Source organism: Deltaproteobacteria bacterium (assembly GCA_016177765.1).
Classification (GTDB): domain Bacteria; phylum UBA10199; class UBA10199; order JACPAL01; family JACOUP01; genus JACOUP01.
Genome location: JACOUP010000008.1, coordinates 1,145,123 through 1,202,793, shown reverse-complemented (window position 1 = coordinate 1,202,793; position 57,671 = coordinate 1,145,123). Strand labels below are relative to the sequence as shown.

The 57,671-nt window shown below is 53.9% G+C and carries 54 protein-coding genes and 2 tRNA genes (2 of these 56 running past the window's edge); 25 read left to right on the top strand and 31 right to left on the bottom strand.

Annotated elements, in window-relative coordinates; all coding sequences use genetic code 11:
• The 10 genes from HYS22_08315 to HYS22_08270 form a co-directional block, all read right to left on the bottom strand.
• A protein-coding gene (locus tag HYS22_08315) for a 3-keto-5-aminohexanoate cleavage protein (GenBank protein MBI1910155.1) crosses the window boundary here: on the bottom strand, window positions 1-228 show its 5' portion. It extends 621 nt beyond the left edge of the window; the window shows 228 of its 849 coding nt (coding positions 1-228); the start codon lies at window positions 226-228; its stop codon lies beyond the left edge, outside the window.
• The gene (locus HYS22_08310) at window positions 225-1,802 is read right to left on the bottom strand and encodes an acyl-CoA carboxylase subunit beta (GenBank protein MBI1910154.1); all 1,578 of its coding nucleotides are present in this window, start codon (window positions 1,800-1,802) and stop codon (window positions 225-227) included. Before HYS22_08310 ends, HYS22_08315 begins: the two co-directional genes overlap by 4 nt.
• A 7-nt stretch (window positions 1,803-1,809) precedes the next feature.
• Window positions 1,810-2,946, bottom strand: a complete 1,137-nt coding sequence (locus HYS22_08305; protein ID MBI1910153.1) for an acyl-CoA dehydrogenase family protein — start codon at window positions 2,944-2,946, stop codon at window positions 1,810-1,812.
• A gap of 50 nt (window positions 2,947-2,996) precedes the next feature.
• Window positions 2,997-5,120, bottom strand: coding sequence for a type III secretion system export apparatus subunit SctV (gene sctV / locus HYS22_08300; protein ID MBI1910152.1), 2,124 nt, complete (start codon window positions 5,118-5,120; stop codon window positions 2,997-2,999).
• On the bottom strand, window positions 5,117-6,304 hold the full coding sequence (gene argJ, locus HYS22_08295) for a bifunctional glutamate N-acetyltransferase/amino-acid acetyltransferase ArgJ (GenBank protein ID MBI1910151.1): 1,188 nt from the start codon (window positions 6,302-6,304) through the stop codon (window positions 5,117-5,119). The genes sctV and argJ overlap by 4 nt, the downstream gene beginning before the upstream one ends.
• A 93-nt stretch (window positions 6,305-6,397) precedes the next feature.
• A complete protein-coding gene (locus HYS22_08290) occupies window positions 6,398-7,564 on the bottom strand; it encodes a hypothetical protein (protein MBI1910150.1) in 1,167 nt (388 codons plus the stop codon).
• A gap of 146 nt (window positions 7,565-7,710) precedes the next feature.
• Entirely contained in the window at window positions 7,711-9,042 is a 1,332-nt protein-coding gene (locus HYS22_08285; protein ID MBI1910149.1) for a radical SAM protein, read from the bottom strand.
• 98 nt (window positions 9,043-9,140) lie between these two features.
• Window positions 9,141-9,215 (bottom strand) — tRNA-His (locus tag HYS22_08280).
• A 31-nt stretch (window positions 9,216-9,246) separates the two neighbouring features.
• Window positions 9,247-9,642 (bottom strand): Rieske (2Fe-2S) protein, encoded by a 396-nt coding sequence (locus tag HYS22_08275; GenBank protein ID MBI1910148.1) that lies wholly within the window; start codon window positions 9,640-9,642, stop codon window positions 9,247-9,249.
• 41 nt (window positions 9,643-9,683) lie between these two features.
• A tRNA-Arg gene (locus HYS22_08270) sits at window positions 9,684-9,756 on the bottom strand.
• A gap of 137 nt (window positions 9,757-9,893) precedes the next feature.
• Here HYS22_08270 and rplM point away from each other — a divergent pair.
• The 4 genes from rplM to HYS22_08250 all read left to right on the top strand — a co-directional run bounded on the left by rplM (window position 9,894) and on the right by HYS22_08250 (window position 12,255).
• Window positions 9,894-10,325 (top strand): 50S ribosomal protein L13, encoded by a 432-nt coding sequence (rplM, locus tag HYS22_08265; protein ID MBI1910147.1) that lies wholly within the window; start codon window positions 9,894-9,896, stop codon window positions 10,323-10,325.
• Window position 10,326: 1 nt separating this feature from the next.
• On the top strand, window positions 10,327-10,725 hold the full coding sequence (gene rpsI / locus HYS22_08260; protein MBI1910146.1) for a 30S ribosomal protein S9: 399 nt from the start codon (window positions 10,327-10,329) through the stop codon (window positions 10,723-10,725).
• A gap of 4 nt (window positions 10,726-10,729) precedes the next feature.
• The gene (locus tag HYS22_08255) at window positions 10,730-11,767 is read left to right on the top strand and encodes an N-acetyl-gamma-glutamyl-phosphate reductase (GenBank protein ID MBI1910145.1); all 1,038 of its coding nucleotides are present in this window, start codon (window positions 10,730-10,732) and stop codon (window positions 11,765-11,767) included.
• 131 nt (window positions 11,768-11,898) lie between these two features.
• Window positions 11,899-12,255 carry a hypothetical protein gene (locus HYS22_08250; GenBank protein ID MBI1910144.1) on the top strand — a complete coding sequence of 119 codons (357 nt, stop codon included), beginning with the start codon at window positions 11,899-11,901 and terminating at the stop codon, window positions 12,253-12,255.
• Between the two features lie 26 nt (window positions 12,256-12,281).
• Here the strand turns inward: HYS22_08250 and HYS22_08245 are convergent, their stop codons facing one another.
• The 10 genes from HYS22_08245 to recN all read right to left on the bottom strand — a co-directional run bounded on the left by HYS22_08245 (window position 12,282) and on the right by recN (window position 27,669).
• Window positions 12,282-14,042 carry a hypothetical protein gene (locus tag HYS22_08245; protein MBI1910143.1) on the bottom strand — a complete coding sequence of 587 codons (1,761 nt, stop codon included), beginning with the start codon at window positions 14,040-14,042 and terminating at the stop codon, window positions 12,282-12,284.
• An 18-nt stretch (window positions 14,043-14,060) separates the two neighbouring features.
• Window positions 14,061-14,879 carry a hypothetical protein gene (locus tag HYS22_08240; protein ID MBI1910142.1) on the bottom strand — a complete coding sequence of 273 codons (819 nt, stop codon included), beginning with the start codon at window positions 14,877-14,879 and terminating at the stop codon, window positions 14,061-14,063.
• Between the two features lie 84 nt (window positions 14,880-14,963).
• On the bottom strand, window positions 14,964-16,472 hold the full coding sequence (locus HYS22_08235) for a hypothetical protein (GenBank protein ID MBI1910141.1): 1,509 nt from the start codon (window positions 16,470-16,472) through the stop codon (window positions 14,964-14,966).
• Window positions 16,472-17,764: a hypothetical protein gene (locus tag HYS22_08230; GenBank protein MBI1910140.1), complete on the bottom strand. Its 1,293-nt coding sequence runs from the start codon at window positions 17,762-17,764 to the stop codon at window positions 16,472-16,474. Before HYS22_08230 ends, HYS22_08235 begins: the two co-directional genes overlap by 1 nt.
• 87 nt (window positions 17,765-17,851) lie before the next feature.
• Entirely contained in the window at window positions 17,852-19,975 is a 2,124-nt protein-coding gene (locus HYS22_08225; GenBank protein ID MBI1910139.1) for a hypothetical protein, read from the bottom strand.
• 73 nt (window positions 19,976-20,048) lie between these two features.
• Window positions 20,049-22,811 (bottom strand): preprotein translocase subunit SecA, encoded by a 2,763-nt coding sequence (gene secA / locus HYS22_08220; GenBank protein ID MBI1910138.1) that lies wholly within the window; start codon window positions 22,809-22,811, stop codon window positions 20,049-20,051.
• A 41-nt stretch (window positions 22,812-22,852) separates the two neighbouring features.
• Entirely contained in the window at window positions 22,853-23,737 is an 885-nt protein-coding gene (locus tag HYS22_08215) for a M23 family metallopeptidase (protein ID MBI1910137.1), read from the bottom strand.
• 117 nt (window positions 23,738-23,854) lie between these two features.
• Window positions 23,855-24,661: a Stp1/IreP family PP2C-type Ser/Thr phosphatase gene (locus HYS22_08210; protein ID MBI1910136.1), complete on the bottom strand. Its 807-nt coding sequence runs from the start codon at window positions 24,659-24,661 to the stop codon at window positions 23,855-23,857.
• Window positions 24,662-24,676: 15 nt separating this feature from the next.
• The gene (locus HYS22_08205; protein ID MBI1910135.1) at window positions 24,677-26,029 is read right to left on the bottom strand and encodes a TldD/PmbA family protein; all 1,353 of its coding nucleotides are present in this window, start codon (window positions 26,027-26,029) and stop codon (window positions 24,677-24,679) included.
• Window positions 26,026-27,669, bottom strand: coding sequence for a DNA repair protein RecN (gene recN / locus HYS22_08200; GenBank protein ID MBI1910134.1), 1,644 nt, complete (start codon window positions 27,667-27,669; stop codon window positions 26,026-26,028). Before recN ends, HYS22_08205 begins: the two co-directional genes overlap by 4 nt.
• A 51-nt stretch (window positions 27,670-27,720) precedes the next feature.
• Here recN and HYS22_08195 point away from each other — a divergent pair, with 51 nt between their 5' ends.
• The 3 genes from HYS22_08195 (at window position 27,721) to HYS22_08185 (ending at window position 31,405) form a co-directional block, all read left to right on the top strand.
• Window positions 27,721-28,980 (top strand): replication-associated recombination protein A, encoded by a 1,260-nt coding sequence (locus HYS22_08195; protein MBI1910133.1) that lies wholly within the window; start codon window positions 27,721-27,723, stop codon window positions 28,978-28,980.
• A 37-nt stretch (window positions 28,981-29,017) separates the two neighbouring features.
• Window positions 29,018-29,299: a DUF2442 domain-containing protein gene (locus HYS22_08190; protein MBI1910132.1), complete on the top strand. Its 282-nt coding sequence runs from the start codon at window positions 29,018-29,020 to the stop codon at window positions 29,297-29,299.
• A gap of 525 nt (window positions 29,300-29,824) precedes the next feature.
• The gene (locus HYS22_08185) at window positions 29,825-31,405 is read left to right on the top strand and encodes a hypothetical protein (protein ID MBI1910131.1); all 1,581 of its coding nucleotides are present in this window, start codon (window positions 29,825-29,827) and stop codon (window positions 31,403-31,405) included.
• A 91-nt stretch (window positions 31,406-31,496) separates the two neighbouring features.
• Here HYS22_08185 and HYS22_08180 read toward each other — a convergent pair whose 3' ends face one another.
• From HYS22_08180 to HYS22_08165, 4 genes are read right to left on the bottom strand one after another with little or no spacing between them, the layout of a single operon-like run.
• A complete protein-coding gene (locus HYS22_08180) occupies window positions 31,497-32,798 on the bottom strand; it encodes a hypothetical protein (GenBank protein ID MBI1910130.1) in 1,302 nt (433 codons plus the stop codon).
• Between the two features lie 9 nt (window positions 32,799-32,807).
• Window positions 32,808-33,944 carry a hypothetical protein gene (locus HYS22_08175; protein MBI1910129.1) on the bottom strand — a complete coding sequence of 379 codons (1,137 nt, stop codon included), beginning with the start codon at window positions 33,942-33,944 and terminating at the stop codon, window positions 32,808-32,810.
• Window positions 33,945-33,955: 11 nt separating this feature from the next.
• On the bottom strand, window positions 33,956-35,917 hold the full coding sequence (locus HYS22_08170) for an Ig-like domain-containing protein (protein ID MBI1910128.1): 1,962 nt from the start codon (window positions 35,915-35,917) through the stop codon (window positions 33,956-33,958).
• A gap of 21 nt (window positions 35,918-35,938) precedes the next feature.
• Window positions 35,939-36,580: a hypothetical protein gene (locus HYS22_08165; protein ID MBI1910127.1), complete on the bottom strand. Its 642-nt coding sequence runs from the start codon at window positions 36,578-36,580 to the stop codon at window positions 35,939-35,941.
• Window positions 36,581-36,751: 171 nt separating this feature from the next.
• On the opposite strand from HYS22_08165, the gene HYS22_08160 reads away from it, so the two are divergent.
• Complete coding sequence (locus HYS22_08160; GenBank protein MBI1910126.1) at window positions 36,752-38,239, top strand: acyl-CoA dehydrogenase family protein; 1,488 nt, start codon at window positions 36,752-36,754, stop codon at window positions 38,237-38,239.
• On the opposite strand, the gene HYS22_08155 is transcribed toward HYS22_08160, so the two are convergent.
• From HYS22_08155 to rpmF, 3 genes are read right to left on the bottom strand one after another with little or no spacing between them, the layout of a single operon-like run.
• Window positions 38,236-39,033: an undecaprenyl-diphosphate phosphatase gene (locus HYS22_08155; protein MBI1910125.1), complete on the bottom strand. Its 798-nt coding sequence runs from the start codon at window positions 39,031-39,033 to the stop codon at window positions 38,236-38,238. The two genes, HYS22_08160 and HYS22_08155, sit on opposite strands and share 4 nt — an antisense overlap.
• Before the next feature lie 12 nt (window positions 39,034-39,045).
• Complete coding sequence (rpiB, locus tag HYS22_08150) at window positions 39,046-39,495, bottom strand: ribose 5-phosphate isomerase B (GenBank protein MBI1910124.1); 450 nt, start codon at window positions 39,493-39,495, stop codon at window positions 39,046-39,048.
• A gap of 1 nt (window position 39,496) precedes the next feature.
• Window positions 39,497-39,679 (bottom strand): 50S ribosomal protein L32, encoded by a 183-nt coding sequence (gene rpmF, locus HYS22_08145; protein ID MBI1910123.1) that lies wholly within the window; start codon window positions 39,677-39,679, stop codon window positions 39,497-39,499.
• Between the two features lie 96 nt (window positions 39,680-39,775).
• Between rpmF and HYS22_08140 the strand changes: the two genes are divergently transcribed.
• Both HYS22_08140 and HYS22_08135 read left to right on the top strand, forming a co-directional pair.
• Window positions 39,776-41,050 (top strand): TolC family protein, encoded by a 1,275-nt coding sequence (locus tag HYS22_08140; protein MBI1910122.1) that lies wholly within the window; start codon window positions 39,776-39,778, stop codon window positions 41,048-41,050.
• Window positions 41,047-44,148 (top strand): efflux RND transporter permease subunit, encoded by a 3,102-nt coding sequence (locus tag HYS22_08135; protein ID MBI1910121.1) that lies wholly within the window; start codon window positions 41,047-41,049, stop codon window positions 44,146-44,148. The genes HYS22_08140 and HYS22_08135 overlap by 4 nt, the downstream gene beginning before the upstream one ends.
• Here the strand turns inward: HYS22_08135 and HYS22_08130 are convergent.
• A complete protein-coding gene (locus HYS22_08130) occupies window positions 44,138-44,704 on the bottom strand; it encodes a DUF177 domain-containing protein (protein MBI1910120.1) in 567 nt (188 codons plus the stop codon). The two genes, HYS22_08135 and HYS22_08130, sit on opposite strands and share 11 nt — an antisense overlap.
• Window positions 44,705-44,782: 78 nt before the next feature.
• Between HYS22_08130 and HYS22_08125 the strand changes: the two genes are divergently transcribed.
• A complete protein-coding gene (locus HYS22_08125) occupies window positions 44,783-45,157 on the top strand; it encodes an aspartate 1-decarboxylase (GenBank protein ID MBI1910119.1) in 375 nt (124 codons plus the stop codon).
• Here the strand turns inward: HYS22_08125 and HYS22_08120 are convergent.
• Window positions 45,154-45,771 carry a hypothetical protein gene (locus HYS22_08120; protein MBI1910118.1) on the bottom strand — a complete coding sequence of 206 codons (618 nt, stop codon included), beginning with the start codon at window positions 45,769-45,771 and terminating at the stop codon, window positions 45,154-45,156. The genes HYS22_08125 and HYS22_08120 overlap by 4 nt on opposite strands.
• A 63-nt stretch (window positions 45,772-45,834) precedes the next feature.
• Between HYS22_08120 and HYS22_08115 the strand changes: the two genes are divergently transcribed.
• The 10 genes from HYS22_08115 (at window position 45,835) to HYS22_08070 (ending at window position 52,556) form a co-directional block, all read left to right on the top strand.
• On the top strand, window positions 45,835-46,491 hold the full coding sequence (locus tag HYS22_08115) for a MarC family protein (protein ID MBI1910117.1): 657 nt from the start codon (window positions 45,835-45,837) through the stop codon (window positions 46,489-46,491).
• A gap of 106 nt (window positions 46,492-46,597) precedes the next feature.
• Window positions 46,598-46,888 (top strand): BrnT family toxin, encoded by a 291-nt coding sequence (locus HYS22_08110; GenBank protein MBI1910116.1) that lies wholly within the window; start codon window positions 46,598-46,600, stop codon window positions 46,886-46,888.
• On the top strand, window positions 46,869-47,126 hold the full coding sequence (locus HYS22_08105; GenBank protein ID MBI1910115.1) for a hypothetical protein: 258 nt from the start codon (window positions 46,869-46,871) through the stop codon (window positions 47,124-47,126). Before HYS22_08110 ends, HYS22_08105 begins: the two co-directional genes overlap by 20 nt.
• Window positions 47,127-47,192: 66 nt before the next feature.
• Window positions 47,193-48,212, top strand: a complete 1,020-nt coding sequence (gene ilvC / locus HYS22_08100; GenBank protein MBI1910114.1) for a ketol-acid reductoisomerase — start codon at window positions 47,193-47,195, stop codon at window positions 48,210-48,212.
• Between the two features lie 6 nt (window positions 48,213-48,218).
• A complete protein-coding gene (gene amrB / locus HYS22_08095) occupies window positions 48,219-49,022 on the top strand; it encodes an AmmeMemoRadiSam system protein B (GenBank protein MBI1910113.1) in 804 nt (267 codons plus the stop codon).
• A gap of 32 nt (window positions 49,023-49,054) precedes the next feature.
• Window positions 49,055-50,446: a glutamate--tRNA ligase gene (gene gltX / locus HYS22_08090; GenBank protein ID MBI1910112.1), complete on the top strand. Its 1,392-nt coding sequence runs from the start codon at window positions 49,055-49,057 to the stop codon at window positions 50,444-50,446.
• Entirely contained in the window at window positions 50,433-51,230 is a 798-nt protein-coding gene (locus tag HYS22_08085; GenBank protein ID MBI1910111.1) for a phosphatase PAP2 family protein, read from the top strand. The genes gltX and HYS22_08085 overlap by 14 nt, the downstream gene beginning before the upstream one ends.
• Window positions 51,230-51,808 (top strand): hypothetical protein, encoded by a 579-nt coding sequence (locus tag HYS22_08080; GenBank protein MBI1910110.1) that lies wholly within the window; start codon window positions 51,230-51,232, stop codon window positions 51,806-51,808. Before HYS22_08085 ends, HYS22_08080 begins: the two co-directional genes overlap by 1 nt.
• Before the next feature lie 65 nt (window positions 51,809-51,873).
• Window positions 51,874-52,119 (top strand): ribbon-helix-helix protein, CopG family, encoded by a 246-nt coding sequence (locus HYS22_08075; protein ID MBI1910109.1) that lies wholly within the window; start codon window positions 51,874-51,876, stop codon window positions 52,117-52,119.
• Window positions 52,119-52,556 (top strand): type II toxin-antitoxin system VapC family toxin, encoded by a 438-nt coding sequence (locus tag HYS22_08070; protein ID MBI1910108.1) that lies wholly within the window; start codon window positions 52,119-52,121, stop codon window positions 52,554-52,556. Before HYS22_08075 ends, HYS22_08070 begins: the two co-directional genes overlap by 1 nt.
• On the opposite strand, the gene HYS22_08065 is transcribed toward HYS22_08070, so the two are convergent.
• Together HYS22_08065 and HYS22_08060 are read right to left on the bottom strand one after the other, a co-directional pair.
• Window positions 52,553-53,593, bottom strand: coding sequence for an isocitrate/isopropylmalate dehydrogenase family protein (locus HYS22_08065; GenBank protein ID MBI1910107.1), 1,041 nt, complete (start codon window positions 53,591-53,593; stop codon window positions 52,553-52,555). The two genes, HYS22_08070 and HYS22_08065, sit on opposite strands and share 4 nt — an antisense overlap.
• Window positions 53,590-54,093: an NADH-quinone oxidoreductase subunit I gene (locus HYS22_08060; GenBank protein ID MBI1910106.1), complete on the bottom strand. Its 504-nt coding sequence runs from the start codon at window positions 54,091-54,093 to the stop codon at window positions 53,590-53,592. The genes HYS22_08065 and HYS22_08060 overlap by 4 nt, the downstream gene beginning before the upstream one ends.
• A gap of 133 nt (window positions 54,094-54,226) precedes the next feature.
• On the opposite strand from HYS22_08060, the gene HYS22_08055 reads away from it, so the two are divergent.
• The 4 genes in view from HYS22_08055 to HYS22_08040 are tightly spaced (at most 22 nt apart) and all read left to right on the top strand, a layout consistent with a single transcriptional unit that may run on beyond the window.
• Window positions 54,227-54,697 (top strand): CBS domain-containing protein, encoded by a 471-nt coding sequence (locus HYS22_08055; GenBank protein ID MBI1910105.1) that lies wholly within the window; start codon window positions 54,227-54,229, stop codon window positions 54,695-54,697.
• Between the two features lie 22 nt (window positions 54,698-54,719).
• The gene (locus HYS22_08050; protein MBI1910104.1) at window positions 54,720-56,618 is read left to right on the top strand and encodes a 2-oxoacid:acceptor oxidoreductase subunit alpha; all 1,899 of its coding nucleotides are present in this window, start codon (window positions 54,720-54,722) and stop codon (window positions 56,616-56,618) included.
• Window positions 56,585-57,643 carry a 2-oxoacid:ferredoxin oxidoreductase subunit beta gene (locus tag HYS22_08045; protein MBI1910103.1) on the top strand — a complete coding sequence of 353 codons (1,059 nt, stop codon included), beginning with the start codon at window positions 56,585-56,587 and terminating at the stop codon, window positions 57,641-57,643. Before HYS22_08050 ends, HYS22_08045 begins: the two co-directional genes overlap by 34 nt.
• Window positions 57,640-57,671 carry the 5' portion of a CBS domain-containing protein gene (locus HYS22_08040; protein MBI1910102.1) on the top strand. 478 nt of this gene lie beyond the right edge of the window, so only the first 32 of its 510 coding nucleotides appear in the window; it begins with the start codon at window positions 57,640-57,642; the stop codon falls past the right edge of the window. The genes HYS22_08045 and HYS22_08040 overlap by 4 nt, the downstream gene beginning before the upstream one ends.

Genomic DNA, 57,671 nt, shown 5'->3' with positions numbered 1-57,671 from the left:
TGGGCAACGGGCACGAATCTCGCGCTTAATTTCGCCAAAAACATCGGGGTCCCAACAGGCGGCGCCTTCAGGGGTCCGGGCATGAATATGCACCACCGTCGCCCCCGCCTCATAAGCCCGCTTTGCCTCCTCGGCAATCTCAACAGGGGAGTAGGGAATTGCGGGGCATTGTTCTTTTTTGGCCAGGACACCGGTCAACGCACAGGTGATGATCACCTTGTCGTTCATACGGGGGCGACGCCATGCTTTCTATCCGGCCAGTAAACCTTTTTATGCTCCGCCAGCTCCAGGGTTTTGACGATCCATTTTTTAGTGTCGCGAGGGTCAATAATGTCATCAATATAGGCCCCAGCGGCCGCCTTTTCCAGGCTGATCTCGTTTTGGTACCGCTCGACCAGTTCACGACGGGCCTTTTCGGGATCTTTTGACTCTTCAATCTGTTTCCTGAAAATAATGTTCACAGCCCCTTCCGCCCCCATCAGAGAAATTTCCGCCGTCGGCCAGGCGACAATCCCGTCCGGTTCATACCCCTTCCCGCACATCACATAATAGCCGGCCCCGTACCCCTTGCGAATCACCACGGTCAGTTTGGGAACCGAGGCCCGGGAGACGGCGTAGAGCATCTTCGCCCCGTGACGGATGATCCCCTGCCTCTCTACCTTTGAGCCGACCATAAAACCGGGGACATCCTGCAAAAAGAGGAGTGGGATGTTGAAGGCATCGCAGAGATTGATGAAGCGGGCCGCCTTGTCTGCCGCATCGACATCCAGGGCACCCCCTAAAACAGCCGGCTGATTCGCCACAATCCCCATCCCATGACCACAGAAACGACCGAACCCCACAATGATATTCCTGGCAAAGGAAGGCTTGATCTCCAAAAACCGGCCGTGATCGACAATCCTTTTGACGATCTCGTGCATGTCGTACGGTTTTTTGGAACTGTCGGGGAGGACTGAAAGGATCGACTCACTGACATGCTCATCCGGCGTCTCTTCAAATTCTGATCCCGGGCCGCCGCCAAGAGGTCTTGCCGGTTTTTCACCGCAATTTTGTGGGAAATAGCCCAAATACTCCTTGATCACCTGAATACATTCTTGATCATTGGCGACTTCAAGATCACCGACACCGCTGAGCTCACAATGGATCTTGGAGCCCCCCAGATCCTCCATTGAAATTTCTTCCCCGATCACCGCCTTGACCAGCGGCGGCCCGGCCAGCGCCATTGAACTGGTCCCCTTGACCATCGGGACAAAGTCGGCCAGAGCTGGAATGTAGGCTGTCCCGGCGGCGCAGGGACCCATCATCGCCGCGATTTGTGGAACAACGCCACTCATCTTGACCTGATCATAGAAAAGTTTGCCGCTCTCCGCAAACTGCGAACCGGCCAGTTCCTGGATTCTGGCTCCCGCTGAATCGAGGAGCCAGATCATCGGGATCCTCTGGCGCAGGGCGATTTCCCTTAAACGGTCCACCTTTCGTTCCTGAACGTAACCGATGGAACCGGCCATCACCGTAAAATCATAGGCGGCACAGGCGGACAGGCGGTCCTGAATCTTGCCGTAACCGGTAATACAACCATCCGCCGGCGTGTAACGTCCCTGCATATCGGGATGGGTTGATTGATGATGGGCCAGGATCCCCGTTTCAACAAACGTCCCTTTGTCAAAAAGGAGTTCAACCCTTTCGCGCGCCGTCAGTTTACCAGCCTTGTGCTGACGAGCCACCTCCTCGGCCCCACCCATCTTGAGGATTTTCTCTTTTTTCTCTCTCTGTCCTTCTGATAATTCTTTGAGTGTAGACATTTAAGGATCACCCCATCCGCTTCGCGATAATCTCCTTCATAATCTCCGAGGTCCCGCCACCGATGGTAATCAACCGGATATCCCGCGCAAAACGGGCCAGGGCATACTCCTCCATATACCCGTACCCCCCATGGGCCTGGAGGCAGTCATAGGCAACCTTCTGGGCCAGATCCCCGGCAAAGAGCTTGGCCATCGAGATCTCCTTGGAACATTCAGCCCCCTCGTTGAAAAGAGAAACGGCATGATAGGTGAGCCGCCGGGCTGCCTCAATTTCTGTCGCCAGTTCGGCAAATTTGTGCTGCCAAACCTGAAAATCAACTATTTTTTTACCAAACGCCTCTCGTCCCGAAGTATAGCGAATCGTCTCCTCTAAAATTCTCTCAGAGGCGGCATACGCCATCAGGGCGGCAACCAGCCTTTCCCCCTGAAAATTCTTCATGATGTAGGTAAATCCCTTGTTCTCTTCGCCAATCAGATACCGCCTCGGGATCCGGCAATTGTCAAAATGGAGGAGGGCCGTATCGGAGGTGTGATTCCCCATCTTTTCCAACTTTTTCCCGACAGAAAATCCCTTCAGATCGGTCGGAAAGGTGACCAGACTGATCCCTTGATGCCCCGGACCGCCAGTCCTCACCGAAAGGGTGATAAAGTCGGCCCTCCCCCCGTTGGTGCAAAACATCTTGGCACCGCTGATGAGGTAATCCTCCCCCTTCCGTTCCGCCTTCGTCCGGATATTCGCCACATCGGAACCACACCCCGGCTCCGTAATCCCCAGCGCCGCAATCTTTTCCCCCTTGAGGGCGGGGATCAAAAATTCCTTTTTCTGTTCTTCAGTCCCCAGGGTATTAAGGATGGGCGTGGCGATATCGGCCTGCACCAGGAGATCCATCACCAACCCCAGCATCTGGCAACGAACGATCTCCTCGCAAAAAACCACCTTGAACCAGGCGTCGCCGCCGCTCCCCCCGACCGACTCCGGGTAGCAAACCCCCAGCAGGCCGAGCGCCGCCGCTTTGCTGAAAACCTCGCGCGGGAATCCGCGCCCTTTTTCCCACTCTTCCCGATGGGGGAAGAGTTCCTTTTCGGCAAAATCACGGACGGTCTTGCGGAAAATCCGGTGTTCCTCGGTGAAGGGAGAGACCAAGGGCATGTTTGGCCTATAATCTCTGAACGACGATTTGACAATCACGAAATCTAAGCCGCGGACTGTTGTGGCAGAGAGACACGGGCGATCGGCTGGATTCGGACGTTCTCCGAAAGTTCCTGATAAGAAAGGACGGAGAGCTGAGGAAATTCCAGTTCAATAATTTTTCTAAAATACCGCCGCACCTCTGCAATCGTCAGAATAACCGGTGGCTTGGCACCGGGCGGCAACGGGTGGCTCGCAATCTCACGCCCCACCGCCTCAACGATATCCTGCGTCACCTCCGGCTCAAGGGCGAGGTAATTCCCTTTGTCGGTCTTGCGGATCGCCCCCTTGATCATCTCCTCAATCTCCGGGTCCAAGAGATAAACAGCGAGGGTCCCTGCCTGTCCCGCAAACTTGTGGGTGATATACCGTTTGAGTCCGGCCCGAACATGTTCCGTCAGGGCGACGGTATCCCTCTCTACCTCCCCCCATTGGGCGAGCGTCGCAAAGACGTTCTTGATGTCGCGGATCGAGACATCCTCCTGCACCAGTCTCTGAAAAATCTCCGAGAGCTGCATGACGGTAATAATCTTCGGCACCAGTTCCTTTACCAAAGCGGGATGACTCTTTTCCAGTTCGTTCAGGAGCGTCTGCACCTCCTGCAATCCCAAAAATTCATTCGCATGTTTACGGAGGACATAAGAAAGGTGGAGGATCAGGTATTCCGCAATATCCCACATCCGGAAACCGGCCTGCGTCGCGATATCTTTGTAATCCTGTGAGATCCAAGTCACGATGGAACCATCGATCGGATGGATCGTTTCCTTGCCGGTAATATTAAAGAGGGTCAATTGCTCGAGCGGTTCCCCCACAAGGATAGAGCCCTTTTCGATCTTCCCCCTCGCCACCGGGACCTCATTGATATTGATGACATACGCCTCCGCCTCCATATCGATCGTCTGGCCGCGAACCTGGATACCGGGAAAGTTGACCCCCAGTTCATAGTAGAGGCCATGCCGCAGGAGCGGGATCAGTTCATTGATAAAACGACCCCCGTCCTGACTATCATCCACAAAAGGAATGAGGGACGAACCAACCTCCAGTGAAATCGGCGACGGCATGACAAACGGCAGGTTGTCCCCATGCTTGGCCACCGCCTTTTTGATCACCTCTTCCTTGGGGGTCTCCATGATCTGCTGGAGCGCCCTGGTCTTGCCGCGTGTCAGGATCAGTCCGGACCCCCCCAGCACCACTCCCAAGACAATAAAGGGGATCTTGGGAAAGTTGGGAACTGCCGCCAGGATGAACATCAGCACCGCCCCGATGATGAGCGCCTTCGGGTAGGCGGTGATCTGCGTCAGGATATCCCGTCCCAGATTGGCCTCTTTCTGTTCCGAGGCGACCCGTGTCACCACGACACCGGCAGCGACAGAAATGATCAGCGCCGGAATTTGAGCGGTCAGCCCGTCACCGATGGTCAAAAGGGTATAAGTCTTGGCCGCATCCCCCACTGTCATCCCCCGTTGCATGACACCAATAATGAGGCCGCCGATAATGTTGATCACCGTAATGATAATCCCGGCGATCGCATCCCCTTTGACAAACTTCATCGCGCCGTCCATCGCCCCGTAGAGTTGCGATTCCCGCTGGAGGGTGGAACGTCGTTCCATCGCCTGTTCCATGGTGACGATCCCGGCCCGCAGGTCGGCATCAATCGACATCTGTTTGCCGGGCATCGCGTCCAGGGTGAAACGGGCCCCGACCTCCGAAACACGCTCGGCCCCTTTGGCGATAACAATAAAATTAATGAGGGTGATGATCAAAAAGAGGATACCGCCCACCACATAGTTTCCCCCGACCACGATTGTCCCGAAGGCCTGGACCACCTGTCCGGCGTGACCATCCGAAAGGATCAGACGGGTGACGGCGATGTTCAACGCCAACCGGTACAGTGTCGTCATAAGGAGGATCGTCGGGAATGAGGCGATCTTCAAGGCCTCGGAAATGTACAGGGCCACCAGAAGGATGATCACACCGATCGCCAGGTCGATAATCAGGAGGACATCCAGGACCGCCGGCGGCAGGGGGATAATGATCATCCCCAAAACAGAAATCACCAGCGCCGCCAGAATCAGATCACTATACTTGGCGATCAGGTTGTTGAGACTGAAAAAGGTGTCTTGTTTCACGTGCGGTAGTGTGCGTTCAGCTTAACATAATCGACGGTTAAGTCGCTACTGTAAACGTGAAAGGAAGCAGAACCGGCATGGAGGTCCAAGGTGACCAAAAACTGGTTCTGACGCATCACCTGCCTGGCCCTCTTTTCAAAGGCGGGACCGGTGGTCGATCCCTTTCTGGCCACAAGGAGATCATCATAATAGATATCGGCGCGCGAGGGGTCGAAAGTTGCCCCGGAGCGCCCGGCCGCCGCCAGCAGACGGCCCCAGTTCGGGTCCTGCCCATAAAATGAGGTCTTCACGAGTTCCGACTCGGCCACCGCGTAGGCGGCCTTTCTTGCCTCCTCGCGGTTGCGGGCGCCACAAATGGTCACCTTGACCACCTTTGTTCCCCCTTCCCCATCCCTCACCATGGCGATCGCCAGCTTCTGCATCACCTCCAAAAGCCCGTTTTTGAAGTGACGAATCGTCCTCTGGCCCGACAAGCTCCCCCCGGAAAGGCCGTTGGCCAGGACCAGGGCCATATCGTTCGTCGATGTATCCCCATCCACGGTGATCCGGTTAAAAGTTTCGTCGACAACCGGCAAAAATGCCTTTTTCAACAAATTCGGTTGGACCGCGAGATCGGTCAGGATGAAGGCGAGCATTGTCGCGTGGGGCCCCATATCCGGCCGGATCATCCCGGCCCCCTTGGCAAACCCGACAATCGAATACCGCTGGCCCCCCATCTTTCCTTCGTAAAAAGCCACCTTGGCAAAACGGTCTGTGGTCAGGATCGCCACCGCCGCCTTCTGAAAATTTTTGATGGAGAGTGATTGAACTAACCGTGGGAGGGCCCTAACGACCCGGGGCACAGGAAGGGGAACACCAATCTTCCCTGTGGAGGCGACCGCCACCAGGCTGGGATCCAGTGCCAGATGACGGGCCACCCTTTTCTGGACCTCTTTGGCCGCTTCCAGTCCTCGATAACCGGTACAGGCATTGGCATTCCCACTGTTAATAACTACCGCCTGACAGCGCCCCTTTTTGAGGATTTTTCGTGAAAGGATGACCGGGGCGGCCACCACCCTGTTCCGGGTAAAGACCGCCGTTGCCGTTGCCGGCACCTCAGAGACGATCAAGGCCAGGTCTTTTTTCCCGTCTTCCTTGATCCCGGCAGAAAGACCGGCAAAGGAGAAACCTCTCGGCAACCTCATGAGGGGGCAAGGTATGGAATCTCAGAAGAAATAGCAATGAGGATCAGTGGTTCGACTTGGCTCACCATGTCCTTATTATTCTGTAAGGAATTCCTAGAAAAACACTTGGACTTGGAACTGGAAGCGATGGTCATTCATATTCTGGATGCCATTGGCATTATAGAGGGTCGTAAAATCGGTCTGGACCTTGAACTCGTGGGTTCCAAAGACCATGTAGTTGAGGCCAAAACCTGTTTCATACTGGGGGATCGAAGATCCCTTGGTAAGGCCGCTCATCGGGAGTGCGGAACCGGATTTTGCCGGGACAATCGCACTGAAGCGGCTGGCCAGTTCCAACCTCTTGGGCCAGATAAAATACCCGGCCTGTCCCAGAAAACCGAGGTCGGTCTTCCGGAGCGTCAGGTTGTTCAAGAGAAAGGTGCCGCCGAGTAGGTAGATCCCCCGATAGGCAAAGGCCATGTCTGCTGTGGCCTTGAGAAGGCGGTTCTGAAACCCGGTGGTTGTCTCCTTGCCATAACCAAAGTCGTAGAGAACCCCGCCACCCAAGGCCAGACGGGGGCTCTTTGAGTTTTCAAGATCCCCCTCCTGATACGGAAGTTTGGAGCCCAGGAGGTGACCGGTCAGCCGGAGTCCCATCGCCATCTCTTTGTTGAAGTTGGGGGTGTTGTTCCCCTCCCCATTCACAAAAAAGGTCTCATAGGTCAGCCACTTCGTCACATCCCCGTGGATCTCGATACCGATATCCCGAATCGGACAAAAATGGGTAAGGGTATTGGCATTAGAAACTAGTTGCAACTTGACCGACGAGCCCAACAGGTCACGGCAAAAAGGGATAAAGGTTTGCCCAAAGAGAACCTGGAATTCATCGATGATCTTGTAATCAATGAAGGCATCCTTGAGATTGACCGTGGGGTAAAACTCTGTCTGGATGAAATACCTCAGGTCTTTATTGATCGCGTTACCGGAAAGGATTGTCCGCATCAGTGAAAGGTTGAAGGTATTCACATTGACCCGGTTCGGGCCCGAGGTCCAAATGTATTGGTACCGCGGCTTGATCCGGACCTGGAACCTCAGGAGATAATTTTCGTCGCTCGATTTGACCGCCAACCCCTTGCCAAACTCATAATTGATCTTGGCCGTCGTATCCGGTGCGGCCGGCACCGGCTCCTGGGGTGTTTGAGAAACCACCGGCTGGGCAACAGGCTCCGGAAGCGGCTCATAATCAATCTTTGGAGGAGTCTTGTCCGTCTCTGCAGCCACTGCCAGAAGCGGATTGGCAAGCCACAGCACAGCAAAAAGGCTAAAGAAAAATGACCTGGAAATCGACCTGGAGCGCATCTGGGGGGATTATCGGCAACCCTCCATCAAAGTTGCCTAAAAAATAAAGGATTAGAGGTATTTAAAGGTTAAGAACTCAACAAGGGGACCTCTGGCAAGGCCGGAGCCACCGAGGGGAGAGGGGGACGAGGATTCCGGTAGGTCCGCCACCAATGGGTGAAATTCATCCCAAAATAGTAGAGGGGATGGGCCCGATTGGCCCAAAAGCGCTTGAAAATGGAAGACCACCGGTAAAACCGCCGACGGAGTTTGGTATAAAGCTCCTCAATCTCCTCCTTACTCATGGTGGGGTGCCGCCAGACGAGGTTGGCCCCCGTGTAATGCTCCCAATCATGATCAAAAATCTTCCCCTCCCGCTTCACCTTTTCAAAGACCTCGGTCCCGGGGAAAGGGGTCATGATGCCGCTGTTGACCATCGCCAACCGGTTTCGCATGGCGAAGTCATAAACCCGGTCAAAGGCCTCCGGGGTATCCCGCTCAAATCCAAAAATGAAGGCCCCCACCACATTGATCCCGGCGCGGTGCATCTTGCGGATATTTTCCTCATAGTTCTTCACCTTGTTGAATGACTTATGGGCGGAGTTCAGCGTCTCCTGGTCGATCGATTCGATCCCTACAAAAAGGCTGAGACACCCCGAACGCGAGGCCAGTTTCAGGAGTTTTTCATCGCGAGAAATAAGCTCCATCGAGCCTTGACTGCCCCACTTGATTTTCAACGGAATCAGGGCCTCGCAAAGTTCGTAGGCATAGGTCTTGGAGAGAAAAATATTATCGTCCACAAAAAAGAAGATTTTTGAGGGGAACCTTTTGATCTCCTCCACGACATGCTCGACAGGCCGTGTCCGGAAGGTCTTGCCGTACATGAGAGTCACCGTGCAAAAATTGCATCCCAGAGGACAGCCCCGCCCGGTCTGAAGGACCTGGGCGTTCAAGGTGGTCCCGGTGTTGAAGAAGAGATCCTTCCGGGGCATCGGCAGGTCTTTGAGGTCAATCAACCGGTCTGTGTGATAAACCGGCTTTAAGCGGTCGGCCCGGAAATCCTGCATAATCTCCTCCCAGACCATCTCGACCTCGTTGATCACCACCGAATCAAAGTGCCGGCCGCACTCCTCCACCATAAACGAGGCATGACTCCCACCGCAGATTGTCCGGACCCCCTTCTTTTTAAAGTGGTCCGCCAGCCAGTACCCGCGGGGAGCCTGACAGCTCATCATCGTGATCCCGACAAAATCCGCGTCTTCGTTGGGGTCGAGTCTTTCGAACTCTTCCTCGACAATCTTGATCTCATCAAAATAGGGGGTTGCCAGGGCCGCAATCACCGCAAGATTGAGATGATGGACATGCTTTCCCTTGACCCCCTGGACCTCGAGGCCTGCGGGGGCGATCAGCAAAAGCTTCACGAAATCTCCTTTAAGGTTCTTCGAGTGGACTCTTAAGAAGGGGTAAAGTCAACCAAATTGATCTTGGTTGTGACTCCCTACGGTCTATCTGCTAAATCTGGGGTGGGCGGTGGGTCTCGAACCCACGACCTCCTGGGCCACAGCCAGGCGTTCTACCGCTGAACTACGCCCACCATTTATAGTCAGAGAGAGATACCGCACTCTCTACAACTTAATCCAAACCTCGTCGCCGCGGATTTCTACAGGGAATGTCCTGATAGTCAAGCCCTCTTCCCCACGAAGACATTCCCCCGTCCGCAGATTGAATTTCCAGTTGTGGGAGGCACAAGAAACGGTTTCGCCAACCATCTTCCCCCTGGTCAACGGGTATTCGGCATGAGGGCAGGCCTCCTTGATCGCATAAAACTTCCCCCCCACATTGAACAGGGCCAGGTTGAACTGGTCCAGTGGGACCGACCTGGAATGCCCTGGGAGAACCTCCGAAACCTTGCCGGCGTAGACCTCCCCCTTGGCTACCTTCGCCCTTTTTTCGGGAGGGGTATAAATGGTCCCAAACGGCCCCGGTCCCTCTTGCATGAGCGGTTGGCTTTTTTTCTTCATTGTGTGCCCGGTCCGCCTCAGGCGGACGACCCTCTCATTTGTGGGCCCGGCGTGATTTGAACACGCGACCCTCGCCTTAGAAGGGCGATGCTCTGTCCCCTGAGCTACGGGCCCCTGGGTAGAATGCTGCCAAGATTCCACACCCGAGTGTTTAGTAAGTACCATACCCCTGATCCCCTGTAAACCCTCGGGTGGAACACCCCTTGACACAGTTAGCCTGTTTCACTAGAGTCCGCCCCTCGAAAGTTTTTATGCCCAAGAGCTACTACGCCAGAAAAGAGGACAACCACCGCGGCTGGGTGATCGTGAATGTTGCCGATAAAATCCTGGGGAGAGCCGCGAGTCGGATCGCCCTGATTCTTCAGGGGAAGAACAAGGCTATTTACACCCCCGGCGTCGATACCGGCGATTTTGTGGTGGTGATTAATGCCTCCCAGGTGCGCCTGACAGGAAACAAGCTGGAAGATAAAATGTACTATAACCACAGCGGTTACAGGGGCGGTTTGAGGGAAACCACCGCCGGCAAACTCCTGGAAAGAAAGCCGGACGATCTGATCCGACGGGCCGTCCACGGGATGCTCCCCAAAAACAAGATGAACCAGCATTTGATGAAAAAACTCAAGATCTACGCTGGGGTCGAACACCCCCATCTGGCTCAACAGCCCAAAGAGGTCACCGTCTAATATGGTCAAAACTGTCAAAAAAGAGATCTACACCGGCAAGAGAAAGACCTCGATCGCCCGTATCCAGATGGCCCCCGGTGAGGGACGAATCGTTGTCAATGAAAAACCTGTGGAAAAGTACTTTGGCCGTCAAACACTCCAGATGATCATCCGTCAGCCGCTCGAGGCGACCGGTACCACGGGAAAATTCGATGTCACCGCAAACATTTATGGCGGCGGCCCTTCCGGACAGGCCACATCCCTCCGGCACGCTATTTCCAAGGGTCTCCTGGCGATGAATGCCGATCACCGAAAACCACTCAAAACGGCCGGCCTGCTGACTCGTGATGCCCGGATTGTGGAACGGAAAAAGTACGGTCGCCACAAGGCTCGTCGCGGGAATCAGTGGACGAAGCGTTAAACCAATGATCAAGATAGGACTACTTGGAGCGACAGGCTACACCGGCTTGGAGCTTGTCCGGATTCTTGCGCATCATCCCCAGGTTGAAATCGCCGCCCTGACCTCTGAAAAATTTGCGGGCAAACTGTTTTCCCAAGCGTTCCCCTCCTTTCAGGGAATCTGCGACCTCCCTCTGGAACCACTGCAAACGAGCAAAATTGCCAAGAGGGTCAATTTTATCCTCTCCTGTCTCCCCCACCAAAAGGCGATGGCGGTTATTCCCGAATTCCTGGGAAAAGGGTGTAAGGTGGTCGATCTTTCTGCCGATTTCCGGTTTGATTCCCCCAAAGTTTACGAAGAGTGGTACGAAAAACATGCCGCCCCAGCGCTCCTCAAGGAAAAAGTTTACGGCCTCCCTGAGCTCTACCGCAACGAGATCAAAAAGGCCTCCCTGGTCGGTAACCCCGGGTGTTACCCGACGGCAACATTACTCGGCCTGATCCCGCTCCTTGAGGGGAATCTGGTTCAAACGGAAGGGATCATCTGCGATGCCAAGTCCGGAATCTCCGGGGCCGGGCGTTCCGTGGCCCTGGAATCGCTCTTTTCCGAGGTCAACGAGTCGGTCATCGCCTACAAGGTCACGGCCCATCGGCACACGCCAGAGATAGAACAGGAATTGAGCAAGATTGCCGGTCAGGAGGTGAAGTTGACCTTCGTACCGCACCTCGTGCCGATGGACAGGGGGATCTTGGCAACGATTTATGCCCGGTCCCTCCGAAAAATCGATAACAAGACCCTTACCCAACTCTTCCAGAAGAGGTATGCCAGGGAACCTTTTGTTCAAGTTTGTCCCGAAGGGCTCCTCCCCTCCACCAAGTGGGTCCGTGGGACCAACAGTTGTGCGATCGGCGTTCAGATCAACCCGCGAACCGGTCAGATCATCGTGGTGTCGGTCATTGACAACCTCGTCAAAGGGGCCTCCGGTCAGGCGGTACAGAACATGAACCTGATGTGCGGCTTCCCCGAGAAAACAGCACTTGAAAATTCTCCCCTTCAGCCGTAAACTCCCCCCGAAATAAGGGCTATTTGAAAAAAGGACGCAACCTTTTTTTGGGTTGTTCGAAGATGGTGGCAAACAGGGCTCTGTTTTCGGCCCTGTCTCTTAAAAGTCAGGGCGCTCGAGCGGGGGAAAACTTGGAACGTCGTACGAGCCATCGTTTTTCAATCCAATCCACACAAGGGGTCGAGGCGTCGCTAATTCTTGAGGGGAACTCCCTCCTGGACAGAGGGCAGTTTTCAACGGTAGAGATTCCGGTCGTCCCGACCGACCTGTCACTCGGTGGAATTGGTCTTTCTTTTTCCTTTGTCGTGGATCTCTCCGACATCAGCTTTCATGATTGCACCCTTGTGCTAAAAAAAGAGGGCTCCTTCGAGATCCCGGCACAGCTGGCCCATTTTGACCATGAGGCCGGACGGATGGGACTCGCCTTCAAGCGGCTCGATGCCGCCAACGCCTCGTTTATTCAGAGTTTGTTGGAAAACCAGGGTTAAATTCGACAAGATTAAGGGTGTCCTTACTACCCACGGACATGGTGAGCCCGTCGAACCATGAAAAGACTCAGTAGCGTCAATAGTCCCAAAGAAATCACAACAATCACAGACCTTGGGTCATTCTCATCGGCAGGGAGAAGCGAGGCCCCGATTGGGCACCCCCCCACCTCAATCCCCTTCTGACGTTTGACATAGTCCAGATCATCCTGACCATAGGTCGTCGTGGAGGTCGGGCTGGTCTCCCCCTTATCCAGGATACAGTTGGCATTGATATCCTCGGAACCATCGGTCAGTGTATCGCCGTCGCTGTCCACAACACGAGGATTCGGCTCTTCGGGATCGGTCACCCCGTTCTTGTTGCAGTCCTCGGAACCGTCCGGCAGGCCGTCAAAATCGGTATCCGGCAGATAGGCACAACTGATTTCATTCTTGTCGCAAAGCCCGTTGTGGTTCTTGTCCTCCACCTTGTCCGGGATCTTGTCGCCGTCGGTATCCTGCAGGAGCGGGCTGGATTCATCGGCATCGACACGGCCGTTGTGGTTCTTATCCTCTACGCCGTCCGGGATCTCATCGGCATCGGTATCCTTGTTTCGGGGATCGGTCTCCGTCTTGTCCACAACCCCATTGTGGTTGGCATCTTCCTTACCATCCAGGAGATCATCCTCATCGGAATCCGGGTTGAACCGGTCCGTCTCTGAATTGCTCCCTTCGATCTCCGCCAGACAATCGTTGTTCTTGTCTTCAAATTTGTCGGTCAGGCCGTCGCGGTCAACATCCTTCAGTTCCGGGATCGGAATCCCCGAAACACAGGCGTTTCTGGCGCAAGTCATCTCTTCATCGGTGGTCGGGATCCCCTGCTCAAACTCATCGGGCGAAATCGCCGGTGATCCTGGATTGTAGCAGCCGTCAAACCGGTCAATAATCCCGTCGCCGTCGGTATCGGCCTTGAGTGGATCGGTTTCATTCTGATCAGGCTCGATCAGGCAGTCGTCATCAATATCCTCTTCCCAGTCTTTCAGACCGTCGTGGTCCGAATCCCGGTTCGGATCGGTCAGGCGGAGATTCTGTTTGGGGCGGCATTGCCCTTTGCAACTGTTGGTCGGGTCAGCGACCGTCGGGCATTGATCCGCGCTATCTTCAAAACCGTCGCCATCGGAGTCGGCATTGAACGGATCGGTCTCCTTCACCCCGGCAATGGTATCCACCGTACAACTGCTGTTCCGGTCTTCCTGCCAGTCAAAGAGGCCGTCGCCGTCGGAATCCACAACAGAGAGGGACGGATCGTTTTGCAAAAGCTGGCCGGCGGTGCAACTATAACGGCACTGGGGGTTGGGGTTGTTCCGGCAATCGGCATATTCCTGCAAGTCCCCCCTCCCGTCCCCATCGGTATCCGCCTTGTAAGGGTCTGATTCTCCCCGGCCATCAACGCGCCCATTCCGATTCTTGTCCTCGTCCTTGTCCGGGATCCCGTCCCCATCGGAGTCGGTGTCCAGGGCATTGATCGCCCCATCCCCATCCACATCATTATTGCGCTGGTCGCTTTCGATGCCGTCGGTCAAACCATCCCCATCGGTATCGGCATTCTTGGGATCGGTCTCGCCGATGTCCGGATTACAATCCTCATTGGTATCCTCTTCCCAATCCTTGAGGCCGTCGTTATCGGTGTCTTGCGTACGGCTCGTATAGCCACGCTGAGGGTCACAGGCTGGATAGTCAAAACGGGCCTGAGACAGGCAGGGGATCAGACAGAAAGCAATGGGGACAACGAGTAAGAGATGTTTCTTCATGGTTTAAGCCTCTTTCTCCTAGAAACCGATCCCTAAGCCAACACTGCCGTTCAACCCCTCCGGCGTCTTGACAAGGGGGATCTTGCGTTCCTCTCCATTTACGTCACGGGCACCAGCCACGGCCAGACGGGCGCTCTCATAAACGGACCAATCCACTTGGGTATAGAGATAGACTTGCAACGGGTCCGCAATATCGAAGTTCACAGACAACGCCCCATAAGGACGAACGGTCCAAAACTGATTATCATCCTCCGATCCCAGACTAAAAACGACGGACCTCCTTGAGTTTTGGTCGGCGGACGGTCCCCCTGCCGGGACAAAATCGGAGAGGATGCCTGTCTTCTGGTCGGGATTGGAATCGGCGGTATGCATAGATCTGCCAATGAGGGATCCCCCTTCAATGGAAACAACTTTCTTCACATTCAGACGGATGAGAGCAGCCCCGCCAGTGGTCACTACATCCATTCTTGAGGCAAGGTTGGGGATCGGTGTGGCCGGTTCATAGGAAAGGCTTCGTCTCCAGTAACCAGCCCCAAACTGCAAATCAAACCCCTTGCCTAAACCAATCAGACCTCTTCCTGATAAGAGATCCGCTCGTAAGTCAAAACCCGAAGGGGTATAGGCCACTGGCGTTGAATCACCCGCCCCCGGGTATATGGAGGGATCCGCATTAAATTCAAAAGTCCCGTTACCACCGGTCACATAACCAACTCGAAACCGCGCGCCGATATAGTTGGGCGAAGGTGGTGGCGGCGAAGGTGGCGACGGCGAAGGTGGTGCGGCCTGCGCAGTCGCCATCTGCGAAATTACTATTGCTACCGCTCCGATTCCTGCCATGAGTAGACTCCTTTATCTCTCTGTTCCTAGTTGCCTTATCGGCCTGTTTTTAAAAAGGTTGCCTCATTTTTTTCAAAAAACCCGTTATTTAGCCGGGGGGGTGCAGGAAAGAGGGGTCAGGGCCGTTGACCACTCGTAGACCTTCTTCCCGTCCCACAGATAGATCTTCCCCTGGCTCCGAAGCTGACCTTTGATGACCGTCGGCAGAGTCCCTGAGATTGTTGTTTCTACCCAATCCCCCCCCCTTTCCGATTGTAAATAAACCTTGCCCCCGACCACCGCGATCAATCCGAGCCCGGGAACCGCTTCCACCGCCTTCACCACCCCGCCAAGAGGGGTCATCAGGGAGGACCAGCCGCCACCAAATGACAGCCACTCATAGGCACCGCCGTTGCTGGTGATGGCGAAGATACGCCGGTCACTCTCGTGAAAAAACACCGGACGGGCAGGCGGGGGGAGACTAACGCGGTACCAGGAGTTCCCGTCCAGACTCGCGTAAACGTCGGTTGCCGTCGCCGCAAAAAAACCGCGGCTGGAGGCATAAACCTTGTTGATACCGGAGACCTGATGGACGAGATCGATCGTCGGTCTTGAGGAATAAGTGGTATCGTAATGAAAGATCCCGTGGGTCGCCGCAATGATCAGGTCGTCCCCCCTCGCGGAAAGGGAAAAAATAGCCTGAGGTTGATCCAGACTCAAGACAGGGATGACCGCAGACCAGGTCCTGCCACCGGTTCTGGAACGACGAACCATTTCACGGTGGGCCGCATAAACAATACTGGGGTCCGTCTGATTGACCGCAACAGCGGAAAAGCTATCCTGAGGGACGACCCGCAGGTTGGTGAGGGTCCCATTGATCCACTCAAAAACATTGGTCGCCGTGGCCAGGTAAAAATGATTCGGGTCGTTCGGATCAATCGCCAGATCGTTGTGATCCTGAACAATTTTCTCGGTAAAAGTCGTCGTATAACGAACCGGGTCCACCTTGACCAACACCGATTTAAAGGCCGAGGCCCCGGAAGAAAGCCGCTCCGCCACCAGTTTGAAGTTGGTCGTCTGCAACAACGGAACCACCCTTTCCCCTTTCAGCCAGGTAATCGGGATCTGGAGCGTTGCCGGTTCGATGTTGATCTTGTCGGCATTCTGGACATTCCACGTTAATTTGGTCGCCTCACCGGCGCGGAGACAGCTCTTGGAGGCACCAAAATCAACAATAATGGAAGGATCCCCCCCCTCTGACAGTTGGGGAGAGACCACAGTCACCGTCGCCTGGGCCTCGATCTTTTTGGGCCCCTGCGTCGCCACCAGCCGGAAAACGGTGCTCCTGGAGAGGGCAAAATTCAGGTTGCCAAAAGGGTCAGTCACAGGAATTTCTTTTTTGGTCTCCCCTTCCGGTTCCTGAACGAGGGTCGCCTTGTCATACCCCTGGACCTTCCAGGAAACCTGAACGGAATCCCCCTCCACCACCTGGGTTTGATCGGCATCAAAAGAGGCGATCCGGAGCTCCGCCGGGATCTCCTCAAGGGCCGGGCCATCATCAATCCCGCAGGAGACGAGAAAAATAAATCCCAAGAGGAATACCATTTTTCCCATCACTTCAACCCTCCTGTTGCATTAAAGGCGACCTTGAGCCCGCCATAGACAATGTTTTCCCGTTCAATCCTTGAAGGGGGGATTGAATCCGGAAAACCGATCGGTTGTTCGCGGCTCGCCCTCTGGGTGGTCACCCCCCCTACCAACTCAACCGTCGAGCCTTTGAGAAAATCGGGAACTGGTGTTGTTGCGGTCATCGGGAAGAGAGTCAGGCCGACCTCGGCCGCATCCTGCACCGTCCCCCCCCTTTCCGAGGTGACCGCCGCCGGCTCCCCTGTTTCAAAATCACGGGTGGTAATCTCCTGCTCCATAGGCATCTCGGCATGAGAGACAGAAACCCTGAAGAAGGCATAGCGGAAGGTGAGACCGTAGGCCTGTTGCCTATTGAGGGTCACCGCCTCACCGATCCTCTCCCGGATGCTTAAAGGAGGCGGTGGAAGCCGCCGCCCCTGGTTGTCAAAATGCTCCCCACTCAGTTCATCCAGATAATAATCACGAGAGGCCTGTTTTTGACCAAAGACAGCACCGACGGTCAGGGCGAGTGGCCCCGTTTTATAAGCCAGCTGTGCCCCATAAACAGGCCAGCTGGAGGCATCTCCCTTGGCCCCGTAGACCCTGTCGGCCAGAAGGTCATCCGGGTTATCCTTCCCCATCCATCCGACAGCCCCGGAGAGGGTCAGTTCATCGGTCCCCAGCGGCTTTAAGTTAACCGAACCGCCGGCCTGTTTGACCGTCCCAAACTTTTCGTTCGCCTGGACTCCGACAATCCCACCGACCGTGACATACTTGCCGGCAACAGCCCCCGGCGTGAAAACTACCGTCCCTTCTGCCGTCTCCCCAAAAGGGCTCAACGCGGTCCCTTGGTCCATCATGCTGTTACCGGAGACAAAGTTGACAGGAAAGATGTACCAGGTGGGAGGCATCAGATCGAGCGAGAACCGCCCTAGCTTTCCTGTCACCTTCAAAAAATCAGGGACCTTGATCAGATCAGAACTGACGGCGGCCTCCCAGTCGTACGCCACAACCCGTCCATTGGGATACTCCTTCCGGTTCTCCCGGAGGCGCCCGGAAACACCCCAGAGATCCGGTGTTGCGTAGACCGTACGGGGAGTGATCGCCCGATGGTGGACAATCCGTCCCCAGAGGACAAGGTTGTTCAGGACCCAGTCGTTGGAGACCGGAGCGGTAAGGGTCAGGGCCGGCTCAAAACGGGTGACGTCGCAATTCGAATTGGCACAAGTCAGGCCGGTAAAAGCGAGCGTTGCCTTGGCGGTAACCGGAGGAGGTGCCATAGTTTAAACCTCTACGGCGCCATTATCGGTTGAAGGGAGGGAAAGTTGCCAAGATTTAATGGGAAAACTGAAACTAAAACCGAGTGTTTAGCGCCAAAACCGCTCCTTTTTGACCCACTTCCAGAGCCGTTTCACCCATTTGGATTGAGCTGATCGAAAAGAATGAAGTTTTTGCCACAGTTTTTTTCTTCCCGCCGGTGGGGCATTGGAGATCCCCCCCTCTTCCCCTGGAAAGAAAAAATCTCTAATTTCACCACAAGAATTGAGATTATCCCCATTGGCAATCGCCTGTACCGAATACCCCGGACTCGCGGTTCCGGAACTGATGTCGGTAGTCTCCAAGCAGACCCCATGGTCACAAAGCTTGCAAAAGAACCAGCGATGCTTGATCGCCCCCTGGTCACAGTAGTATTCCTTCAAGAAAGAACCCTGGCTACAACACTCATCGGTCGCTGTTTGAGTCAGTTCGTTATCAACAAAATAATCGGTATGTCCGGCTGTCCCATACTCTATCCCGCCGTCGGAATCCACACAGCCGCGACGGAAACAGCCCTCTTCCTCCCGGCAAGGGGGATCGATAATTTCCGCACAATCAATATCACTGGAACAGGTCGGCGTCCCAGGCAAAGGGATACCGGCAACAGTGACACATTGACCATTTAAGGTACAGGTTTGGTACGACTGGAGACATTCAGAATCGGTAATACACTCATTCACCCCGGCCCCGGAGACCATCCGGCATTGTTGAGTGGTCAGATTACAGACAGAGTGCCCCTCACCCGGTGTGGTGATAAAGACGTCTCTCTTTTGATTGACGTCATTGATGACCAGATTGGAGGCGTTGGAGGAAAAAACAATCCTCGAAGCACGATCATCGATTTGAGGGTGGCGGGATTCCCCATTCGCCCCCCCATTGAGACCGCGAGTCACAAGGCTACTGGTATGATTTCCGTTATAATTGATGTAGATATCCGTGCCATTGTTGTTGTCTTCTTCCCAGTCAAGATCACCTGCTGTGTCAAAAACAACAATGTTGCCCCTGTCATTGATTCGCGGATTATAAACGTGAGCAAAGCTCGCCAAGCCTGATGCGTCGTAGGAAACTAATGTGGCGGTAACGGTCCCAGCCGGTGTGTCATCCAGAATACCATTTTCGTCCGGGTCCCTGTCGACCTTAAAAATTTGATTTTTATTATAGATGTCTTCCGCCACCAATTCAGGTGAACTCGATTCAAAGGCAACGAATCGACCATCAGGGCTTATGGAACCGTTCTGGCTTTTCCGGGTCGGCTGACCAGACACTGTTTTCGAGATGAGCCTGTTTGTTTGTTGCAACCGATTATAAACAAAGACGTCACCTCTGTATTCAAAAGGATCTGCTCCATCATATGTTCCGATATCATAGAGGATGTAGGTCCCGTCTTGACTGATTCCAGTCAGATTAGGTTGGGTATAATAGTAGTGCGTTTGTCCGTTGGGAATGCCCTCGACAAGGAACGTATCGACCTGACCCACTTCATCAAAGAGCCCATCGCCATCGGTATCGCGGTCGTGAAGGAAGATACCATAGCGTGGGGAGGAGTCTTCGCCTCGCCAGAACCCACTAGTAACGACATATCGTCCATTCCCACTGAGATAGGCCCGCGTTGCCCAGACATCTTGCATCACCCCACCAATGCGGGCCTGGAAGAGTTCGTGGGTCAGGGTTTCTGGGAATGCCTCATCAAAGAGGCCGTCTCCATCGGGATCACGGTCATGGATAACGACTGTATCATGAGCGAACACAAAAAAGGACGGACCACTTTCAAAATCAAGGGCCCGATCCGTGATATAAACAACGGTGCGACCATCGTCACTGATATCGAGAGAGGAAAAATCGTATCGATCCCACTCGCCACCTGGGACCGTCGTCAGACGTATTGTCGTCCCGCGTTGGGTATCCCGAAGAAAGATATCCGTCTCCCGACCGGGATCCCCTAGAACAAGGTTGGAGGCCCAAGAAGTAAAGGCTATATAACGACCATCCGCATTGATGGCATAACCCCCAGCACGGTCAGCACCAACAAACCAATAGCCCCCACTGATATCGTCCCCTTGCTCTCCTGATGTAGAAACGGAGACCAGCTCATGGGCCTTCGTCACCGGGGGGATAAGAAAAAAACCGACGGCTAACAAAAACACCCAGATTTTATTATTGGCTAAATATCTCATGGATCAACCCTCTTTTTGACTATTGCCATAATTCTCGACAGTCTTAGAGAGAAGTTGTGCGTTAAAATGGACATTAACGGCCACAGCACTTTTTATACTTTTTGCCGCTTCCGCAAGGGCAGGGGTCGTTCCGGCCGATCTTTGGACCCTCCCTGGGAGAAGGTTCCGTGATCACCCTCCCCCTCACCCCCTCCCCTCCAGGGAGGGGAGAATCTTGACTCTTGAGCGGTGCTCCTTGCCCCATGACAGGGGCCATGGCATCACCCGGCATCGGGCCGCGCCCCATCATCATCGGCATCGGACGACGCTGGGGCATTTCCAGCTTCTTTTCCTCGGTGATCTGGACCCGGAAGATTTTTTCAACAACATCGGTAGTAAACGCCTGGATCATCCCCTGAAACATCTCATACCCCTCTCTCTTGTATTCAAGGAGGGGGTCCTTCTGTCCATAACCGCGCAGACCGATCCCCTCCCGCAGGTGATCCATGTTCAAAAGGTGATCCTTCCAGAGGGTATCGAGCGTTGAAAGGAGGATTACCTTTTCCGCCTGTCGCATGATCTCCGGGGTAACTCTCTTTTCCTTTTCTTCGTAGGCGGCCGAGGCCTTGTGAAAGAGCGCCTCCCCAACGGCATCGGTCGTAAATTCGGCGATCGGGAGTTCGGCCAGATTCAGGCGAAAATCAAACTGTTTAAAGACCGCGTCTTCGAGCCCCCTCATCTCAATCTCTTCCCTCTTCGCCTTTGCCGGCACAAATCCGGAAGAGATCTGCACCGCGAGTCGATCAAACATATCAAGGATTTTGTCCCTGACCTTCGTTCCCTCCAGGATCTCCCGGCGCAGACGGTAGACGATCGTCCTCTGCTGGTTCATCACATCGTCATATTCAATGAGGTTCTTTCTGATCTCAAAATTGTGGGCCTCAACCCGCTTCTGGGCGTTGGCAATCGCTTTGGTAATCCAGGGGTGCTCGATCGGTTCATTTTCCTCCATCCCCAGTTTTTCCATCATCCCCTTGATCCGGTCGGAACCAAAGATCCGCATCAGGTCATCTTCCAGAGAAAGATAGAAACGACTCGAACCGGGATCCCCCTGGCGTCCTGAACGGCCGCGGAGCTGGTTATCGATCCGGCGCGCCTCATGCCGTTCCGTCCCCAAAATGTGGAGCCCGCCGGCCACGATGACCTTCTTCTTTTCCTCTTCGCAGGCCTTGCGGGCCTCCTCCAACGCCTTGTGGTATTCTTCGGAAAGATTCTCCTCCCCCGCCTTCAGCCCGACCTTGGCGCGGGCGAGGGATTCGGGATTCCCACCCAGGAGGATATCGGTGCCACGCCCCGCCATATTGGTCGAGATCGTCACCGCCCCGTAACGGCCCGCTTGGGCCACAATCTCCGCCTCCCGCTCGTGATGCTTGGCGTTCAGGACATGATGGGCTACACCGCGGTGTTTGAGGAGCGAAGCAATATGTTCCGATTTTTCGATTGAAATGGTACCGACCAGAACCGGACGCCCTTTTTTGTTCAGGTCAATGATCTCCTCAACCACCTCATGGAATTTTTCATTCTCCGATTTATAAATGACATCCGGATGATCGGTCCGGATCATCGGCCGGTGGGTCGGGGCCACCACCACATCAAGATTATAGATTTTGGCGAATTCCGCCGACTCGGTATCCGCCGTGCCAGTCATGCCGGAGAGTTTCTTGTACATCCGGAAATAGTTCTGGAAGGTAATCGTCGCGAGTGTCTGGTTTTCGCTTTCGATCTTGACCTTTTCTTTCGCCTCCACCGCCTGATGGAGACCATCAGACCAGCGCCGGCCAGGCATCAAGCGCCCCGTGAATTCGTCGACAATGATGACCTGATCATCCTTCACGACATAATCGACATCCCGCTTGAAAAGGGTATGGGCCTTCAATGACTGATTCACATGGTGGAGGGTCTCGATATTTTCAGGATCGTAGAGATTGCCGATCCCCAACATCTTTTCCACCTTGAGGACCCCTTGCTCCGTCAGCATGGCACTCTTTGACTTTTCATCCAGCGTGTAATCACCGGTCGCCTGTTTGCCGGTTTTCGAATCGGCCGGTTCGCCACGCACAAGACCCGGAATGACCCGGTCGATCTGGTAATACTTGTCCGTCGCCTCCTCGGAGGGGCCGGAGATAATGAGCGGGGTGCGCGCCTCATCGATCAGGATCGAATCGACCTCATCGACAATTGCGTAATTCATTTCTCTTTGGACATACCCCTCCAGGCTGTACTTCATGTTATCCCGAAGGTAGTCAAAACCGAACTCGTTGTTGGTCCCGTAGGTCACATCGGCGTTGTAGGCCCACTTCCTCTCCGTATCGTTAAGGCCATGGACGATCACCCCGACGGAGAGCCCCAGGAACTTGTAAATCTGTCCCATCCATTCGGCATCGCGGCGGGCCAGGTAGTCGTTCACCGTCACCACATGAACCCCTTTTCCCGTCAGGGCGTTCAGGTAGACAGGAAGGGTCGCCACGAGGGTTTTTCCCTCGCCGGTCTTCATCTCCGCAATCTTTCCCTGATGGAGGATGACGCCGCCGATGATCTGGACATCAAAGTGGCGCATGTTGAGAACCCGCCTGCTGGTCTCCCGAACGACGGCAAACGCCTCCGGAAGGATCTGATCTAACGTTTCTCCCTGGGCGAGTCTTTCGCGGAACTCGACCGTTTTCTTTTTCAGGTCGGTGTCGGAGAGTTTTTGAAGGGCCGGTTCAAAGCCGGCGGTCAGCCCTACCAGTGGGTTGATTGTTTTGAGGTACCGTTCATTCTTGGTCCCAAAGATCTTCTTGAGGAAAGGGATAATCACAACGAAGGCTTATAAAGAAAAATCAGGCTTTTAGGCAAGAACTATTCAAGGATATACTGCATCGGGTCCACCGGAACGCCGTCGACATGGATCTCATAGTGGAGGTGCGGGCCGGTGGAGGCCCCGGTGCTCCCCACGGCGGCAATTCTCATCCCTCTTTTGATCTTTTCCCCCGGCTTGACATAAAGGGCCGAGGTATGACCGTAGACAGAGGAAATCCCAAAACCGTGCTGGATGACAATCGTCTTGCCCAGGCCTCCTTTATAGCCGGCGAAACTGACAATCCCATCGGCCGGTGCGGCCACCAGGGTGCCCCACTGGGCGGCGATGTCCAGCCCTTCATGACGATCCATCCCGGAATGAAGGGGCGAGTGTCTCATCCCGAATTCAGAGGTGACCCATCCCTTGACCGGCCAGACCGAAGGGGTCGAGGCCAGAAAGATCAGCCGGTCCTGTTGCCGCTCATACGCCTCATTGATGCGAGTCTCCAGGTCAGACATCTTTCCCTGGAGGAGTGAAAGTTTGAAATCGAGAGATTTTCCCTCAGCCGCCACCTTGGATGAACTGCTGGGGAGCGGCTCAACCGGTCCGATCCCTTTCTTGATCCCTTGTGAAGAGAGGCCGACCATGGTCTCCAGCTTTGCGGCAAACCGCTCCGTCCGGTCGATATTCTTCTCCAACTGCTGAATTTTGGAGATCAGTTCGGATTTCCCCTCGTGAAAATCCCGATTCGCAATCCTTTCGGCAATCAGTTCACGGTAAGAAGAGCGGTAATACAGGAACCCGGTCAGAGAAAGGAAGGAAAAGGCGGTCCCGAAGAGGATGCCAAAAGCGAACAGTCGAAACTGCCTGTCGGTCAACTGAAACCGGCGGATTCTCCGGTTGTCGGAAGGGATGAAAATAAGATGGCACTCGTTGCCCGGCATTGGAAACTCTCCTGAAAAAAACAGCCCAATTGTCGTTTAGATACGCCAAGAAATAACAAAGCGGAGGGGGCAAGTCAAGCGGTGAATTCACCGGTGATTCACCGTGGAAAAGAATTCCTACTCTTCAACGGTGATAACAATAGCCGTAATATTGTCGTCCCCCCCTTTTTTATTGGCCGCGTCAATCAACTTCTCACAGATCCCCCTGGGTGAATCACCCTTGGGTGGATCACCCTTGGATGATTTGCCGAGGTGAATCACCCTCCGGCTAAGGATCTTCTTGATCTCCTCATCATCCACAAGGTTGGTCAGACCGTCCGTGCAGAGGAGGTACCGATCCTCCGGTTCCAGATCACGAACTTGAAGATCGGTATCCACCGATTCCTGAAAACCAACGGAACGGGTGATGATGTTTTTGAATTTGTGGTTCCGCGCATCCTTGACCGAGATAAAACCGGCCTGGAGTTGTTCGTTGACCAATGAATGATCCATCGTGAGCTGTCTGATTTCGGACCGATGACAGAGGTAGGCCCGGCTGTCTCCCACGTGGGCAATATAGGCCTTGCCGTCCTGAATCAGCAGGCCGACGGTGGTGGTCCCCATCCCCCTCAGATTGGGGTCGCGGGCCGCCTGCTCAAAGATCCGGGCCGAAGCAACCGAAATGGCATATTTGAAACGCTCCCCTATATCCGCCGTATCGACAGAGTCCTCCGTCGTGAGGGTCGATTCGGGATCCTCTCTCAATTTTTTGAGAACCTCCTCAATGGTGGTCACTGCCAGACGGCTGGCATATTCTCCCCCGAGATGCCCTCCCATCCCGTCGGCAACAAGATAAAGACCGATCTCCTCATTCAGCAGGAAGCTGTCTTCATTCTTTTCCCGCTTCTTTCCGACATCGGACAACCCGTAGGCATTCACCTTCATAGCATGAGCCTCACCTTAATTTCCAGCCACCTGCAACTCTTCGACCCAAAGGGTCGGTGAGCCGATCGACTCATAAAAGCGCAGATCGGCGCCAACTTCAACACTCTTTTTAAAAATCTCGTGCAGATTTCCGGCAATCGCCACCCCCCGGACCGGAAAGGCCTTCTCCCCCTTCTCAATCCAGAACCCGGTGGCCCCCACCGAAAAATCGCCGGAGAAGGGATCGATCGTATGGGCCCCAATAATATCCCGGACCCAAAAACCTTTATACAAAGAGCGGATCATTGCCTCTAACGGGCGTCGGCCCGGGGAGACAAAAAAATTGGAGTGCGAAAGGACCGGAAGATCCTTGAAACTTCCGCGAAAGGCATTGCCGGTCGAATTCAAACCATCGCGACAGGCGCTTGCCGAATCATAAAGAAAATGATTCAGGACCCCTTTTTCGACAACGACTGTCCGTCTCCTCGCGACCCCCTCACCATCAAACGGAGAAGAACGGTACCCCCCTTGGAGTCCTCCGTCATCGATCAAAGTCACCACCTTGGAATAAATCTCTTGTCCCTTCTTTCCCACCCAGGGTGATTTCTTCTTCTGGACATTTTCGGCAAGAAAGGACTGAACGAGCATGGAGAGAAGCGATGTCACCACCAGCGGGTCGAGCAGGGCCTGGGTCTTTTGCGTGGCGACCGGCCTGGCCCCCAGGAGGGACAACGCCCTTTCGGCCGTATCAGAAGCGAGCCGATCGGGATCGAGCTTATCAAAATGGGTCGAAAAATCGGTACTCCAGGCCGCCTGCTGGTCTTCCTGCGCCTCCGCAACCACCTGCAGGGAGATCTCACACAAACTTTTCTGGTAATGAAGGCCTCTTTTCTTCGCCGAAGAAAAGAGGGTGATCTCGGCCACTTCTTCCTGGTATTCCGCCTTTCGAATTCGTCTAATTCGCGGGTCTTTCGCCAGGACCCTCTTCTCCAATTCCACGGCCAACGCCATTCTCTTTTTTTCCGGCAACGTGGCTAGCGAAGAGTCACAGCCTTCAAAAACGGGCAGTTCTTCGGAACAAGTGGGGGTTGCCAATAAAGGGTGAATCACCCAAGGTTCTTCACTCAAAAAAGGCAACCCCTCGCAGGCATACCGGACCATTTTTTCGAGTGCGGACCGGTCCCAGGAACTGGCCATGGCAAAGCCAACCTTTCTGTTGGAAAAAATGCGCAAGGCGGCCCCCTTCGGCTCCGCCTTCTGGAAGGAGGTCACCTCCCCCCCCTTGGCCTCGATTCCGGTCTGCCGTGAAGACTGAAGGTATAGTTCAAACCCCTTCCCTTTTCCCGCCAGCCGATCTTTCACGCACTCAAGAACTTTTTCCGGTGTCATGGCTCCGTTCCTTTTAAAAGCTCCCGCGCATGGGCACGAACATTATCGGTGATTTGGAAACCGGCCAGCATCCGGGCGATCTCTTCTTCCCGCGCCTTATTCAAAAGAGGCGTCACCGCGGTCAACGTCCTCCCCTTTTTGACCTCTTTTCGGATCGCAAAATGGTGATCGGCCAAACAGGCAATCTGGGGGAGATGCGTAATCACAATCACCTGGGCCTTTTTGGACAGACGTTGAAGAGACCGGCCGACCGCCTCGGCCGCCGCCCCGCCGACCCCGACATCCACCTCGTCAAAGACGTAGGTCGCCACCTCTCTTGTCTCTCCCAAGATGGTCTTCAGGGCGAGAAGGATCCGCGCCAACTCCCCCCCTGAGGCGATCCGGGCCATCGGCCGGATCCCTTCTCCGGCGTTGGGGGCCATCAGAAACTCTACCCCCTCCCCCCCTTCCGGATCGAAAAAATCCTCCCCGATCCGGACAACCCCTTCGGTCAGCGGTTCCACCGCCGCTACAAACTGGATCTTGCCCATCCCCAAGGAAAGAAGCTCTTTCTCCACAAGAGAGGCCAGTTGGGCCGCGGCCTCTTTGCGCTTCTTCCTCAGTGACAGGGCGGCCGTTTTCAATTCCCCCTCTGACTCTGTCAAACGCCCTTCGATATCTTTTAAAATCTGGTCAAAATCCTCCAACCGGTTTAAATCTTCCTTGAGTTCTTTTTCCTTTTTCAGGATCTCTTTCACCAGACTGCCATATTTTTTCTTCAACCTCTTGAGAAGATCGAGTCTCTCCTCAACAAACTGGAGGTGGTCAGGGTCAAACTGGAGCGCCTCGCCGTACCCTTTCAGGCCGGAACCGGTCTCCTGAAGAAAGGCCAAGGCTGTTTCAAAATTTTTGGAGAAGGCCCCCAGTTTCGGATCAATTTTGACAAGGTGAGCCATCTCCCGAGAGAGGCCGGAGAGGCGATCAGTCAGATTATCCTCGCCGGAATAGAGGATCGATTCAATCCGGGTCACCGACTCCCCCAAACGAACAGCATGCTTGGCCACCTCCCGCTCCTGCAGGAGTTTTTCCTCCTCCCCCTCTTCAAGCCTGGCCGCGCAAATCTCCTGAAGCTGAAACTGGAGAAAATCCTCTTCCTTCCGGGTCTCCTCCACCTTTTGAAGGAATTTCTTTTTTTGATCACCCCATTCCTGGCACCGTCTGAACCTCTCCTGATAATTTTTTTTCTCTGTCTCCAGGCCTCCGAAGAGATCAAGAATTTCCCTGTGTCTTGCCGGCTGGAGAAGGGATTGATTTTCATGCTGGGTGGCCAAATCAATGAGCGGCTGACTCTGGGTCTGCAGGGAAGCGAGCGTTGCCGGATGAGCGTTGATCAAAATTTTATGCCTTCCTTCCTCATTCAGAAGACGCGAAAGGATGACCTGTTTCTTGTCCTTTAAAAACCCTCCTTCGACAACCGCCTCTTTTTCCCCCTTGCGGATCAGATCGGAAAAACCGCGGGAGCCCAGAAGGAGCGCCAGGGCCTGGATGATCACCGACTTGCCGGCCCCCGTCTCGCCGGAGAGGACGTTGAAACCGGGCCCAAACTCCAGGGTCAGGTCATTAATGATGGCAAAATTACGGATTCGGAGTGCTTGTAGCATGAAAGAGAGTTCTCTTGCGTCGACCTATCATGGCGTGTAAAGGAAAGTCTAATGGAAAAAACCCCTCTTTTTGAGACAGAACGAAAGGTTTCCCCTCCTCTTGCGGAAAAGATGAGGCCTGAGAAATTGGAAGACTTTATCGGTCAAGAACACCTGGTGGGACCGGGTCGGCCTCTCTGCCAGCAGATCCTGAAGGACCAAATCCCTTCACTCATTTTCTGGGGTCCCCCCGGAAGCGGGAAAACAACCCTTGCCCGCCTCATCGCCAAACAGACAAAGGCCTCGTTCCACGGTCTGTCGGCCGTCCTTTCGGGGGTCAAGGAGTTGAAGGAGATTGTCGAAAGGGCCCAGACGGACCTCAAACTCCACGGGCGCAAGACCCTCCTCTTTATTGATGAAATCCACCGTTGGAACAAGGCCCAGCAAGATGCCCTGCTTCCGCACATCGAAAACGGCACAATCATCCTGATCGGCGCCACGACGGAAAATCCCTCTTTTGAAGTGATCGGGCCGCTCCTCTCGCGAACCAAAGTCTACACACTGCGACCGCTCACGGAGGAAGAACTCAAAAAGATCATCAAAAGGGCACTCCCCGCGGAAGCCACGATGGAACCGAAGGCGTTGGACTTTATCATCAGCAGTTCCGACGGCGATGCCCGGCGGGCGCTGAATACACTAGAGATAGCGATTGGCCTGATCACCTCGCCCCCACCCCCTTTGATCACTCTTTCCATAGTCGAACAGGCGGTCCAAAAAAAGTCGCTCCTCTACGACAAGGCGGGGGAAGAGCATTACAACCTGATTTCCGCCTTTATCAAATCGATGCGCGGCTCCGACCCGGACGCCGCCATCTACTACCTCGCCCGAATGTTAGAGGCGGGAGAAGAGCCGTTGTTCCTTTGCCGAAGGATGGTGATCTTCGCCTCGGAGGATATCGGCAACGCCGACCCGCAGGCGATCCAGGTGGCGGTCAGCACGATGCAGGCGTTCGATTTTGTCGGGATGCCCGAGGGCTGGATCCCGCTTGCCCAGTGTGCGACCTATCTTGCCAGTGCCCCGAAATCGAATGCCAGCTACCTGGCGTACAAAAAGGCGAAGGCCGATATTGCAGAAACCGGTCATCAACCGGTCCCCAAACATCTCCGTAACGCCCCTACCGCCCTGATGAAGGCGGAAGGGTACGGCGAGCACTCTATAAAGGAGGAATACCTCCCGGAAAAACTCCGCGGGAGGAAGTATTACAAACCAACCGAGAACGGGCATGAAAAAGAGATCCGGCGGTACCTTGAAAGTCTGAAAAAAGGGGAATAGTTTTTTGAAAACCTACTTCTTGACTGGGAGAAAGAAAATGAAGATGTGGGGACATCGGCTTGAAAGGGTCGTCAAGACTGATCCGATTTCTTTTCAAGTTAAAGTAAAGTTTAGCAATGGATCTGTTGGTTCCATTGACCTCGGGCCTATTTTTGAGAAACCAAAAGGACTTGCGGCTGAAATTTTAAAGGGAGGGATATTCAATCATTGTTTTGTCGAGGCAGGGGCGCTGGCATGGCCCAACGGTTTTGAACTTTGCCCCGATGCCCTTTGGAAATGGTTTAAAGAAGAGCGAGCGCGGGACCAACAAGCGGCCTAAAATACCCGTTTCTTATTATCAATTTTCCCTTCATTGATCATTTATAGAGGAATACCTCCCGGAAAAACTCCGCGGGAGGAAGTATTACAAACCGACCCGCTAGTTTTAGGTAGCAACCTCTCCTGCCGGTAACCGATGAGTGGGTACCTGGGAGAGTATTTTATGGCACCGCCCGTAAATTGGGGATCCATCCCTGTTTTCTCTAATGGGCATTTGGGGGTTTATAATCATTCCAATGGAACCTGTGAAGAGGCCTCTGGACCGGAATGTCGTGACGTTTATAGGGCTCGATCCGCTTTCGGTGAAGCAACCCTTGACAGATCCCCCATGCCAAGACCAACCCTTTTCCTTGCCGATGCCCAACAGGCTTTTTCCGAGCCAGCTACGAATTCTTCCGTTGCGAATCCATCCTGCCACCTAATTCCCGAGGGACAAAGCAGTGCCCTGGATCCCTTTGCCATCCCCTATCAGGTTTTTTCCAAACTTCCGGGATTCCCAAATCCCCTCGAACAAGTAAAGTGCGGATTGACAGTTCTCAGTGCCGCTTCCAATCTTTTTAACAGTTGGTTTGCCGCAGAGTTCGAAAGATTCCAGCACGATCCTGTAGCCTATATGGCGACAGGCGGCGTCTTTAATCCTCTGCGAACCACAATTCAAGCACTGCAAGAGATGTGGGACCAGGCCGGTCAAACCGGTAAAGAGGCTCTGACCTTTGCCCAGGCGTTGGCGGGAACCGTCTCCCTGGATCTGGAAGGAGCCTTGAAAAAAGTTCTCACCTCACTCGATGAATACCAAAAATACACCAACGCCGGCGACACTGAAAACGCCAGACGGAAGTTACTAGAGACAGCTTACAATGTTGTGTTTCTGAAAGGAGAAGTGGACAAAATAGACCAAGTCATCAAGCCCGGTGTCGAACTGTTCATTCTCTACAAGTTTTTTGGTGAAAGCCTCCTTCAGGATGCCGCCATCCTGCTAAACGCTGAAGCTAACTGCGTCCAAAAAGCCATCGCGGCGGGCGACATCGCTATTACCTTTATCCCGGCCGCCAAAGCGCTGTCCCCGTCTGAAAGACTTGTGCTCCGAGTTAGCGATAAAACCATTTTGGCAAAAGGGACCACGACACTGGGAAGCTATTTCGAACTGAAAATGGGTCGAGTATCCCTCCGCTTTGATGAGAAGGCATTTTGGAAAGCGGTACGTTCCGTGGAAAGTGGGAATGGAGAATTTGTCCTCCGCTATCTCGAGGAGAGAGGGCTTCTCAAAAAATCGGCCCTCTCTATTGAAGCCAGGGGGTTGTCGGTCGAATTTCTTTTCAGACAGCGGGCCAGCTGGGGAAAAGCGATGCTGGAGATCTTGGGACTCGCGTCGTGGGACGATGCCACGGTCAAACGGGTCCTGCAGGATAAGGTTCGTGAAACGCTCCTTGCCGCTGCCGATACTGCTAATCCGTCAACCGATGTTCAGTACAAGAGGATCGACAGGGAAAGACACGGCTATATGATCACCGTGACACTGGGACAATTTGAACAATCGAAGGTTAAGGCCTACCTTTGGCTGGGAGATGAAACGGAAAAAGTGGAGCTGGTGGGCCTTGAAAAAGATCCTTGTGAAAAAGTGCCGATTCCACCCGATCGATTGATGGAATCCTGCTCTCCAGACCAAATAGAATTGTGGGAAAGTGTCATCCACAAGTTCAAACCACAAGAGACCCGGAGTGCAGTCCTGCCCTTTGGGCTGGCTCTTTGTTACGCAAAAACCAGAGACAAATTTTCGGAGGCCTTGCAATTGTTTGCCTTGGCTATCTCAATCAATCCACAGCCCGAGTTTTTTCTGAGCCGCGCACAACTGTACGTAAAGATGGAAAGGTTCGAAGAAGCCATTCCCGATCTAGAAGCGTTTTTAGCGTATCACCCTAACAACACGGATGTCCAAGCTGGCCTTGCTGGTGTTCTCGGAACACTAGGGTTACAGGCGGAAGATGCCAGGAATTATAAAAAAGCAGCTAAATACTACCGGCGCGCTCTACAATACGCTCCGAATCAACCAGCCCTCTTAGAAGGATTGCGCATCTGCACCGAAAAATTGGGGGGAAATCAACAATAGTTTGTACTCATGCCTGTCTCGAAAACAATACGTTACACGCGTGCCTGGCACAAATGACCCTCGGGGTGCCAGGCACCAATTAACCAACCCGCTAGTTTTCGGCCTCCCCCTCTTCTTCTTGGGGGGGACCCACAAGACTAAAGGTGATCTTCTCCGCCTTCACCTCCTGGGGGAGGGTGGCGGCTGTCAAGGAAGAGTTTACCTCAAAATCGGTGTCTTGGGTCAACCTTTCGGGGAGGACAAACGAGACCGTCTTGACCAACGCCTGCCCCTTGGGGATGGTGAGATTGCCACACTGAACTTTTTGCCCCAGATTATTGCAACCGGTCTCCACCGTCACTCCCGTCACAAATTTGGGCAGGTCTACCGTCAAGGTGCCGCTACTTAAATCGGCCGCCCCGTTGTTCTTCGCAGTAACAAGGACCGTGATCTGCTGGTTTAACGCGATCTGTCCGGACATCGATTGTTCAACCAGGAAGTCCGGTTCGGCAATTTTTTTAAGCGTAATGGTCGGCAAGGAGATCAGCTTGTCATTCTTGCAGATCATCGTCGGTGTTAGCGAGACTTCTGCCGGGGCTTCTTTGGTCAAACGAATAGGGAGCGCCGTTGTCGTAACCTCCCCGCCGGGGACTCCTGTGGATGTCGGTTTTTGATCTTTTGGTTTCGCAATAACCAGTTGCCGCGTTGTCGGGTTCGGTTTCATGATTTCGCTCACCACTTCCACCCCCTGGGGAAGAACCAGCGGTTGCGCCTCACACCGGCTCAGGAGGCGGACCGGGATCGGGACAACCTCCCCCACCTTTAAACTCCTTGTCTCTTCCTTGGCAATGAGGGCCAGCGAATCCGAGTAGAGCGGCGGGATCGCTATACTGATTTCGATCTCTCCAAAGGCCTTGTCAATACACGACTCCAGAGAACCCGGTTGCTGGGTCGCCCCCGTCTTGCTGGATTCGGGACCGGCACCGGCGGTATTCGGCTGTGATTCGGCGCCCCCCTGGTTATCGTCCGATGTCGGTTGCGACGCTGGTTCCTCCGTCACTGCCTGCAAGACCATCGCCTGTTCTTCCTTCTTCACCGAACCGGTCCCCTGGGAGGGCTGGGATTCCGAAGAAGACTTCGCCGTGAGGGAGGCCTGGGAGATCTTGACGCAGATTTTCCCTTCCGTGCTGTTTTTAAAATCCTTGAATTCGTATTTGCCATCAGCCCCCGTCACCCCTTCCCCCTGGGGTTCTCCATTCATTGAGACCGTAAAGGCCAAACCGGTAAGCCCCGCCTCCTTCTCTCCCTTATATTGGTCCTCGTTTTCATCCAGATAGACCTGACCGGTCACCTTCATCGAACAGGAGGTCATGAGTAAAAAGAAAAGAGATAAAAGAAATTGGGTTTTTCTCATAACTTCCTCCTATTTTACATAATATTCTGCGCGACCACCCCCAGTAACAGAAACGATGAGTCGAAGCGGAGGGGTCTCTACAATCTTCATCTCAAATCTGGACAGGTCGATCCTCATGATGCTCCCCCGCGCCGGATCACCGGGAAAAGGCAGTGTGGGATCATCGGTTAGTACCAACTGAATAACACTGGCCGGGATGATCAGGAGACCGGAATCGGCCATTTCAAAGCAGTCAATGGAAAGGGCGCTACTGAGGACTACTTTAAGGAAAACCTTCTTTCCCGGCATCGGGTTTGACCATTGAAGAGTAACCGGGTTGCTTCTGGGACCCGAAGAATAGCCACCGGGGGCCGGTTTTGGAGAGAGGATACGCAGTTCAGGGGGGGCCGTCATTGTGGCCTCAAAAGCAGGGATCCCTTCCGGGAGACCGGTCCCCTGAATATGGATCTCTTCACCCCCGGCAAAAAGATCCATCCCTTCCTTCATATTATAGTAATGATTTTTCGTAATCCCACTCACTCCGGCAGGGACAGTCTTTTCCATATGAAGCTTTTCCGTATAATAGAGTTTCTGCGAATTGAGGGGAGGGGGAAGAGATTGATAGCCAGGGGGGACGCCAAATTGAAAATCCAGGATACCCGTTTTGAAACCATTCACCATCAGGAGACCAGCATCAAGCTGTTCGGGCAGTGATGTCTTTGTGGAAGGGGGCGAAGAGGTTTTTTTGATCAACTCGGTCATGTCCACTTTCCGGCATTCACTGGGCATGCCGGGGACCATCTCTACCTTGGCCCCGTTCTCCTCGAGAAACTTGAAATGATCCTCATAGCTTTGGATGGTGACATCCACCATCCCTTTGGAGGCAAGAAAGGCGGCACGGTTTTCCTTTGCCGCCGTAGCATCAGAAAAGAAGACCCCTACCAGGATGTCCGACCGGTTTTCAGGGACTTGATCGGTCTCCGTGAACGAAAGAAGACCGAGGTACTTGAATGAATCTTCACCCGTCGCAGGATCCTTTTCCTCCTTCGCTGGACCGGTCTCTTCGGACCCCTTTTTCTCCTCCTCCTTTCCCCCGCCGGAACAAGCAACGAAGCCGATGACAAACAGGAACGGCAAAAACAGGAGAAGAATCTTTGTCCTTTTCATAATGAGACCTCCTAAAACTCCGGGACCTGTCTGGCTCGCAGGAGCCGGTTACCTTCGAGCGGCACATCCCCCAGACCGAGTTGCCCCGAAATCGCCGTCCCTTTCGTGTTGCCCCCCCAGACCCAAACGGTCCCATCCTCTTTAAGGGCTACGGAATGCGCCCCACCAGCATCGATGACAACCAGACCGGTGAGATTGCCGCTATCGGCCGGTTCTTTCTGGACCGGCAGGTTTTGTGTTTTGGACTGGGCCTCCCCATGTCCCAATTGACCGGAGGTGTTGAAACCCCAACTCTGAATAGTTCCGTCTCCCTTGAGCGCCATGGAATGCCCTCCAGTGGTCCCAAGATGACTGCCTCCCGCTTCGATAGAAACAACGCCGCTCAATTCAACAACCAGGACAGGAGAGACCCGGAAATCAGGGTCTTTGATGATCCCATCCCCCAATTGGCCGACATCATCGGCCCCCCAGGCATAAACACCACCCCCTCCCTCGACGAGGGCCAAGGCATGATTCGAACCGGCCGCAATGGCGCTCATCCTGGGCAAGTGGGCGAGGCTTCCATCCGGATTTATCGTTAAAACGGGCCCGGGAGCCTGGGAACGATCCACTCCTCCTGTTTGTCGTCCCAACTGCCCCCTGTTATTGAAACCCCAACTCCAGACTGTCCCGTCACCCCTCAGCGCCAGGGTAAAACTGGTGCCTGCCGCAATATCCACAACGTTGTTCAGCCCGGCAACAAGGGCCGGTCGGGAACCTGGTTCTGCGGCAGTCGCGGTTCGACCCAGTTGTCCGGTTTGATTTTGACCCCAGGTCCAAACAGTTCCGTCTTCCTTGAGGGCCACTGTATGCCATCCCCCGGCCACCACCTTTTTAACACCATTGAGACTGGGAATAGCGGTTGCTACGGTTACCGATTGTGATGTTGTCCCGAGACCAATTTGACCATTCCCATTGGCCCCCCAGGCCAAAACGGTGCCGTCTTCCTTGAGGGCTACCGTATGCATCACTCCGGCAGAGAGACCGGTCACACCTGACAAATGACTCAAAGGTTGATAAAGGGTAATGACCTGACGGGGGATAGAAGAATAAAGGGGAGTGCAATTCGAAAAAACGCCCAGGGTACAACTACTATTGTTCCCCCAGGCCCAAACGGTCCCGTCCGATTTGAGGGCCACCGTATGGTAGTGGCCGGCCGCCACCATCCCGCGGGTCCGGAAGGTAAAACTGGTCTCTGCCATCGGGTTGCCGGCAAGATCGGTCACGCCGGAGATCACCACCTGATAGAGACTGGCGATCCGCAAAGGGGCCGACGGAACTAAAGCCAGCGAGTGGCTTGCAGGATCGTAACCCGGTTGCCATTGAACAGCCTGAATAGCATCCCCCAAACGGTTCCACCGGATGTTCTCCGGCCGGAGGCTCTCTTCATCCAGAGGCTCACTAAAGGAGATCCAGACCTGTTCAACGGGGGAGACATTCAGGGCCTCATTCGCAGGAATTGTTGCCAAAAGGGTCGGGGCGATCTGATCGACCTCCGGTGCCGGCGGTTGATCAGCCGGTGTCGTAGCCACGACCGGTCCTTGATCCACCGGCGGCGGGGTCACAGGCGTTTCGGGTGGTACCGGTCCGGAAGCAGTCACTCCTCCTTGCAGCTTTTTGGTAATATCGCCAAGACAAGCCGCCTCACTCTCCCCCCGGATCTGGGGGCAATCGAGAGACTTGATACAGGCCAGCATCTCCTGTTTAATCGTTTCATCCGCCTTCGGAAGGCCTTGACCAAAAATGCCGTTGTCGCAATCGGAGAGGCAGTCCGTCTCCGGCATCTTTTCGGTCAGACAGTCATTCACCTTGGTGCACAACTCAGGACAACCAAACAGGGCCTGTTCCTTGATATCTTTGGTCTTGTCTCCACTGCCGCTACAGGCGGAGAGGGAAATCAAAACGGAGGCCAGGCAAAATATTTTTCGAGTCATAGGACCTCCCAACATTAAGCTCTATGGCACCCCCGGCAATCTCACGGGAAGACGCTGTACCCCTCCGGGTTGGGGGATAGTCCCTGCTGGAGGGATCGGTACACCGGCAGGTAATACCTGGGCTCCTGAAGGAGGCACGGGGACCGCCCCTGGAGCCAGTGTCCCGACACCGGCCGGCAAGGAAAAGCGTGGGGTTGGTGGTGTCGCAGGGGGTGCGTTTGTATCCCCTTCCTCTTTTGTCTCTGTCTCTGTTTCATTAACGATCGTTTTTTGCTCCTCAGCAGGAGGTGTCTGTTCCGACGGAGGGGGTGTATTTACCCCGGCGATCTTCTTGCCAAGCTCCACAAGACAATCGGCCGGCTTCTCCCCCTTGATCTCGGCGCAATCCATCCCCTTGTAACAGGAGAGCAGTTCCTGTTTCGTCTCGTCACCAAGCTTCGCTGCGTTCGGACCCATAGATCCCTCGTCACAGTTCTTGATACAATTATCCAGAAATTCCTGAGGGATCTCCGTATCGGGATTGAAACAACCGGCAATTTTTTTGCAGGCACTCTCACAGGTGAACTTTCCTGTCTCTTTTGAATCCTTGACGCCATCGCCGTCACTGCAACCGATAACAAACGGAATACCGACTAGAAAAACCAAGACAGAAAGTTTGCCCATAAAACCTCCCTTTGAGTGGTAATGATGCAATCCGTAGGCCAACCGTCGGCGAATTCTAAAACTGAATTATTTAATTATTTCATTGGTTTATAATTTAGGGGCTTCGTCGTTGATTATCAAATTGATAAAAACCTACCAATATGAGACAAAAAATTGACACTCCAGCAACCGATGATGACTGACAAACAACTTCTAAACTTCAAGCCTCTGCACGGTACTGATTTCTATGGAGCGGACCCCTCGTTCCAATCACTGTTAAAAACAGTCTCTCCCAATCAGGGGTCTTCCCTTCATGAAAAACTTAAAACCTTCTCCAAAAAGGTTTCTCAAAACTGGGATATTCTTGCGGAAGAGGCGGCCAACAATTACTCCGGACCGAGGATAGAATCGTTCGATGCGCCGGGAAATCCGATCGACCGGATCTGGCTCCCGCCCCCGGTTCGGCAACTCCGCCGTGAGGTGGTCGAGGCCGGCATCTTCGAAAACAGTTCCCAGCTGGAGATGATGGGAAAGGTTTACCTCCTCTCCCATCTCGGAGAGTCTTCGGTCGTCTGCCCGCTCGCCTGCACCGAGGGACTGATCCGCGTTATCGAAGCGGTTGGTTCCGACTTTTTAAAAAAGAATTACCTTCCCAAACTCCGCTCTAAAGAAACACCGCTCGCCGGGGCCCAGTTCATCACCGAACAGGATATGGGTTCAGATGTTGGTGCCCTGACAACAGAAGCCAAACCACTTGAGAACGGTCAGTGGTCTCTTCATGGTGAAAAATGGTTCTGTTCCGCCATCGATGAATATTTCCTAGTTGCGGCACGGCCTCAAGCGGCCCCCAAGGGAACGGAAGGGGTTGCCATCTTTTTTGTGCCGCGAACCCTCGACGGGAAACTCAACAACCTTCATATCAAACGTCTTAAAAACAAGATCGGCACCAAAGAACTGCCAACCGCAGAGATCGATCTGGAGGGAGCCATCGGTTATGCTATCGGTCCGGTCGAATCCGGGTTCAAAAACCTGATGAACCATGTCATCAACACCTCCCGGATCATGAACGCCGCCAGCGCCTGCGGCTTGATGGCGAGGGCGCTCCTTGAGGCCAAGAACTACACGTCACAACGGACCGCCTTTGGCCGGAGGATCGGCGACTACCCGATGGTCCAGGAAAGTTTAAAGAAGATGGCAACAACCCTGCAAAAGAAGAGGTCACTCTATTTTCACCTGATCGCTGAACTGGACCGTGAGCCTCTTGAAGAAGGGAGCGACCGCGCCTACTGGCTCCGTTTTCTGATCAACCTCTGCAAATACCGAACCGCCATTGGGGCCACGGAATGCGTCCATGAGGCGATCCTCCTTTTGGGAGGGAACGGAACGATTGAAACCTTTTCCATCCTCCCCCGTCTCTACCGTGACAGTCTTGTCATTGAAACATGGGAAGGGACGCACAACGTGCTCGCCCTCCAGATTTGTCGGGACAGCCTCCGCTTCCCGTTCAAAGACTGCCTTCAAGAACAGCTGGGTGAATCACCCTTGGGTGAAGGAATGAAACCGCTTCTTCACGATCTGGATCGTCTGGCTGATCCGGAATGGGTCAGTCGGAACGCCCTTCACCTGGTTAACCGGTTGGGGGAACTCCTGGAAGAGGTCTCCGGAAGCAACGCGACCTAAAGGAAAAAGAAGGAAAAAATACCAACGGCCCAACAGTAATAGGCAAAAAAATGGAGTCGGCCGCGGCTGATCACCCCGATCAACCATCGGATCGCCAGAAAACCGCTCACCGCCGAAACCAAACTCCCGACAACCACAGGGAGAATAAGAGATGAATCAAAATGGGCCATCTCCCGGGCCTCGAGAAGACCGGCTCCCAAAATCGCCGGGATCGCCATGAGAAAGGAAAACCGGGCGGCAAACCGTTGATCGAAACGGAGGAAAAGGGCGGCGGCAACCGTCATCCCGGAACGGGAAACGGCCGGAATGATCGCCAAGGCCTGGGCCCAACCGACCCAAAAGGCATCCCTGGAGGAGACCTCCCCTTCCCCTTTGGGTGGAGTGCCCTTTTCGTAACGGGCTAGATAACGGGTTCCCCAAAGGACAAAACCGGTAAAAAGAAATTCAAAGGGAAGGGTGGAGGAAGCGGCGAAGAGCCGTTCAATCGTCCCTTTGAAAAGAAGTCCTACCGCAACGGCCGGCAAGGTAGCCACCACCAGGAGTAAAACAAGCCTTCTCCCGGTACGGTCTTTGCCAAAAACTCCCAAAACCATCCGCCCCAGATCCTTCCAATAGATCGCCACAACAGAAAGGAGTGTCCCCAGATGAAGCGCCACATCAAAGGCCAAAACCTCTTTCGGGTTGGTAAAACCAAAAAACTTCTGAAAGAGGACGAGATGACCGGAACTGGAGATCGGCAAGAATTCGGTAAAACCTTGAACGATGCCGAGAATGGCGGCCTGAAAGAGACTCATGAAAGATCCTTTTTATTTGAGATTCTTTTTGTCTATCTCAGAAATTTTCTGGAGGCGCCGGTCATGCCGCCCCCCTTCATATCGGGTCGTCAGCCAGATTTTGACCAGCTCTCGTGCCTTCTCCGGGTCATTGACCCGTCCCCCCAAACAGACGATGTTGGCGTTATTATGCTCCTTGGCCATCCGGGCGGTATAAGGGTCATTCACAACAGCGGCCCGGATCCCCTTGAACTTGTTCGCCACAATCGCCATCCCGATCCCGGTGCCGCAGACCAAAACCCCCGCATCGACCTTTCCTTCCGAAACCTGCTCCGCCACGGCAATGGCGTAATCAGGGTAGTCCACAGACTCCGCCCCCTCACTGCCATAATCGGTCGTGTCTACATGGAGTTCCAACAGAAGTTTTTTGATGGTCTCTTTGAGAGGAAAACCACCATGATCGGTGGCCAGAGCGATTTTCATGCTACTTTTTGTCCATCGGAACGACTTCCGTATCCCCATAATAACCGCAGGAAAGACAGACCCGGTGCGGCCATCGGGGCTCCTTGCAACGGGGGCACGGGTTCAAGGAGGGGACCTTCAGATGAATAGCGGCCCGCCGGTTATTCCGGCGCGCCCTGGACTTTTTTCGCTTCGGGACTGGCATGGGCCAGAGAACCTAGTGGGAAAGAAAAGAGTTGTCAAGAAGCGTCAATGCCGCAATACTTAACAACACTCCACTATTTTTATACGGAATCCAGCGATGAATCGAAGACTGTTTCTCGTCACCTTTTTATTAACCGGTTTGAACGCCTCCGCCGGGGAACTGAAAACAGTGACCCTTCAAGACTGTTACAACAAGGCCTTGAAACAGAGTGCCACGCTCGCCATTCAGGAAGAAACCATCCGGATAGCCGAGGCCCATTACCTTCAGGCCTTGGGAACGGCCTTGCCAAAAATCAATGCGAAGGGAACCGAATTTGTCCAGGCCGCCGGATCGGACAGCGGGGCCCTCAATACCTTTACCCGGCGGACACGTCCCGAGGTGGCAATTACCCTTAGGCAACCTCTGTTTCAGGGGTTGAGGGAATTTAAGGCCCTCGCCGTCTCCGGATCGGAAAAGAAGATGAATCGACTGACCGTTGAGCGGGCCCGCCAACTCCTTTTTCTGGATGTTGCCGTCGCCTACACCACCCTTTTAAATCTTGAAGAGGATGGGAAGATTCTCCAAAATATGCTTTCGACACTCCAATCCAGAAATCAAGAAATTGACAGAAGGATTCGTCTTGGAAAATCGAGAGAGAGTGAAAAATTGGCCTCGGAATCTCAAAGCCTGGTGTTGGAATCCGAACTGGAGAAAAACCGGGGGCAGATCAAAACCGCCTATGAAATGCTCAGCTTTCTCACCGGAGAACGGTTGATGCCAGAAGGACAACGCCTAAGCGACAGCCCTACGCCCCCCGTCTCCCTGCCATCGGAAGAGGAGGCCCTCCTGTCACTCCATTCCCGACCGGACCTCGCCGCTACAGAAGAAGGGCTCAAACTGGCCAGAGGAAAACTCTCCGTCGAAAGAGGGGCCTTTCTGCCGACCCTCGATGCCCAGGCCAATTACTACCCTTACCGTGTCGGCCTTTACAGCGATATTAACTGGGATCTTCTTTTTACCCTCAACTTCCCAATCTTCGACGGGACAACGTGGGGAAGGGTCAAAGAGGCCAAGGCCGGTTTCAAACAGGCCGAACTGGACAAACAAGATAAATTCCGCCGTGCCGAAATGGAGGTCCGCAACTCACTCAACAATTGGCAAACCTCTCGCTCTCACGAATCGGCCCTGAAAAAGGCCGCCGCCAAAGCGGAGGCGAATTACAAGGCCCAGGCCCAGGATTACCAACTCGGCCTCGTCAACAATCTTGAGGTGTTGCAGTCGATGAAAGAGTGGCTGGAGCGTCAACGGGAGGAGGCCCAGGCCCGGTATCAGGCAAAACTGGACTATCTCCAGTTTAAAATCACTACAGGCAGTTTGGAGGCCCAGCAATGACGCTTTCAGAAATCTCCATTCGTAATCCCGTCTTTGCCTGGATGCTGATGGCCGCCTTGATTCTTTTTGGGGGAATCGGTTTTTCCCGGATGGGGGTCTCCGAGATGCCGGATGTCGACTTTCCGGTGATCACCATCCATCTTTCACTCGAAGGGGCCGCCCCGGAGGTGATGGAAACCGACGTTGTCGATATTGTGGAAGATGCCGTCACCTCCATCCAGGGGATCCGCGAAATTACCTCTTCTTGCCGGCAAGGGATCGCCACCGTGAGCGTCGAGTTTGAGCTGGGCAGAAACATCGATGCCGCCCTCCAGGAGGTTCAGACCAAGATCGCCCAGGTCCAGAGGCGGCTCCCCAACGAGATCGACCCCCCCACGGTGACCAAGACCAATCCGGAAGACAACCCGATTATCTGGCTTGCCCTCTCCGGGGAGAGGCCGATCCGAGAGCTGATGGAGTACACGCGCAATTCCCTCAAGGACCAGTTTCAAACCGTTTCCGGCGTGGGGGAGGTCTTCCTGGGCGGCTTTTTGGAACCGAACCTCAGGGTCTGGTTGGACGCCGGGAAGCTGGCCGAAAAAGAGCTGACCGTTGATGATGTGCTGGCCGCCATTGAGCGGGAACATGTCGAGATGCCGGCGGGGCGAATTGAAACAACTGACAAGGAATACAACATCAGGACCCTGGGAGAGGCCCCCACCGCCGAAGAATTCAGCCGCCTTGTGATCTCCCAAAGAGGCGGCCAGCCGGTTTACAAGACCATTTTGCTGAAAGAGGTAGCAGCCGTCGAAGAGGGGCTGAACGACGTCCGCAGGGTCTCCCGTGTGAACGGGCAGACCGCCATCGGTTTGGGGGTCCGTAAGCAACGGGGGGCCAACGCCGTCGAGGTGGCCGAAAATGTGACAAAGAAAGTGAAAGAGATCCAATCGCAGCTTCCCCAGGGGTTGCACCTGGACATCAACTTCAACAGCACCCGCTTTATCAAGGAATCGATCGGCGAACTCAAATTCACCCTCCTTCTCTCGGCCCTCCTGACCGCCCTGGTCTGCTGGCTGTTTTTGGGGTCGTTCAGTTCCACCTTCAATATCCTCCTGGCAATCCCAACCTCCGTTATCGGCACCTTTCTTGTGCTCTACTTTGCCGGTTTCACGCTGAACAATTTCACACTGTTGGGCCTTGTCCTGGCAATCGGCATCGTCGTGGACGATGCCATCATGGTCCTCGAAAACATCTACCGCCATCAGGAAGAACGGAAGGGTGGTTCACCCAAGGGCATCCCCTCCAAGGAAAACAAGATTGCCGCGGCCATCACCGGCTCCCGGCAGATCACCTTTGCCGCCATTGCGGCCACACTGGCCATCATCGCTATCTTTCTCCCGGTCGCCTTCATGAAGGGAGTTATCGGCAAATTCTTTTTCCAGTTTGGGGTCACCCTCTCCGTAGCCGTTTCCCTTTCGCTACTGGAGGCCCTGACACTCACACCGATGCGCTGTTCTCAGTTTGTCTCGACCGGCAGACGAACAACCCGGCTGGGAAAAGAGGTGGACCGTTTCATCGAAAAACTGGCCCCCCTCTATCGTCGGCTCCTGGGGAAAACACTGCAACACCGGGGGAAGGTGGTGATCGCCTCGGCTCTTTTCTTCGTTCTTTCGCTCGGTTCGTTGAAATTCCTGAAAAAAGAATTTGTGCCGGCTCAGGATCAATCGATGTTTCTCGTCAGCCTTCAAACCCCCGTCGGCTCCTCCCTCTCCTTTACCGACAGCCGGTTCCGGCAGGCGGAGGCCTTTTTGACCTCGCGTCCGGAGGTAAAACGCTACTATGCCGCCGTCGGCGGATTCGGCGGCAGTGAGGTCAATTCGGGCGTGATCTTTATCACCCTCAAGCCCAAGGGGGAGCGAAAGCTCTCTCAACAAAAATTTATGGACCTGGTCCGGAAGGAGTTGAACAACATTCCGGACACCAAGGCCTTCATCCAGGACCTTTCCATGCGCGGGATGACCGCCAAACGCGGCTTCCCTGTTGAATTCAACATTCAGGGGCCGGATTGGGAGAAACTGGTCGACCTCTCCCAAAAGATTGAAGAAAAGATGAAGGCCAACACCCTCTTTGTTGATGTGGATACGGATTATCAGACCGATATGCCGGAGGTCCGGATCATCCCCGACCGTGAAAAGGCGGCCGCGCGCGGGGTCAGTGTCAGGAATATCGCGCGGACCATCAATGTCGCCTTCGGCGGGGTACAGGCTGGAAAGTTCATTGAAAACGGGCGTCGGAACGATGTGCGGGTCCGTCTCAAGGAAGAAGACAGGGTCCGGTCCGGGGATATTCAAAGCCTCTTCGTCCGGAACAACCACGGGGAACTGATCCCGCTCTCGGAGGTCACGACCCTTTCGGAAAAACCGACACTCCTCAAAATCACACGAACCAACCGGGAACGATCGGTCGGGCTGATGGCCAATGTCGCCAAGGGTGGTTCACCCAAGGGCGCTTCGCAGGCCGAGGCCCTGAAGGCCGCCTCCAGGATCGCCTCCGAAATCCTGCCGGAAGGGTATCGCGTTGTCTTTAGCGGCTCGGCACAAACCTTCAAGGAATCGTTCACCAGTTTGACCTTCGCCCTCTGGCTCGGGATCCTTGTCGCCTATATGATCCTCGCCTCGCAGTTCAACAGTTTCCTGCATCCCTTCACCGTCCTGCTCGCCCTCCCCTTCAGCGTTTCCGGGGCCTTCATTGCCCTGCTAGTGGGGTGGCAGTCCCTGAACATCTACAGCATGATCGGTCTGATTCTTTTGATGGGGATTGCAAAAAAGAATTCGATCCTGCTCGTCGATTTTACGAATCAGATGAGGCGGCAAGGAAAACCGCTTCAGGAAGCCCTGATGACCGCCTGTCCTGTTCGTCTCCGGCCGATTTTGATGACTTCGGTTTCCACGATCGCCGCCGCCATCCCACCGGCCCTGGCACTCGGGCCCGGCTCCGAGACACGGATCCCGATGGCAATCGCCGTCATCGGGGGTGTTCTCGTCTCCACAGGGCTCACCTTATTTGTCGTCCCTGCAACTTACAGCCTGCTTGCCCGGTTTGAGAGGACTAAGACTTAAATATCCTTTTCAAGGCCACAAAGGGAGAATGCTTTTTTTGAGGGGGGCAGGAGCACTTTCCCTTATTCAGATTCTGACCACACTGCGGGCAAAGTCCTTTGCAATCCTCCTGACAAAGGTTGCGGATCGGAGTCTCTAAAACAATCTGTTCGTGGACGATTTGAGCAATATCGATCTCATCCCCCTGATAGAAACTAAAATTAAGATCATCCTTGCTGAGTTTAATGTCATCCCCGGCCGCCTCTTCCGGCTTCTCATAAGGAGCCATATCCATTTTCAAGGGGATGGAAAGGTGATGATGAAATGGTTCCAGACAACGATCGCAGGTCGGGTCGGTATCAATCTCAATTTGCCCGACAACCGAGACATTCCGGCAGGTCTTGTCCAGATGCGCGTTAAAAGAGGCCCTGTTTGTCTTCGGGAATTTCTCGCGGAGGGCCTCCCGAACGGTCTCGTCAAACCAGTGGTCTTGCCCCTTGGGTGACACACCCTTAGAGGGAGATTCTTCCACAAGATCAAGCCCCTCCTCCGGGATATCCAGAATCCTTATTTTCATTTTTACTCCTGAAATTCCGGCGATCCTAGCTTTACGGAATCTTGACTTCAAGAAAAAAAGGGCCTAGGGTTTCTGCGAATGTTCCGAACTGTCCTGAAATCCAAAATCCACAGGGCCTGCGTGACCAAGGCCGATTTGCATTATGAGGGGAGCATCTCGGTCGATAAAAACCTGATGTACGCGGCGGACCTTCACGACCATGAGATGGTCCATATCTGGAATATCACCAACGGCAACCGTTTTGAAACCTACGTGATCCCGGCCCCGGCCGGTTCCGGCCAAGTTCAGATCAACGGGGCGGCCGCCCATATGGCAAAGAAAGGGAACCTGGTGATTATTGCCAGTTTTGCCGCGATGGACGAGAAAAAATTAAAAAAGCACCAGCCGAGGATTATCTTTGTGAATCAAAAAAATAGAGTCGTTAAAATCACCCGAAGGAGTGGGCTACTCTAGTCCGACTGCCCGCCACCGACTTCTGTTGGTGTCGGCGGAGGCGGGGTAATCACACGGGGGCATCCCTGGTTTTCGGCCACTCCGCTTTCCTCCGGACAGCGATCCTGGGCATCTGGAATCCCGTCACCATCCCGGTCTGCTACCGGGGCAGGGCCATTGCCGTTGGAAGAAGGAGTCGGCCGTCTCAGAGAACGAACCTGGTCGACCGTGCAGACCGCCAGCGCGGCGGTGGCTCCCAAGTTTTCGGCCACCTCGCCCGCCGTTCCATAGTCCCAACCGGCCACAATCTTAACCCCTTTTTCCACGCTGAAGACGCCCGAAAGAACCGGGATCCAGACGGTCCCCCTACCTCGAGCCGCCCGGTAAGTCGCAAAAGCGGTACACCCCAGATTTCCGAGGCCAAGGGTCCAATCCAAAAATTTCAAGCCGGCTCCCCTTTTTTCTTTTTGAAACCAATCTTCATCGGAGCCCGGAGCCGTCCGCCCCGGGTCCGGATCGGCGGCAACCGCTAAAAATGTTCCCCCTCTTCCTAACCCCTCCTGGCCTCCCCTTAGTCTAAGGGGAGGAAAAAAGGAGCAGGTAACACTTCCTTGACGATCGACACAAAAGCCCATAGTGCCGGTAAGATCGGTCCCCCCAGGTAAAAGTTGCTGATTTTCTAAAAGAGATGTTGTAGGGTGATCCTTGTTATGGATTGGAAGGAATACCTCTTTTTCGCTTTCCCTAGCATCCTGGTCATCCTCAACCCGATCGGGGCCGCCTCGACGTTCTCAGCCCTGACTGACGGAAAATCCTACCGGCAAAGAAGACTGATTGCCCGAAGGGCCTGCCGGATCGCCCTCGGGGTGCTTGTCTTCTTTTCACTGTTGGGACATCTCCTCTTTGAAATTTTTGGGATCACCTTGGGCGCCTTCCGGATCGCCGGCGGCTTTTTGCTGTTTGGTGTCGCCTGGCAGATGTTGCACGCCAAACCAACACGAATGAAAGAAACCCAGGAAGAGGTCGATGAAGGACTTCTGAAAGAGGATATCGCGGTCGTCCCCCTGGCGATCCCCCTCTTGAGCGGCCCAGGGGCGATCACCACCATTATGGTCTTGAGCGGCGGGACCAAACACCTGACACAAACCTTGGTGATCATCCTTTGTTCGGCGATAGCGGTCACGATTACCTATTTTGTATTGGTCCACTCGATGCGGCTTCTGGGTCTGCTCAAGGTGACCGGAACACGGGTCGTCAACCGGATCATGGGACTGATGCTGGCAGTGGTCGCGGTTCAGTTCGTGATCAATGGGGTGAGAGATGTCCTGCCGGAACTTGTTAAAAACCTTCGCTGAACAGTCTATGGTTGACTCACACCGCACCGTTCCTCCCTTGCTTCCTTACGAGGAGAGGCATGTAGCGCTTGACACTACACGCTTCATCCGTTATCCTTACTCTTGAGTGAAGGAGATAACCTTTGATTGGGATCAGTGGAATATCCAGAAGAATGAGGAAAAGCATGGAGTTTCGGCCTTGGAAGCGGAGAGTTGTTTTTACGATGATAAGGTCCGAATTTATCAGGATTTGAAACACTCCGCCTTCAGTGAAAAACGTTATCTTCTCTATGGCAAGAGTTTGGAAGGTCGTGTTCTCATGATCGGATTTACCGTACGGAAGGGAAAGATTCGGATTATTACTGCCAGACCCTCTTCACGGCGGGAAAGGAGGATTTATGAAGCAAAGGGTTCATGAGATAAAAGATTACGATTCAACCGATACCGTTGACTGGATTAATGAAAAGAAACCCCTTTCTTTGAAAAACCTCGGGTTTAAACTGCCCCCTCAGCCGCCCACACAGGTTGTTTCTATCCGTCTTCCGACCTCACTTCTGAATCGCCTCCGTGCTTATGCCAGTGCCTATGATATCCCCTACCAGGCCCTGATTAAACTTCTCCTGGCCCGCTCCCTGAAGAGGAAGATAGCCGCTTGAAGCCAAAGGATTGACTTAACCTGCTGATTGCGCTATCGGCTATCCCTCCTGAGGAAAGGGATCATTATGGCCACCATTTACTACGACAAAGACTCAAGCCTCGCCCCCTTGAAGGGGAAAAAAATTGTTATCTTTGGTTACGGCTCGCAGGGGCATGCGCATGCCTTGAACCTTAAAGAGAGTGGCCTGGATGTCACCGTCTGTCTCCGCTCAGGAAGCAAAGGGATTGCCCGTGCCAAACAGGCCGGGCTTTCTGTAGAGACCGATGCCGATGCCGTAGCCTCGATGGCGGACGTAGCGATGATCGTGATCCCGGACGAGGACCAAAAAAAGCTCTGGGATGAACATCTTGAAAAAAACCTAAAAAAAAGCGCGGCCCTCTTCTTTGCCCACGGGTTTAATATCCATTTCAAGCGGATCGTCCCACGCAAGGATCTGGACTGTCTCCTGATCGCCCCAAAAGGACCGGGGCATCTGGTGAGATCCCAATACCAGGATGGGGTCGGCGTCCCTTGTCTGATCGCCATCGAACAGGATGCCTCGGGTCATGCGAAAGAGATCGGGCTCGCCTATGCCAAGGGGATTGGCGGGACCCGGGCCGGTCTGATCCAAACCACCTTTAAGGAAGAAACAGAAACAGATCTCTTTGGTGAACAGTCCGTCCTCTGTGGTGGCGTGACCGGTCTGATGCAGGCCGGCTTCGAAACGCTGGTCAAGGCCGGTTACCAACCGGAGGTTGCCTATTTTGAATGCCTCCATGAACTCAAATTAATCGTCGACCTCGTCTACAACGGCGGTCTCGCCAATATGCGTTATTCGATTTCCAATACCGCCGAATACGGCGACTACACGCGCGGCCCCCGCCTTATTAATGAAACAACCCGCAAGGAGATGGAAAAAATCTTGAAAGAAATCCAAAGCGGTTCCTTTGCCAGGGAATACATCGAGGAGTGTGAAAAGGGGAACCCCGCCATGAAGAAATTTCGCGAGAACACTGCAAAAAGTCTCGTGGAAAAGGTGGGAGAACAGCTCCGCGGTATGATGCCGTGGCTCCAGGGTTCCGTTCAAAAGAAGGAACAGCAGTAAAAAGTTATGTTGCGCCAACCGGCGGTCGCCGGTTCCTTTTACCCGGCAGAACGTCAAAAATTAGAGATTGAACTGAAACGGTGCCTGGCACCGTCACCCCAAAAAAAACAAGCGATTGGGATTGTCTCTCCCCATGCCGGCTACCACTATAGCGGGACTGTGGCAGGCCAGGTTTATTCTCAAATAGAACTCCCACAAAAAATGATCATCCTTTCCCCCAACCACACCGGTTATGGTCTCCCTGCCTCCATCTGGCCAGAAGGGGAATGGGAAACACCTTTGGGAAAAGCACCTGTCGATGTCTCTTTGAGCCTCCAGTGGATGAAAAATTGCCCACTCCTTCAAAAAGATACCGCCGCTCATATTGCCGAACATTCTCTGGAAGTACAGATCCCGTTCCTCCAGTCCCTGAAACGTCAGTTCACTTTTGTCCCTGTCACCCTGAGTCATCTCCGTTACTCCGACTGCCACGAGATCGGCAGGGCCTTGGCCCAAACAATCCAGGGAACCGGTAAGCCCGTCCTGATCATCGCCAGCTCCGACATGAATCATTATGAAAACCAGGAGATCACTCACAAGAAAGATCTTGAGGCGATCGAAAAGATCCTGGCCCTCGATCCCCAGGGACTCTACGAAACAGTCCACAAGAAATCGATTTCGATGTGCGGAATTATCCCGACAACCGTAATGCTTGTCGCCGCCAAAGAATTGGGGGCCCGGAAGGCGGAACTGGTTCAGCATGCGACGAGTGGTGATGTTACTCACGATTATAAATCTGTCGTTGGGTATGCGGGCTTGATAATATCTTGACCTCCCTGGTATTCCCAATATAACTCTGCTCCATGTCTTTTCGTTGTCGTTTTGCCCCATCCCCCACCGGCCACCTCCATATCGGCGGCGCCAGGACCGCTCTTTTCAACTGGCTGTTGGCGCGAAAAAACAAGGGGACCTTCCTTTTAAGGATCGAGGACACCGATCGGGAACGTTCCACCGAGGAGTACATTCATTCGATTGTGGAGGGACTCCGCTGGCTCGGCCTCGACTGGGATGAAGGGCCGTACCACCAGATGGAACGGATGGAGATCTATAAGGAACATATCGAGCGACTTTTCAAACAATCGAGGGCCTACCGTTGTTACTGTACCGCCGCGGAACTGGAAGAGAGACGCAAGGCGCTTCTGGCCAAAGGACTCAAGCCAAAGTACGATGGCCGGTGCCAGAACGCTGACCAAAACCAGAAGAAGCCTTACTGCATCCGTTTCGTCACGGAAAGATCGGGGGAAACGGTCGTCAATGACCTGATCAAAGGAACGGTCACCTTCCAGAATGAGGAACTGGACGACTTGGTCATCCAGAGAACCGATGGGACACCGACTTATAATCTGTGCGTGGTGGTCGATGATGTCACGATGAAGATCAGTCATCTCATCCGGGGCGATGACCACCTTAATAATACCCCGAGGCAGATTCAGCTCTACAAGGTCTTTGGTTACACCCCTCCCCAATTCGGTCACCTGCCGATGATCCTGGGGCCGGACAAGTCCCGTCTTTCCAAGCGGCATGGGGCTACCTCGGTCTTGGAATACAAGGAACAAGGGTACCTCCCGGAGGCGTTGATCAATTTTCTGGTGCGTCTCGGCTGGGCCCACGGGGATCAGGAGATTTTCACACGGGAAGAAATGGTCGAAAACTTTAGCATTGAAGCGGTCGGCAAATCGGGCGGGGTTTTCAATTCTGAGAAACTTCTCTGGTTGAACAGCCATTACATCAAGATAAAAACGAACGGGGAGCTTCTCACACTCTCCCGCCCTTTTCTGGAAAAGGCGGGATTCACGGTGAAAGAAACGGATCAATCCTGCCATGCTGTTGGAAGCGTGAAAGAAAAAGTAAAGCTACTTTCCGAAATCCCCGCGGCTGTCGGTTTTTTCTTCCGGGATGAGATTGTTATCGAGCAAAAAGCCGGAGAGAAATTTTTGACGGAGGACAATCGAAAACTCCTCCAAAGGCTTCTCCAACCATTGACCTCCTTGAAAGATTTCACGGAAGAGTCGATCAAACCTGTCTTTGAGGGAATCCTGGCAGAGACGGGAAAGAAGCTGGGGGATTTGGCTCAGCCGGTCCGGGTGGCGCTGACCGGAGGAACGGTCAGCCCCGGTATTTTTGAACTCATGGGTATCCTCGGCAAACAGAAGACCCTGGCCCGCCTTGAAAAAGCAATCCATGATGCCCCTTAAGAAAAAGACGGCGCTTGTCCTGCTCCTTCTCATGAGCAGTTCTGCGGTCAGGGCCCAGGAACCGGAAACACAACCCAAAACTAATGAGCAGGAATACCTGGAGCGGTCAGAGTCGGCCTCGCACTGGTTTTTCGAAAAACTGCCCCGTCATCTAGGAGAAGATATTCTAGAAACATTTTTGAGTCCCGTGGCCCTGGTCTGGACCAATGGAATCCTTCTCTCCGGGATCGTGGGGACCCAAGATTCGGCCATTCAAGAATCGATGGCCTCCCATAACCTTTTGGGGAGGGGCAACGGTTTCTTCAATGTCTTCGGTGAAATTTATACCCTGGGGGGGATTTCGTTTGCAACGGTCCTTGCCGGTTTTTTCCTTAAAAATGAAAAACTAAAACTCCTCGGCGAAATTTTTGTGGAATCCCTCTTCTTGACCGAAGCGATGACCCTGGGGTTTAAATACGGTGTTGGCCGCGCGCGCCCCGACGGTTCCGACAACTACTCCTTTCCATCCGGTCATGCCTCCGCCAGCTTTGCTATGGCCACCAGTGTAACTGCCGTCTACGGGCCATGGGCCGGGATCCCCTCCTACGCCCTCGCCTCCCTGATTGCCCTTTCCCGTCTGGATGACAACAAGCATTTTGTCTCCGACGTCCTTTTCGGGGCCACGATCGGAACCGCCTTTGCTCTGGGAACGGCCCGTTTCCATAAAAAGGAAAATCATTCTTTATTTGTTGTTCCTCAAATGAATCTTGACAGCATGGGAATCAGTTTGGTGAAGACCTTCTGATGATGACCCCGATCACCCAAGAACAGAGGCGAAAACTGGTGCACCTCTCAGGGTTGCTCCTGTTACCACTCTTGCCAAGATACCCTCTGATCGTAATTTGGGTCATGGCTGGCGCCGCTGTTTTTTATCTTCTTCTCGAAATTCTCCGGATCCGTGGAAGAAAGCTCCCCTTTTTTTCTGATTTTGCGGAGTCGTGCAAACGTCCCTATGAAATGGGGAAGATTGGTTGGGCGGCTCCGCTTCTCTCCCTGGGTATTATCCTCTCCATCCTTTTTTTCGATTACCCGGCCACCGCCTGCGGGTTTGTGCAGGTCTGTCTCTCGGACACAGCGGCCGCCCTCGTTGGCCAAAAGTGGGGAAAAGCAAAAATCTTCTACGCGCCTAATAAAAAGCTGATCGGGTCGATTGCCTTTTTTCTCACGGCCCTTGTCGGCTGCCTCCTTTATATCCCTCTCTGGATCTCCCTGCCACTCGCCACAATCGGGGCGGTCCTGGAATCGTTCCCGCTCAGGGACTGGGATAACTTCGTCATCCCCCTGGGGGTCTCGTTTGCCGCCTCGCTCCTCTTGTGGCCTTAGAAAATCGGATAAGTGGGGATATAATGGGTATTGACATATTATATCTTTAGCTATAATCTTTGGTCATGGCCAAGGTGATGATTTCACTGCCGGATGACCTGTTGGAAGAGCTGGACAAAGCGGCCGAGGAGAACCACAAACGCCGAAGCGAGCTTATCAAGGACCTGGCCCTTGAATTCTTAAGGGGTCAAAAGATGGCGTTCCCTGTCCGGTCAGAGGAAGCCTTTGACCGTCTCCGTGAGTTCCAATTCAAACTCTCCCCTGGTGAAACCGCCGAGGGGCTTATCCGCCATATGAGGGACTCCCGTTAGTGCCGCCCTCCTCCTTTGTGGTTGACTCCTCCGTTGTCGTCAAATGGTTCGTCAAGGATGAACCGGACGATTCACCAGCTCAAAGGATTCTGCAGATTTTCAGAAAGGGGGACTCTCAATTTATTATTCCCGATCTTCTTTTCTACGAAGTCGGCAATGTCTTTCTCAAAAAATGGCCCCGCGATCTGGAAAAGATTCAAAGGGGATTTCTGGCCTTATGGCGATTGCCCTGGTTTCTTATCCCTCTGCGCCAGTCATTACTGGCACGATCGTTGGAACTGGCGGCACAATACCAACTGACCTTTTATGACGCCCTCTTCGTCGCCACGGCGGAACGATCAGAAGCAGCCTTTATCACGGCCGATGAAAAACTGCTGAAGAGGATCAAATTTTTCCCTTTTGCCCATTCCTTGTCATCGTTTGAAGGAGACGATTAGCTCCTGATTCTTTTGACAATCGCTTCCCCCATTTCTTTCGTGGTCGCCTTACCCCCAAGATCCGGTGTTCTGAATTTTTTCTGACTGAGAACTTTTTCGACCGCTCGTCGTATCTTGTCAGCCGCCTTTTTCTCCCCCAAATGATCAAGCATCATCGCCGCCGAAAGGACCAGGGCAACCGGATTCGCCTTTTGCTTTCCGGCGATGTCCGGGGCGCTCCCGTGGACCGCCTCGAAGAGTGCGCCGGACTCCCCGATATTCCCGCCGGGGACAAGGCCAAGTCCACCGATAAGCCCCGCCGCAAGATCGGAGACGATATCTCCATAGAGATTTTCCAAAAGAAGGATATCAAATCGTGACGGGTTGAGGACGAGTTGCATGCAGGCGTTATCGACGATCAATTCATCGTAATGAATCTTGGGATACTTCTTCGCCACCTGCCGGGCGCAATCCAAAAAAAGTCCGTCCGAGAGTTTCATGATGTTCGCCTTGTGAATCGCCGTCACCTTTTTTCTTCCATTTTGCTCGGCATACTTAAAGGCAAAATTGGCAATCCGGAGTGACGCCTTGCGGGTAATCACCTTGACCGACTCGACGACACCGGGCGAGACGATATGTTCGATGCCGGAATAAAGATCTTCCGTGTTCTCTCTCACAATGACGAGATCCACAGGCCCAAACCGATCGGAAAGAGCAGGAAGACTTTTAACCGGCCTCACATTGGCGTAGAAGTTGAATTCTTTCCGGATCAGGACATTGACGCTCGAAAAACCTTTGCCAACCGGCGTTGTGAGCGGGCCTTTCAGGGCGACCTTATTTTTGCGAATGGACTGGAGGGTCGCCTCCGGAAGCGGTGTCCCCAAACGATCGATCGCCCGAAGACCCGCGATCTGCTCATCCCACTGGATCTTGGCACCGGTGGCCGCTAAAACCTGGAGGGCGACATCGGTAATCTCAGGCCCGATCCCGTCGCCGCGAATCAGTGTGACACGATAAGGGTGTTTCACCCAAGGGTGGTTCACCCGAGGTTTCTTCATGGCGCAATTGAAATAGGACTCATCCCCTCGGGATGGTTTTGTGTCAGATAATCGATATCTCGGATGAATTCGCCGCGTGTGAATCCGGCCATGTCAATTTGCTTCGTATCCATCCGGATCGCATCGCAGGGGCAGGCCTCCACACAAAGTCCGCAGAAAACACACCTCAATAAGTTAATGTTATAGACTGTCGGCTGTTTTTCAATCTTGGGGTCAGGATTTTCCGCCGCCACAATTTCAATACACTCCGCCGGGCAGGCGGTGGCGCAAAGCATACAGGCGGTACACCGGATCGAATTGTCCGGCCGGAGCATCAGCCGGTGTTCTGCCCGATATCCCTCCGGAATCGGTTTCGGTTTTTCCGGATATTCGTAGGTTCCGATCTTTTTCAAGCCGACAAAATTCCTGAAAAAGTGAAGCCCCGTTGTCCAGAGCCCTCTTACCGCCTCCACCAGATAAACCCGCTGCCAAAAACCGTATTTTCCCTGTTTTTCGAACATGATCCCCATCATCCTCAATTCGACACTACCCTATTGACAGAAGTTCCCCTTTAAGTCAAACCGATAGCCCGTTTTACAATTCATACCCGATTTGACAGATCCCTCTTCTCTGGAGTATGAAAGGAGTGTCACCATGGAACTGCGAAAGGCCCTCAAGCAGGCTAAAATCAAGCATCTTCGAATGAGACCGGCTCTTATTGTAGAATCCGGAACACCACTCAAAGAAGTTGTTCAGAGGATGCAAAAAGAGAAAAAGGGAAGCGCACTCATTCAAAAAAAGGGGGCTCTCGTGGGAATTTTTACCGAAAGAGATGCCCTGACAAAGATTGTGACTGAGTCTCAAGAGTTGGTTTCTTCCCCCATTGATCGGTTCATGACCCCTAAACCAAAGACGATCCGAATGGACGATTCCATAGCCACCGCGATACAAATCATGTCCAAGGGGGGTTATCGACGCCTGCCGATTCTTAAGGAGGGGGGAGTGATTTGCGGTCTTATCTCAACGAGTGATATAATCATGTACCTGGCGGAGCATTTTCCGTACGAGGTGTTGAATCTGCCACCCGACCCGCACCAGGAGCAAAAAAGCCCTGACGGGGCTTGAAAGGCTGAAAGGAAAGAAGAAGATGAGTCAGGATAAGAAAGGGGTGACAATCGGTAAAGGGGTAGAAGAAAAACAGGACGTCGTCATCCGTTTTTGCGGCGATTCCGGGGATGGCATGCAGTTGACCGGGATGCAATTTACGACAACGACAGCGACGCTGGGCAATGACCTTTCCACCTTCCCCGACTACCCGGCTGAAATCCGGGCCCCCGCCGGTTCATTGGCCGGCGTTTCGGGTTATCAGATCAATTTTTCCAGCCGGGACATCCGTACCCCGGGAGATGCCCCTAATGTCCTTGTCGCCATGAACCCGGCCGCCCTCAAGACAAATCTGAAAGACCTCGAAGAAGGAGGGATGCTGATCGTCAATATGGATGCCTTTACCGAAGGGAACCTCAAAAAAGCGGGGTACGCCACAAACCCATTGACCGATGGTGGTCTCGGTCGTTACGAGGTTTATCAACTCCCGATCACGACACTCAATGCCAATTCTATCCAAGGAACCTCTTTGGGCAAAAAGGAGATTGATCGTTGCAAAAACTTCTACGCCTTGGGGCTCATGTTCTGGTTGTACGACAGAACCCTTGATGTCACCACTGGCTGGATCAACAAAAAGTTTAAAGGGGAGATCGCCAAGGCGAACGAGATGGCCTTGAAGGCCGGCTATCATTACGGGGAGACAGCGGAACTTTTCAAAAAACATTATCATGTCCCGAAGGCAAAGCTCGCCCCGGGTAAATACAGAAACATTACCGGGAATGAGGCGACCGCCATCGGCTTCGTCGCCGCTTCACAGCTGGCCGGGAAACCACTCGTGTACGCCAGCTACCCGATCACCCCTGCCTCGGACATTCTCCATGAACTTTCCAAGCACAAAAATTTTGGCGTGAAAACCCTGCAAATGGAGGATGAGATTGCCGCGGCCGGTGCGGCACTGGGGGCCGCCTTTACCGGTGCCCTTGGGCTGACCGGAACCAGCGGACCGGGTCTCGCCCTCAAGTCAGAAACGATCAGCCTCGCCATCATGGCGGAGCTTCCGATGGTTATTGTCGACGTCCAAAGAGGAGGACCCTCCACAGGATTGCCGACGAAGACCGAACAGGCCGACCTGTTCCAGGCCTTTTTTGGGCGTAACTCAGAGGCGCCGTTGGCGGTCGTTGCCCCCTGTTCTCCCTCCGATTGTTTTCTGATGGCGATCGAGGCGTTCCGAATCGCCGTAGAATACATGACACCGGTGATTTATCTTTCCGATGGCTTTTTGGCCAATGGGAGCGAACCATGGCTGGTCCCCGCGATCGAAAGCCTTCCAAGAATCAAAATCACCCACCCCACAGAGGCCGAGAGTTTTAAACCCTACCTCAGGAATGAAAAAACGCTGGCCCGGCCATGGGCCATCCCCGGAACTCCAGGGCTGGAACACCGAATTGGCGGTCTTGAAAAAGAAAACGTCACCGGTAATGTCTGCTATGACCCGAAGAATCATGAACTGATGGTCCACCTCAGGACGGAGAAAGTTGCCCGCGTGGCCCAGTCGATTCCTGACGTCAAGGTCTTTGGCAAAGAGGGAGGAGATCTTCTGGTGGTCGGATGGGGGGGGACCTATGGCGCCATCACCTCGGCGGTCGAGGAGATGCAAAGAAAAGGGTATTCCGTTTCCAGTATTCATCTCCGCTACCTCAATCCATTCCCCAAAAATCTGTCCGAGGTCTTGGGCTCGTTCGAAAAGATTCTTGTCCCTGAACTTAATCTGGGGCAGTTGGCTTTTATCCTTCGCGGCCAGTTTGGCGTCGAGGCCCAGAGTCTGACAAAGGTCCAGGGTCAGCCATTTAAGGTCAAAGAGATTATGAACGGGATTGAAAAAATCCTGCAAACAAGAAAGGTAAAACCATGGCCGGAGAAACAACTAGCCTCCCCCAATTAACACGGCAGGATTTTGTCTCCAACCAAGATGTCCGTTGGTGCCCCGGCTGTGGTGACTATGCGATCCTCGCCCAGGTCCAAAAGATCCTCCCGGAATTGGGCATCCCTCGCGAAAATTTCGTCTTTGTTTCAGGGATCGGTTGCTCCTCCCGACTTCCGTACTATGTCAACACCTACGGCTTTCATACGATCCATGGCCGGGCCCCGGCCATCGCCACAGGGATCAAGGCCCACCGACCAGACCTGCAAGTTTGGGTCGTCACTGGCGATGGGGATGCCTTGAGTATTGGCGGTAATCATCTGATCCACTCCCTCAGACGAAACGTCGATCTCAAGATTCTCCTCTTCAATAACAAGATTTATGGGCTGACCAAAGGGCAATACTCCCCCACCTCCGAGTTTGGGAAAAAGACAAAATCAACCCCGTACGGATCGGTCGATTACCCCGTTAATCCGATTTCCCTGGCCCTCGGGGCGGAGGCCACCTTTGTGGCTCGAACCATCGATTCCGATAATCAGAACCTGGGTTCTGTTTTGAGAAAAGCGGCTCGCCACGAGGGGAGCGCCTTCGTTGAGATTTTTCAAAACTGCGTCATCTTCAATGATGACGCCTTCAAAGAAGTCACCGACCGCCAGCTCCGCTCGGATAATATGATTTCTCTGGAGCATGGAAAGCCGCTCATCTTCGGCAAAAACCGGGACAAGGGGATCCGGATGAAAAATTTCAAGCCGGAAGTGGTGACACTCGGCCAACCTAACGGTGTCACCGAAAAAGACCTCGTCATCCATGATGAAAATTCCGAAGACTCTTCTTATGCCTTTTTCCTCTCCCGCATCAGCGCCCCCGAGTTCCCTATCCCCGTGGGGGTCTTCCGGTCGGTTCAAAAGGAGACCTATGAAGACTTGGTCAGCCATCAGGTCGAGGCGGCCCGTGAAAAATCTGGCCCCGGCAGTCTGGAGGCCCTGCTCCATAGCGGCGACACCTGGGTCATTGAGGGTGGGTCACCCAAAGGAGGCAAACAATGATCTGCCCTTCCTGCGGCCATAAGAATAT

Coding starts and splice junctions, on each gene's coding strand:
- HYS22_08175 (MBI1910129.1), bottom strand. CDS start 33,944: ATGAAAAGGACAAAGATTCTTCTCCTGTTTTTGCCGTTCCTGTTTGTC.
- HYS22_08245 (MBI1910143.1), bottom strand. CDS start 14,042: ATGAAGAAACATCTCTTACTCGTTGTCCCCATTGCTTTCTGTCTGATC.
- HYS22_08155 (MBI1910125.1), bottom strand. CDS start 39,033: ATGAGTCTCTTTCAGGCCGCCATTCTCGGCATCGTTCAAGGTTTTACC.
- rpmF (MBI1910123.1), bottom strand. CDS start 39,679: ATGCCAGTCCCGAAGCGAAAAAAGTCCAGGGCGCGCCGGAATAACCGG.
- HYS22_08310 (MBI1910154.1), bottom strand. CDS start 1,802: ATGTCTACACTCAAAGAATTATCAGAAGGACAGAGAGAGAAAAAAGAG.
- HYS22_08125 (MBI1910119.1), top strand. CDS start 44,783: ATGTTCCGAACTGTCCTGAAATCCAAAATCCACAGGGCCTGCGTGACC.
- rplM (MBI1910147.1), top strand. CDS start 9,894: ATGCCCAAGAGCTACTACGCCAGAAAAGAGGACAACCACCGCGGCTGG.
- HYS22_08210 (MBI1910136.1), bottom strand. CDS start 24,661: ATGAAGGTGAATGCCTACGGGTTGTCCGATGTCGGAAAGAAGCGGGAA.
- HYS22_08065 (MBI1910107.1), bottom strand. CDS start 53,593: ATGAAGAAACCTCGGGTGAACCACCCTTGGGTGAAACACCCTTATCGT.
- HYS22_08080 (MBI1910110.1), top strand. CDS start 51,230: ATGATGACCCCGATCACCCAAGAACAGAGGCGAAAACTGGTGCACCTC.
- HYS22_08195 (MBI1910133.1), top strand. CDS start 27,721: ATGGAAAAAACCCCTCTTTTTGAGACAGAACGAAAGGTTTCCCCTCCT.
- HYS22_08205 (MBI1910135.1), bottom strand. CDS start 26,029: ATGACACCGGAAAAAGTTCTTGAGTGCGTGAAAGATCGGCTGGCGGGA.
- HYS22_08135 (MBI1910121.1), top strand. CDS start 41,047: ATGACGCTTTCAGAAATCTCCATTCGTAATCCCGTCTTTGCCTGGATG.
- HYS22_08055 (MBI1910105.1), top strand. CDS start 54,227: ATGGAACTGCGAAAGGCCCTCAAGCAGGCTAAAATCAAGCATCTTCGA.
- HYS22_08140 (MBI1910122.1), top strand. CDS start 39,776: ATGAATCGAAGACTGTTTCTCGTCACCTTTTTATTAACCGGTTTGAAC.
- ilvC (MBI1910114.1), top strand. CDS start 47,193: ATGGCCACCATTTACTACGACAAAGACTCAAGCCTCGCCCCCTTGAAG.
- HYS22_08215 (MBI1910137.1), bottom strand. CDS start 23,737: ATGCCGGGCAACGAGTGCCATCTTATTTTCATCCCTTCCGACAACCGG.
- HYS22_08160 (MBI1910126.1), top strand. CDS start 36,752: ATGATGACTGACAAACAACTTCTAAACTTCAAGCCTCTGCACGGTACT.
- HYS22_08050 (MBI1910104.1), top strand. CDS start 54,720: ATGAGTCAGGATAAGAAAGGGGTGACAATCGGTAAAGGGGTAGAAGAA.
- HYS22_08045 (MBI1910103.1), top strand. CDS start 56,585: ATGGCCGGAGAAACAACTAGCCTCCCCCAATTAACACGGCAGGATTTT.
- HYS22_08075 (MBI1910109.1), top strand. CDS start 51,874: ATGGCCAAGGTGATGATTTCACTGCCGGATGACCTGTTGGAAGAGCTG.
- HYS22_08170 (MBI1910128.1), bottom strand. CDS start 35,917: ATGACTCGAAAAATATTTTGCCTGGCCTCCGTTTTGATTTCCCTCTCC.
- HYS22_08180 (MBI1910130.1), bottom strand. CDS start 32,798: ATGAGAAAAACCCAATTTCTTTTATCTCTTTTCTTTTTACTCATGACC.
- HYS22_08085 (MBI1910111.1), top strand. CDS start 50,433: ATGATGCCCCTTAAGAAAAAGACGGCGCTTGTCCTGCTCCTTCTCATG.
- HYS22_08120 (MBI1910118.1), bottom strand. CDS start 45,771: ATGGGCTTTTGTGTCGATCGTCAAGGAAGTGTTACCTGCTCCTTTTTT.
- HYS22_08235 (MBI1910141.1), bottom strand. CDS start 16,472: ATGGGAAAAATGGTATTCCTCTTGGGATTTATTTTTCTCGTCTCCTGC.
- HYS22_08240 (MBI1910142.1), bottom strand. CDS start 14,879: ATGGCAGGAATCGGAGCGGTAGCAATAGTAATTTCGCAGATGGCGACT.
- argJ (MBI1910151.1), bottom strand. CDS start 6,304: ATGAGGTTGCCGAGAGGTTTCTCCTTTGCCGGTCTTTCTGCCGGGATC.
- rpiB (MBI1910124.1), bottom strand. CDS start 39,495: ATGAAAATCGCTCTGGCCACCGATCATGGTGGTTTTCCTCTCAAAGAG.
- HYS22_08165 (MBI1910127.1), bottom strand. CDS start 36,580: ATGGGCAAACTTTCTGTCTTGGTTTTTCTAGTCGGTATTCCGTTTGTT.
- HYS22_08105 (MBI1910115.1), top strand. CDS start 46,869: ATGAAGCAAAGGGTTCATGAGATAAAAGATTACGATTCAACCGATACC.
- HYS22_08060 (MBI1910106.1), bottom strand. CDS start 54,093: ATGTTCGAAAAACAGGGAAAATACGGTTTTTGGCAGCGGGTTTATCTG.
- HYS22_08190 (MBI1910132.1), top strand. CDS start 29,018: ATGAAGATGTGGGGACATCGGCTTGAAAGGGTCGTCAAGACTGATCCG.
- gltX (MBI1910112.1), top strand. CDS start 49,055: ATGTCTTTTCGTTGTCGTTTTGCCCCATCCCCCACCGGCCACCTCCAT.
- amrB (MBI1910113.1), top strand. CDS start 48,219: ATGTTGCGCCAACCGGCGGTCGCCGGTTCCTTTTACCCGGCAGAACGT.
- HYS22_08275 (MBI1910148.1), bottom strand. CDS start 9,642: ATGAAGAAAAAAAGCCAACCGCTCATGCAAGAGGGACCGGGGCCGTTT.
- HYS22_08230 (MBI1910140.1), bottom strand. CDS start 17,764: ATGGCACCTCCTCCGGTTACCGCCAAGGCAACGCTCGCTTTTACCGGC.
- rpsI (MBI1910146.1), top strand. CDS start 10,327: ATGGTCAAAACTGTCAAAAAAGAGATCTACACCGGCAAGAGAAAGACC.
- HYS22_08225 (MBI1910139.1), bottom strand. CDS start 19,975: ATGAGATATTTAGCCAATAATAAAATCTGGGTGTTTTTGTTAGCCGTC.
- HYS22_08130 (MBI1910120.1), bottom strand. CDS start 44,704: ATGAAAATAAGGATTCTGGATATCCCGGAGGAGGGGCTTGATCTTGTG.
- recN (MBI1910134.1), bottom strand. CDS start 27,669: ATGCTACAAGCACTCCGAATCCGTAATTTTGCCATCATTAATGACCTG.
- HYS22_08255 (MBI1910145.1), top strand. CDS start 10,730: ATGATCAAGATAGGACTACTTGGAGCGACAGGCTACACCGGCTTGGAG.